We start from the raw sequence: 57,671 nt of genomic DNA, 5'->3' as shown, positions 1-57,671 counted from the left end.
CTGGCGCCTCTGCCCACGAAGTGCATTTGCGCGACTATAAATACGAGCCCTGCGTGGGATGCGAAAAATGCCGCAAAGACAAGATTTGTACCCGATTCCAGGACGGAATGACCCTTCTGTACCCTCACCTTCAGGAATCAAAGGGCCTCGTACTCATTTCCCCCGTACACAACTACAATGTCTCCGCCTGGATGAAATCGTTCATAGACAGATTGTACTGCTTCTATGATTTCGAAAACACCAGACCTCGTGCATGGTCCAGCAGGCTAGCCGGGCAAGGACGAAAGGCTGTCATTGGCGCCATCGCGGAACAATCCGAAGAGAAAGACATGGGCTTTACCATGGATGCCATGCGCCTCCCTCTGGAGGCCCTCGGTTATGAAATCGTGGCCGAACTTCCGGTTCTGCACCTCTTCGATCGCGGTATTATCGCAAAGCATCAGGACCTCATCGATAAAGCAACACATGCGGGGGGACTGCTGGCTAAAGCGCTCTGAGCCCCCTCTCAGAAACGCTCCTCACGTCGCCCAGTCAAAGGGGTTGCCTTTTCCAAAAAAAAGCCCCTCTGATCCAAGGGGCTTTTTCATCTCCAGACAGATCAATGTTTGAAGATTCTTTTGCCACAAGTATCAATAATTTCCTGGGCTTCGGTCAGTGACGTATCTCCGTCAAAGGCCTGTTTGGCAAAATCATAGGCTTCGTCATATTTTCGCCAATCAAGATACATTTCGGCCATATGCAGTAGCGTCTTGGGATGCGAGCCAAAGCTTTTCAGCGCGATTTTATACATCTTTTCCATCTTGGGATATTCGCGCGCATTCTTGTAGGCCTGAACCGCAAAGGCCAAAGCGTGACTGTCTCTGGAGTTTTGTCCGATGGCCTCTTCAAGGACCTCGCCTGCCTCGAAGTACAACCCGGCCTTCAGCAGCCTGCGTCCAATGTCCGTTCGCACTCCATCTTCATGCCCAAATTCTTCCGCTACGCCCCGCAGGATGCTTTTCCCTTTGGGAAACTCTTTCTTATCCAGATAGTACTGCCCTTTTTCCAGCAGCTCTTCCTTACGTCGCTCTTTCTTGACTTCTGCAGCCTGATCGGCCTGCTGCTTCCCCTCATTCATCTCGCCCAAGATTTTTTCAATGGCTTCCAGCAAAGCCCGTTCTTCACCACGGGTAAACTTCACATACGGGGTAACGTGGATATTCTTGTCGGCAAAAAACTTCTTGATATCCGGATGGCGGTTGAAATCCTTGAGGTATTCCTGAGCATGCACCTCCACCTCGAATTTCTCTCTGCCAAAGATCTGAGAGCCCATCATTTCCCGTACTGCGTTCGAGAAATGTTCAACGGAACTCACAACCTCGCCCTTGGCCAATGCTCTTTTGGCCCTGGCAACATCCTCTCGGACTCGTTTAGCTGGCGTATCAAACATAACTATAGCATTCCCCAATGAAACAGACACGTCAACGATCAATCCCCGCACTGTTTTGTATCTCACACTTTGAACTCATCATCAACTCCACATTGAATTTGCCCCTGCTACAGAACAAAAACTGGAGATTTCCCGAATTCCCTGCGCGTACGACAGCCTACCAAAGCCCTGCGGGAGTCTCCTTTTCGCAGGCAAACATAACCCTCTGTATTCCAAGGCAGAACCCTTGCCTTGAAAACAGGACTCGGATACAGTTCACCAACAACAATTAACGTATCAAGCAATTTCATGAATATATCATGAGGGTTATAGTGGACAACGTCGCAACCATAACCGCCACCACTGGTTCAGCGCATTTCTCGGTCGGAGAATACGAGCAACCACTAAAGACCGGGGGCAGCGTCCCTGCGGGAGCCGCTGTCGCAACATCCGCAGGTGCTCACGCCGAGGTTGCCTTCACTGATGGGACCATCATCTCTCTCGGCGAGTTTTCCAGTTTCATCATTCAGAATTTCTCCTTCCAGCCCAGCCTTCCGGACCAGTGGGGCCTCGATCTTCACATTGATCACGGCACATTCCGCATCACCTCGGGAAACATCGCCTCCAACGAAAGCCAAGGCATTCGCGTCTCCTCCAATACTGCCAGCATCCAGATGGATGAGCACGGTGGGGACATCGTGGTCCGCGACGGACTGACTCAGGTTGGCAGCGTCATGGGCTCCGCCCCTCATTTATCAGTGACAACAGCCTTGGGCACCGCCACCATCACGACCCCCGGAAGCATCATGGATATCCTGGCCGGTGGGCGCATCGGTGGCATTCGACAGTATACCGATTTTGAAAGAGCCTATTTCAAGGCTGCGGCACCACTCTCCGAAGAAGCTACACATGAGGTTATCGAAGCCGAAGTAATCGATACCGGAGCAGACCAAACACACGACGACTACGCCGAACTCAGTACTTCGGATTTTGGGACGACGTACATTGACTTCGAAGAGAGTGATCACCAGGAACTATTGACACTGTTCGAAACCTACTTTGGCACCAACGGGACAACCAACGGAATCGCCGTCACACTCTTTCAGGGCATGGATGACGGACTTTCCACCACATCCGGGCTCGACCATGACGCCGTCATCGCCACAGCCGAAGCCCCGCTACCCCCAGCCGATGAATCACCGCAGGATCAGACACGCTCGCTGTACAACTATGCACAGGACTTCTTCGAAGATCATGGGAGTGACATAGCATCCCTCTTCGCGCGGTGGTTTGGTGGCGGTTCCCGGACGGAGACCGAGGTTGCGGAGAAGTCCTCCTCCGAGGAAGAGACGCCCTCGCACGTCAACTCGAACGCAGAGCTGGACAGAAGTCCCGACATCACACTGGCCGCTGCCACTCACGGGGATGGCACCGAGGCTGAACTTGCCCCACAGCCACAGAGCGTCCCGACCTCCTCCACAGACCAGGACTCTGCGGACAGCAACACCATGTTCCCGAATTCCATAGTGCAGAACATGGTACCGGCCAATTCCCCATTCGACTCCGGCTCCACAACATTGATAGGCGGCGGCGTATCAGACGACCTGACACAAGCGCCTGCAAATCCTTATGATGACTGGAGCTCAAGCCCTCTGGATTCCGAAACAACCACCACTGACACCCATATCTTCACTCCACATTACTCCCTCGGCATCGTATACCATACAATCAGATGTGGTTGGTTCACTATACATATCCCGATTCCTGTCATCAGAGTTGAATATTCAGAGCAATTGATTTCCTCCGAGACGACGACAACAACACTGTATGAAGATGGCGCCACAGAAACCCAAACCATGCTGGACACTGATGCCGACGGACACTGGAACCAAAGCAGCTCGAACCTGCTCTATGCTGACGGGACTCAACGTTCCGTGAGCTTATTCGATGTCGATGACGACGGCACCTGGGACACCTACGAAACAACACTCATCTACCAGGATGGCACAACAGCCTCCTCCCACGCGGGGGACTACGCAGAAGCCCCAGACGAAATACTGCACCATCTCGCTCTGGCTACGGACGACCCCAGCGCCGCCTGATACGCCCGCCCTCTTTACGCACGCCCTTTTCCCTCCGAAGTTCCTCGCACCCTTCCCATACACCTTGTTCGCATCTCTCACGTTTCCACGCACCAACAAAGACAAGACCGACGAAACACAGCACCCCCCCGCCGCACTCCTCAATAACCAGCAAAGGAACACCGCAACTCGAAACACCATTTGCAGCAACTTGCTACAATTGCTATAAGCGATACAGTGATTCTTTTCTCTTGCGTCACCCATTTACAGAGTGGGAGGGGGATTCGGAATGCATGTCATCGGGGAAGTCATTGCTTTAAATGGTAATGTTCGTGGGTTGAGCGACGGCGAAGAGCGCATCCTGACCAAGGGGAGCCCCATTCACCAGGGTGAGACCATAACCACAGCTCAAAGCAGCTCGGTTCAAATCGAACTGACAGATGAATCCATACTGGCCCAGGGCGAGAATGCCAGCCAGACCATCGACAGCTTCATCTACGATCCAGCCAACGCCTCGGCCAGCAACATGCTGATCAACATGGCCCAAGGCACCTTCCGCATGGTCACCGGGCAGGTCGGCAAGGCCAATCCAGAAGGTATCGAAGTAAAAACCCCCCTGGCCACCATTGGCATCCGAGGGACAGGTATCGACCTCGATATCCAGGGCGCTTTGGCCAAAGTCGGCTGCTTCCTCTATGATGGTCTGGACGTGACCATCACCACCGAACAGGGCACGCGCCTGCTGAATGCGGTCAACACCATTCTGGACATCCTTGCTGACGGCACCTTTGGCGAAATCCGCACCTACTCGGACTTTGAACAGGCGTTCTTCAAGGCCGCAGCACCAATCCTCGGCCTTCCGGACGAAGGTCAGTACGGCGATGATGGTGGAGATGGTGGCGAGGGCGACGGAGATGATGGAGAAGGTGGTGAGGGCGGAGAAGGTGAAGGCGGTGAGGGCGAAGGAGACGGCACCGAAGGAGATACAACAGACCTCGGTGAATTATTCGAGACAATCTTCGGCACCGAGGAACAACCAACAGGCCTTCTGCAACAAATCTTCGAAGCCTTGACCGGTGGAGACACCACGGGCGACACACTCGCAGGCGGCACAGGCGACGACACCCTGGCAACCGGAGATGATGACGACGATGACGACACACTGCCAGGTGACAATAGCGGCACCACCACAACGACAACCGTGACCAACGGCGACGACGACGGTAGCAACTTCAACGAATCCGGAGCTGACCACGTCATCGACGGCACGTCCGGAGTCGACGACCACCACACGGGTTTCGAGGGCACGACAGGCAACGACCTGATGCGCGCCTATTGTGGCGATGACGACGTCTGGGGCAAGGCTGGCAACGACACCATGTTCGGCGGCAACGACAACGACGTCCTCAGCGGCGACCTCGGCAACGACCTGCTGGTGGGCGGCACCGGAAACGACACCCTGGCTGGTCAGAGTGGTCACGACACCATGTGGGGAGGCTCCGGGGCCGACGAATTCACCTACTACCAGCAGGGCGTCGGCGGTGACACCATTAAGGATTTCCAGACCGGCATCGACGAAATCGTATTCTACGGAAACAGCTACAACATCACGGACACTCTGACCGGCACGGGCGACGGTTTCACCCACCCTGGGACCAGTTCCTTCTTCACCGTAAGCGGGGCCTACAGCGGCGCGACGGGCAGTTCCAGCACAGGCGACAAAGGGTTCGTCTTCGATGGCAACGGCGACCTCTGGTACGACACCGACCTTGCCAACTCCAACCCCAGCGGAGAGGAACTGGTGGCCCATATCGAAGGGGACGATGTGATTTACGCCGATATTGCCCTTGTAGCGGTCTGACCTCACACACAACGACCGATGCTTAACAGGCCCGCCGGAACAACCCGGCGGGCCTTCTTCGTCACATCTTGGAGCACTACTCACTGCACATGCGCTGACAATCAATCGAAACACCTCCCCCCTTGCATCCCAACCACAGGCAAAAACAACATATTGCAGCCCCTCACCTCCCCTGCTATAGAACTCCTTACTTTTTTAATTAATTATTAAGATTACTGTCATGATTCTTCTGTAGGGGGGGATTCAGCATGGAGACTATTGGAGAAGTCGTCGCCCTGAGCGGCGAAGTCCGCGCGCTTTCCGAAGGCGGCGAACGAATTCTGTCTCAGGGTAGCCCTATCCATGAAGGTGAGACCATTCTCACCGCACAGGGCAGCTCCATCGAAATCAAACTCGCGGATGAATCCATCCTGGCGCAGGGTGAAAACGCCAGCCAGACCATCGACAGTTTCATTTATGACCCTGACAATGCCTCGACCAGCAACATGCTGATCAATATGGCTCAGGGCACCTTCCGCATGGTCACCGGGCAGGTGGGCAAGGCCAACCCCGAGGGCGTCGAGGTCAAGACCCCCTTGGCCACCATCGGCATCCGTGGCACCGGTATCGATCTGGATGTGCAAGGGGCCATGGCCAAGATTGGTTGTTTCCTCTACGACGGCCTGGACGTAACCATCACTACAGAAGAAGGCACTCGTTTCCTGACGGCTGTCAATTCCATCCTGGATATCCTGAGCGACGGCACCTTCGGCGAACTCCGCACTTACTCCGACTTTGAAAAGGCTTTCTTCAAGGCCGCTGCCCCCATCATCGGCGTTCCCGAAGGCGACCTCTATGGCGACGATGATGACGGCCAGGAAGGGAGTGGTGGAGGCGACGTCCCTGAAGGTGAAGGCGACGGAGCCGGTGGCGAAGGCGAGGGGGAAGGCGACGAAACCGGAGACGGAGACGGCGAACAAACCCCCGAAGAGATTCTGGCCGAGCTTTTCGAAACGATCTTCGGCACCGAGGAACAGCCCTCCGACCTGCTGCAGACCCTGTTCGCAGCCCTGACCGGCGAGGAAACGGGGGGGGACGACACCCTCCAGGGCGGCACAGGTGAAGACACCCTCCAGGGTGGCGATGACGACGATGATGATTCCCTTCCCGGGGGGGCGAATACGGACGAGGATGAAGGAGACGGCGGCCATGATAGTAGCACCTCCTGGACCGGCAACGAGGACGGCAGCGCCTTCGACACCAGCGATGCAGATAACGTCATTGATGGCAGCTCCTCGGCCAATGACCATTACGGAACGGGCGGCGCAGATGTCATACGCGCCTATGGCGGAGACGACACCCTTGTCGGTCAAGCGGCTAACGACTCCCTCTTCGGCGGAGGCGATGAAGACTGGCTCCAGGGTGTCGACGGGGACGACCTGCTCATTGGCGGCACCGGTGACGACAACCTCTCAGGCGGCAATGACAGCGATGAATTGCATGGTGGCGACGGCTCAGACTTTCTGGACGGCGGCACCGAAGGGGATGAGATCCACGGCGGCACCGACTCCGACATCATCTACGGCAACGATGACCCCGACCAACTCTACGGCGACGCAGGCGATGATTATTTCCAGTTATGCATAGCGGTAGCAACGCTGATCTCGAAGACTTTTATCGCGACTTCACCCCCGGCGAAGACATGCTGGTCATCGATCGCGCACTGACCAACTGGACTCCGACCACCGATGTGACTCTGAACGCCAACTTCTTTGTTTCCAGTTCCACCCATGCCGACTATGTTGCTTCCAATGGCGACTGGGCCGGTGTCAGTGGAGAAAGCATGGCCCCCCTCGTGCTCGATGCAGAAGGTAATCTCTATTACGATGAATACCCACACTCCGGCTTTGGAGACACTGCAGAAAAAATAGGCCACTTCAGTACCGTGCCCGACGCTGATTCCATCGTCGTCGCCACCATCCACATCGATGACCTGGACGCACACTTGATGGTCGGCGACGCGGACTACGACTTCATGATTGGCCTCGGAGGAGATGACACCCTCTTCGGTTCCGGCGGCTCAGATACCATGTACGGTGGCTCAGGCGCAGATGCCTTCAAATACACCGCCCTTTCGGATGGCGGACAAGCCGGGGCAACCGGTGACAAGATTATTGATTTCCACCATGGCGAAGACTACTTCACCTTCACATCCGGTATCTTTACGGTCTGCGACACGGTCATCGCAGGAGACGACACTGTCCCCAAGAACAATGTCGGATTCTGGACCTGGGGGTCTGCTTACGATGACTCGACCACCAGCGGGAGCTATGGAGACGAGGGATTCATCTTTGATAGCAATGGGGACCTCTGGTATGATCCCAACCTTGGAGACATGAATGACGCTGTGCACATCGCCCATGTCGAAGGCGAAGTGACCAACGAAGATATCCATCTGGTGCCCTAGCCTGCATTCAAACAACACCATAACGGCCCGCCTGAAATTTCAGACGGGCCGTTTTTTAATCGTAAATTAAAAATGGAATCTATACGAACGTACTGCTCAACTCTCCCAGACCGTACGAACCTCGTCTCCGTGCTCATCCATCAGCCGCTCCACGGCCTCCGGCACCAGCCCCCGGACTGACTGTCCGTCTATCCAGCGCTGGCGAATATCCGAAGCACTGATATCCAGGCGCCCGGCAGGAATAAAGCTCAGCCGCCTGCCCTGCGGCAAGCGCCAGGAAGCGTCGTCCAGAGACTCGGCTCCGGCCCAGGTCTGCTCCACGAACAGGCGCACGGCCTCCAGCCCACCATCACGACGTCCGGCCACGGCAAGATTCACCAGCCCGGGGATCAACACTCCCTGATGCCAGTCAGGCAGCACAAACAAGTCCTCGGAACCCAGAATGAAGGTGAACTCATCCTCAAGCCGCTGTGCAGTCAATGCCCTCAGGGTATCCACCGTATACGATGGCCCCTCGCGCTCTCCTTCCAGGCGGTTCACGCGCAGCATCTCCACTCCGGCAATTGCGGCCTCGCATAGTTCGGCCCGTAGTCCGAAGGGCAACATACCGTCACCGGACTTGTGGGGAGGCACTGCCGCCGGAACAAGCTCCACCCGGTCCAGCCCCAGTCTCTCGCCCGTTTCCAGAGCAAGACGCAGGTGCCCGTTATGCACCGGATTGAAGCAACCGCCCAGCAGCCCGACCTTCATGCTAGCCCCTGACCTGGCCTTCGCCGAACACCACGAACTTGGTGCTGGTCAGCTCGGTCCCACCCATGGGGCCATAGGAATGCAGCTTGGAGGTACTGATACCGATTTCGGCGCCCAGCCCCAATTCACCACCGTCGTTGAAACGCGACGAAGTGTTGATGCCCACCATGCTCGCATCCACCTCGCGCAAAAAGCGCATGGCACGGATATGGTTGGTGGTCAGGATAATTTCCGTATGATTGGAGCCATGAGCCGCAATATGGTCCTGAGCCTCGATGCGCGAGGGCACGACCTTCACGGCCAGAACCAGGGCGTGGAACTCCTGCCCCCAATCCTTGTCCGTCGCAGGCACGGCGGTCTCGCCCATCAGCGGCAACGAAGCCGGGCAGCAACGAAACTCAACCCCGGCAGCGCCAAGCTTGGCGGCGACCTTGGGCAGGAATTCGGCGGCCACGTCCTGATGCACCAGCAGACATTCCATGGCATTGCAGACGCCGGGGCGCTGCACCTTGGCGTTGAACACGATCTTCAGCGCTTCGGCCTGATCGACCTCGGAGTCCACATACGTGTGGCAGACACCCATGTAGTGTTTGAGCACGGGCATGGTGGCCTCGGCCACAACCGCACGAATCAGGCCTTCGCCGCCGCGCGGGATAATCACGTCGATATATTCATCCAGCTTGAGCATGGCGGTCACGGCCTCGCGATCCGTGGTCGGCACAACCTGCACGGCATCGGGTGGCAATCCGGCATCGGTCAATGCCTTGTGGATCAGGGAAGCCAGAAAACGATTGGAATGAATGGCTTCGGAACCACCACGCAGGATAACGGCATTGCCAGCCTTCAGGCAGAGTACGCCAGAATCCACGGTCACGTTGGGGCGAGACTCGTAGATCATGGCGATGACACCCAGCGGAATACGCATCTTGCCCACCAGCAGACCATTGGGGCGCTTCCACATGCGCTCCACCTCGCCCACGGGGTCGGACTGCGCAGCCACCTCGCGGCAGGCCTGAATCATGGAATCAATGACTGCGTCGGACAGACGCAACCGATCCATACGCGCCGAATCCATACCGGCAGCCTCAGCGGCTTCCAGGTCCTTGGCATTTTCAACACGAATCGCCTCGCGCTCCTTGTCCAGCAGATAGGCCAAGGCATCCAGCGCAGCAACTTTGGAAGAGGCATCGGCTGAAGCCATGATTCTGGCGGCAGCCTTGGCGCGTTGCGCCAACTCGAGCATCTCCTGCTTAACGTCCATTATACATACTCCCTCTGGCCGCGATCAAGGTGGATAAACTCCCGCTCCACCCTCATCCTGGCCTCTCGATGCCGTTTGCCGGCAATGGTTTGAGTCATTCGATTACAGAAAAAGGTGCGCTGTAAGACACCCGAAATCAGGAAAAGACCTTTTGACATTTCTGTAAAGCCTGTCTACATGATTTGAGCCCATTGTTCGGGCTCGTTTTTTTGTTGCGGAATCGTCACTGGAAGTCAATACGCCACTTGTGGGAGGATCACCTCGAATGACCGAAAAAATGCCCCAGCAAGAGTCCCATGCGCCCCTTGGAGCCTTGGGCGAGGAAGTGGACGAGTCCCTCCATCCTTTGCTGCAAGCCATCGTCGACAACATCAAGCTCATCGTGGGCGTTATCGGAGCCCTGATCCTGATCGTGGGCGGTTACGCCGTCTTTGATAGCGTCCAAGGCTCGCGGCTGGCCGACAGCCGAACTGAGCTGGCGTCCCTGATTGCCACTCAGGACCCGGCCCAGCGTGCCAAGGCCCTGGAAGAATTCGATGCCCCATCGGGTCTGTCCACCGCCGTCCAGCTTGAACTGGCCGGAGCACTGGCCGCCGCTGGCGAGCATGAGCGCGCCGCCGCCATCTGGGGGCAGCTGTCCGACGTGGACACTGCCGACCTTGGACTCGTGGCCAGCCTCGGCCAGGCCGCAGAGCTTGGCAAATCCGGCAAATACGCCGAAGCCGCTGCTGTGCTCGCGGGCCTCAGGGACAGCATTCCGGAAGGATACAAGGCGCTGGTGCTGCACCGCCTGGCTTATGCTTCCGAGCATTCCGGCGACTGGGAGACCTCCCTGTCCTGCTGGGAAGAGCTTCAGACCAGCAACCAGAGTGCAGACAACGGTTTCATCACCGGCAAGATCAAAACGGCCAAGGCTAAGCTGGAGAAATCCTCCTAGCCCGACCTTTCAAACTCATTTCAAGGAGTAGAATCGGATGGCACATCCGCTCCTGACCAAGGAAGGTGGCGACAAGCACCTCCTGCTCGGCAACGAGGCCATTGTACGCGGAGCCCTTGAGGCTGGCGTGGCTTTTGTCAGCTGTTACCCAGGCACCCCTTCATCCGAAGTCCCGGACATGTTTTACCGACTCATGCCGGACTCGGACTATTACTTTGAATATTCGTCCAACGAGAAAGTCGCCTTGGAAGTTGGCGGCGGCGCGGCCCTGGCCGGAGCCCCGACTTTGGTGACCATGAAACACGTCGGCGTCAACGTCGCGGCCGACCCGCTGATGACACTGGCCTATATCGGCACCCCTGGCGGTCTTGTGCTGCTGTCTGCAGACGACCCGGGCTGCCATTCCAGCCAGAACGAGCAGGACAACCGCTACTACGCCCGTCTTGCCGGACTGCCCGTATTCGAGCCCTGCACCGCGCAGGAAGCCAAGGATATGACCCGCGACGCCTTTGCCCTGTCCCGCGAGTTCGGACAGCCCGTGATGCTGCGCACAACCACCCGCGTGGCCCACGTGCGCGGCCCCGTGCAATTCTCAGAGCTTCCGGGTGCCAAATTCGGCCCGGCCTTCGAAAAGGCTCCCCTGCGCTTTGTGCCCATCCCGGTCGTGGCTCGCATGCGCCACCCCGAGTTGTTGAAAAAGCTCGACGCCATGCAGGAAGCCTCCGAAAAATCGCCCTACAATACAGTGAAAGGACGCGGCAAGATCGGCATCATCGCCTCGGGCATGGCCCGGGCCTATGTCGCCGACGTTGCAGATGAGAAAGGCTGCAAAGGCGAATTCAAGGTTCTCAACCTGGGCATGACCTTCCCCCTGCCCGAGAAAAAGATCGCCCGCTTCCTGAAAAGCGTGGACACCGTGCTGGTTGTCGAAGAAGGCGAGCCCATCGTGGAGCAGGCGCTGCGCGCCCTGGCCCAGGAAAAGGGCATCGATATCAAGATCACCGGCAAAGGCAAGGATCTGACGCGACTGGGTGAATTCTCCACCGCCGAAGTCCGGGCCGCCATGTATCGCGTCCTTGGCAAACGTCTGCCCAAGACGGGCTCCTGCGTTGTCGAAGGACCGCTGCCCATGCGTCCGCCCAACCTCTGTGCCGGTTGTTCGCACCGTTCGTTGTATTATGCAGTGCGCAAGGCATACGGAGACGAAGCCGTCTACTCCTCGGACATCGGCTGCTACACTCTGGGAATCCTGCCCCCACTGTCCTGTGCCGACTTCCTGCTCTGCATGGGGTCTTCGGTCTCGGCAGGCGGCGGTTTCGCCAAGGCCTCGGGTAAGCCCGTTGTGGCCTTTATCGGCGACTCCACATTCTTCCATTCCGGCCTGACCGGACTGGTCAGCGGCGTGTTCAACAACCACGACATCCTGCTGGTCATCCTGGACAACCGCACCACCGCCATGACGGGCCATCAGCCCAATCCCGGCGTCTCGACCACCATCCACGGGGACAATCCCTGTCAGGTGGACATCGAGGCCATTGTACGTGGTTGCGGTGTCTGCAATGTAGTCAAGGCCAGCCCTTACAATTACAAGGCAACTGCCAAAGCCATCGAAGAACTGCGGGCTCTGCCCGGCGTGAAGGTACTCATTGCCGAAGAGCCTTGCGTGCTCTTTGCCAAGCGCACCCTGCGCCAGCACAAGCCCATGGTGGCCTATGTGGCCGAGCAGACTGAAGCAGTTCGCGACTGCCTCGCCAATCTGGCCTGCCCCGCTTTCTACAGCGAACAAGGCCGGGTCGAGATCAATGAACACCAGTGTACGGGTTGCATGTTCTGCATGCAGGTCTGCAAAGACATCAAGGCCCGGAAAAGGAGCGCATAATGGCCAAAGCACGCATCTTCTTCACCGGAGTTGGTGGCCAGGGCACCTTGACCGCCACCATCATCCTGGCCCAGGCCGCCATGGCCAAAGGCCTGGAAGTGACCGCAGGCGAAGTCCATGGCATGGCCCAGCGCGGCGGCGTCGTGGAATCCACCCTGCTCATCGGCGGTTTCAAGAGTCCGCGCATCGCCCATGGCGAGGCTGACATCCTGCTGGGCTTCGAGCCCTTGGAAACCCTACGGGCCCTGCCCTACCTGAAAGCCAACGGTACCGTGGTCAGCAACTCGGAGCCCATCGCCCCCATTGGCGTGACCATGGGCCGTGAGACGTACCCCGACCTGGACGCCATCGTGGCCAAAGCTGAGTCCTGTGCGGCCAGGACCCTGTTCCTGCCCTGCCAGACCCTTGGAATCAAGGCCGGAGCCGTGCAGTGCGGCAACGTGGCCCTGCTGGGAGCACTCTGCGCCACCGGGACCATCCCGCTGACTCCCGCAGAGCTCGCAGACACGGTCAAAAACAGCCTGAAGCCCAAAATCGTGGACATGAACCTGCGCGCCATTGAACTCGGCGTCCAGGCCGTATCCTAAGCAGAGTATCGGGAAACCGGAGATATTATGGCACTCACCGTCTCCAATGAGCACTTGAAAACGTATTTCGGTACGCTGCGTAAGGTGATCAAGGAAATGGCCCCTCGCCGGGCAATGCAAACCGGCCTGAAGGCCCTGCTCAGAATCCTGTGCGAAACGCACGGATACAAGCGGGCGCTATTGACCATCTTCGATCCTGAAACAAATACCCTGAAGCTATCCGTCACCTATGGCTCCCAGAAGTATTCCCAGGTCTCGTATGAATCGGGACAGGGAGTCACCGGGCAGGTCATGGAAACCGGCAAACCGGTGATCGTGCCCGTCATGAAGGACCATGCGCCCTTCCTGAACCTGGCCTTCGGACGCACCAAGGAAGAGATGGGCCGACTCGGCTTCATCTGCGTCCCTGTGCGCAGCCAGGACAGCGGGCACACAGACATGCTCGGTACCCTCTCCGTGGACGTCCCTTCCGGCCCCGCCGAAGCACTGGACACTGACTGCGCCTTCCTGAAGGTCGTGGCCGCCATGGTGGCCAAGGAAGTGGCCTCCCTGCAGGAAGAAATGGCCATGCAGCGCCATCTTCTGGCACAGGGCATGGTCGCTGGAGCGGGTGACGGCTATAACCATCCCAACATTGTGGCAGCATCCAAGCCTATTCGCCTGGTGTTGCAGCAGATATCCCAGGTGGGCCCCAGCCGTGCCACTGCGCTTCTAAGGGGCGAATCCGGTACCGGTAAGGAGCTGTTCGCCGAGGCGATTCACAGCGTCAGCCCACGCAAGAACAAACCCCTGATCAAGCTCAACTGCGCGGCCCTGCCCGCCGACTTGGTGGAATCCGAACTGTTCGGACACCAGAAGGGCGCCTTCACGGGTGCCATTGCCAACAAGAAGGGAATGTTCGAACTGGCAGACGGCGGCACCCTGTTCCTGGATGAAATCGGGGAGCTGTCCCTGGATGCCCAGGCCAAGGTCTTGCGCGCCACTCAGGAAAAGGAAATCCAACGCCTGGGGAGCGAGCAGGTCATCAAGGTGGATGCCCGCCTGATCTGTGCCACCAATCGTCCTCTGGAGACCATGCTTGAGGACGGCACTTTCCGCGAAGATCTGTTCTACCGCATTAATGTGTTCCCCATCTTCATTCCGCCCCTGCGGGAGCGCAGACAGGACATCCTGCCTTTGGCAGAACACTTCATGCAGCAGTTCTCCGAGGAATACGGCAAAAGTGTTAAACGCATCTCCACCCCGGCCATCGACCTGCTCTCCCAGTATCACTGGCCAGGAAACGTACGTGAGCTTGGCAACTGCCTTGAGCGTGCCGTGCTGATCTGTGACGAGGAAGTCATCCGGACCTATCACCTGCCCCCCAGCCTACAGACAGCAGAGAGTTCGGCCACGGACTCGCAACTGTCCTTTGGGGAAGCAGTGGCCCGCTTCGAGCAGGAAATCCTTGTGGATGCACTCAAGAAGTCACGGGGCAACATGCTTCAGGCTGCCCGTGGTCTGAAGGCCAGCTACCGAATCATCAACTACAAAGTGAAAAAATACCACATCGACCCCAAGAAATTCGCAGTGGGCAAGAGCCGCAATCGCGGCACACCCTGACCACCCGAATCTCCCCCTGGGGCGAAAACATGACAGCACCAATATGCCCCGCGAACGCAAGTTCGCGGGGCTTTTTCATGGGGCGGCGACAATGGGCGCGGGAGGCAACAAGCCCGATTCGTATTGCGCATACGAGAGGATTAGTTGTCTCCGAGCAACGAAGCAGGCGCGTCCTTTTCAGCCGCCTGAAGGCGCAAAGCCCCCGGAGTATCCGAGGGCTTTGCTATTGGGAGTGGAAGACCGTCCTGCCATAGGGAACCGGGGATCGAGTCGGGGTCGATCAACCGGTCGGGAAGCCCCTGAGAGACAGGCGGCTAGGGGAAGTATGTAAACGGACCTTATACAGGCCGAAAAATATCGTGACATGCACTCACGAATCATTAGCCCTTGGTCGCCGATCCTCCCCCGACAACGCAGTCCCTGCGCAGGATCATCAACTGATGACCGGACCGACGACCAAAGGCAATTTACAAGTACCATCAAGAACAGTTTTATGCAATAATAACAGGCATTAACCGCTAGGCCGCGCCAGCCAAGCATCCTCACATGTGGAAAACACAAAGACACCTCTTTTTCATTAAATCTACTCCTTTTTGTAACAGAGGATTGAAATTTTCTATTGTCCCACAGGCGTTGCATCGAATCTCACCTAAAACAACAGCAGAATCCCACCTGTTATCAACAAAAAAGCCCCTTTCAAGGGGCTTTCAATTTGATTTATCAATAATATTCTATCATGAATTTGGATACAAGCGCGCACCCTGCGCAGAGTCTTCCACCCGAAAGCCCAACTCGATCAATCGTGTCCGCAACACATCGGCACGCTCAAAATCCTTGCCCTGACGGGCAAGCTCACGTTCAGCGACAAGGCGTGCTGCTTCATCCGGCCACGCAGCCTGCAGTACGGGCATGGCCCCTGCGTCCAGAATACCAAGAACAGCATCGGTATCTCCAAGCCGTTCCCGGCAGGCGGTAATTTCATCCGGGCTCAAACGATCAGCACCAAGGAGTTTTTTCACACCCCGGCAGAATGAAAACAACTCGGGCCAAAAGGCATACAGGGACAGATCGTCGTCCAGGGCGGCACGAAAAGCGCCCTTGACGTCCACGAGCATCTGCTCCACTTCGGGGCCAATCCCGCCGCCGCCTTCAGTTACAGGCAAGGCCGCCAGTGACACAGCCAAATCCTGCACCGTACGCTGATTTTTGGACCACATGCCCAAGGTCGAACGCGAAAAATCCAACGTCTTGTGATAGCTGGCAGAAGAAAGCCACAGGCGCACCGCAGCGGGGGTATAACCAGCGTCAAAAAGTCCGCCAAGGCTGGCCTGGTCAAAGGCATCATCGGCCTTGGTCCCATGGGCGTCAGGTTCGATCACGGGCATGGATGCCATCCAGGCTCCGGGGGAGGCCTTTCCACTCACCGACCAGATCGCCCGAAGATTCTCCATATGCGGGAATCGGTGAGATTCACCCCCCAGGAACACCGTGGGACTGCCCACGGAACACAGAGCAGCCGCTGCCATCTGCATGAACCAACTGGGACGAACATTACCCCAGCGGGTCTGCCAGAATTCGCCATCCTTGATATCCTGTAGAGTCGCTCGCTTCAAAAGGGTAAAGTCCTGGGGATTTGATTTCACATAATCAGCCAGATCAACGGTCTTGCCCAGCGAAAGCTTGTCCATGTCCACATTGCAGACCTGACCGTAGTCCGGGTCACGCAGGACATCGAAATACACACTGCGCAGCTTCTCATATGCCCGACCGGAAGAGAGCAGCTTCTCGCACAATTCCAGGCTCTGTACTTTACAATCCCCTGCAAGGGGAAAAGCCACTCGTTCGCCAAGGCCCAGAAGTTTGGCCTGCGCCGCAATCCTGTCCCGGACCACAGCAGCAAATTCGGCACGAGGCATGTGGGCAGCACGCGCAGCGGTCATGGAGCGATCATCCATATCTGCCAGCCCGGCGGCAATCCTGACCTCGCAGCCATCACGCGTGAGCTTGCGAGCCAGCACATCCAGCAGGATCAATCGTCGCCAAAACTCGGGATCATCGGGTCTGTCCAGGCTCGGTCCCACGGTATACAGGCAGAGCTGCCCCGTACCCGCACCCAGATGGGCATCACCACCCGAAGCACTCTCGATACGCACCCCCTGCTCATCCGGCGGAGCAAACAGAGGTGTGGACAAATACCGCTCACCGCCGTCGGGAAAGATGACCACGACCGAGCCCGAGTCCAACTCCTCGGCAACCTTCAGGGCACCCACCAGAGCGGCCCCGGAACTCATGCCGACAAGCAATCCTTCCTCGCGCGCCAGCCGGCGGCAATGGTCAAAGGCCTCCTCGTCTTCCACCCGCACGATGCGGTCCAGCATATGCTTATTGAAGATACCGGGAGGATAGGACTCCTGCATGTTCTTCAGACCCTGAATCTTATGACGGGCATAGGGTTCCACCGCCACGACCTGCACGTCGGGCGACAGTTCCTTCAGACGCTTGACCAAGCCCATGACCGTACCCGAGGTGCCCAAAGCCGCCACGACATGCGTGACCTGCCCATCGGTCTGATCCCAGATTTCCTGAGCTGTTCCCTGATAGTGGGCATCGATGCTTGCGGGGTTGTTGAACTGATCCATGAGCACATACCTGTCCGGCTCTTCGCGGGCCAGTCGATAAGCCTCTTCAATGGCCCCATCGGTCCCCATATGGCCTTCGGTGAGGACGATCTCGGCCCCATAGGCACGCATGGTGCGCTTGCGCTCTTCGGATGCGGTCTCGGGCATGAGCAGCTTCAGCCGATAGCCTTTGACTGCACAGGCCATGGCCAGCCCGATACCCGTATTACCCGAGGTGGCCTCGATGATGACTTTGCCGGGAGACAATTCACCCCGCTGCTCTGCGGCATTGATCATGGCTGCGGCTACTCGATCCTTGATGGAGCCACCAGGATTGAAATACTCGACCTTCGCCAAAATCCCGACACCGGAACGGGCAGTGATGCGGTTCAGGCGGACCAGTGGCGTGTGGCCTGTCAGCTGGGAAATATCATCATAAATCATCATCATATTCCATATGTTAGATGAACAAGGCATTCGTCAGGGCAACTCGTTCGAGCCAGAATCCTGCCTACATATTCAGTGGCAAGGTCTTTGCAAATGTAAAGCAGGTCGATCACTGGCGCAACGCGGAGAGCCCGCACAATGCCCTTATGGGGCACGGAGATGAAAATGGAACTGTACCAATTCCTGGAAGCAAACCTTCAGGCACTGGAAGAAAAGAAATCGCCTGTAGTCCCTTGGCTCCGCGGCCAGGATTTTGACCTGATCTCTCTGGAAAATCAACTGGTGGTCAATCGCTTCGGATTAGTGGACCTGCCGCTGAATGAAAATCTCAGCATGTTTGCCAATGTCCCCCCCCAAGCATACTACAGCCGCTGGACAGCCCCCGAGCCTGCGACCAAAAGCGCCACAGTGATCGTGGGCTGCAATCTGGGCTATGGCCTGAACCATCTGCTGACCACGCTCCCGCCGCTTCATCCCGTGGCCGTACTGGAACCTAGGCCCGAACTGCTGGCAGCCTGCCTGGCCATGACCGACTACACCGGATTCATCAAACAGGGACGATTGACCTTCATCCCTCCACATCCCGAGGCTCTGCACCAGGCCCTCTGCGCCTTTGACCTGCAATTCATTTACGGTGCAGTAAAATTCAGATCCGACATCCCCAGCCGTCAATTGGGGCCTGAATACGCCCGCTGGTCCGAAACCGCCCAGAAAACCATGGAAAACATCGCCATGGAACTGACAACGCTCAGGCGCATGCAGGACACCATGGTGGGCAACGAGATCGGCAACTTCCGACAGGCCTTTGCCAACGGCAGCGTCACAGGGCTTGCCGACTCTGCCAAAGGGCTGACAGGCGTCATCCTTGGCGCAGGACCATCACTGGCCGAGTTCGGTCCGCAGATCGCCGCCAATCCCGGAGGAGCACTCTACGCCACGGCATTACAAACCCTGCCCGCTGTCCATGCCCAGGGCATCAAGCCACACATGTGCATGGTCATTGACTACAGCCCGGGGGTAAAAAACGTCTTCAAGCGCCTGGACATGGAATGGGCCAAGGATATTCCCCTCATCTATTCCACCAAGGTCCGCCCCGACGTCATCGAGATGTACCCAGGTCCCACCATTCCCATGTGGACCATCGGTGGTCTGGCCACCTATATCATGCGAGACCTCGAATACGTTATGGACGCGGGTGGTAACGTGTCCGTGGCGCTGATGCGCTTCTTCGAGCGTTGCGGTATTTCCAGAATGTTGCTGGTGGGCCAGGACTTCGCCTGGAAGGGTGAACACAGCCACGTCAAAGGTCACCACGCACAGCCCACAAAGCGAGCCTTTGACCCGGTCCGTCACGTCAAGCTCAAGAACATGCACGGCGAAGAAATCATTTCGGCCATGTCATACGTCACCGCCCAGCGCGATATGCAAGTCGACTGCAAGCGCATGGATATCCCAGTCTATAATCTCTATGGAGGGGGCCTGGAAATCGAAGGTTCCACTGTGGTGACTCTGGATGACATCACCAGGGGCGACCTGCTAGCCTCCAAGGACGGTGCCCTCGAGCGCTTCGGCTTGGCCATGGGCCGTGCGCAATCTCCTCGCACGAGGCCCACATTCGAACCCAGGCTTGGCGCCTGGACGTCCTCACTCAAATCCGCACAGAAGCGCCTGCACAAGATGTTCAAGAAGTCAGCCAAAAAGCAGGGAGAGATCCGGGGAATGCTCGGACACGTACTGATGTTCCTCAAGCAGGACCCACTGTACACTCCTTACATCTATAATGAATTCATGGATATCGCGGCCATGTCCAAGCTGGGCGGCACCCATGGCATGAAGGAATTCACCAAGATCAAAAACATCTTTGCCAGGGTTCTCGAGAAGGTGAAGGAAATTGACGAGGCCATGTCGAAGCAGGCAGGTGAAAAGGCTGCCTAAGACAGCATCCGCCCCTTGCTTCCGGACTTCAGCGCGCGTACAGTCCGCCCCATGTCCAGCACACGCCCTTTCATCCTGACCCTGTGGGCCGCTTCCCTTGCGGCCGTGGCCTGGCTGTCACTGACCCCTGGCTCTGACGCGCCATCACTCTTCCCGCATCAGGACAAGCTGTTTCATCTACTGGTCTACACATGGCTGGCGCTCCTGCCCATGCGCGGCTTTGCCACACGAAGTGCAGCATTCACCGGTGTTGGTGCCGTCATTCTTTTCGGTGCGGGGCTGGAAGTGGCGCAGGCGTTCGTCCCCTTGCGTCAGCCGTCACTGGCGGACCTTATCGCCAACATCATCGGTGCGGGCTGCGGGGCATGGCTCGGGGTACGCCTCAAGATGCGGGATTATCTCAAGCAGATCCGCATGGATCAGCATTACAAGCTTGATGGTTCCAGAAAATAATCCTTACATATCCACAAGGCTGACAGTCAGAACCTGCTTCCCGAAGCTCAGCGCAGCTTGGGTATCGAACATGAAAATATCGATATGATTGCGCTTGCTCTCTGCCATCAAGTCATCGATGGTGAAAATCCCGAAATTCTTGATGTAGACTTTCTTGCCAAACACCCAGCCCGAATCAAACAGATCCCGCGATACAGCCACAATTCCCTGGCGCACAGGCTTGTTGCTGGCCGTGACATGGGGCGTGGAATCCGTTTCCTGAAGCCGCGGACTATAGGCCGTCACCGTCAGCGAGCGGGTGCGTTGCAGGTCCAATATTTTTTTGCGGTTGGATACGATGAATCTCGTGAACAAATCACTGATGTCGCCTCGGGAACGCAACTCGGCTTCCAGTCCTTCCAGCCTGATCGATTGCTCGTCCACCTGGCTGCGCAGCTGGCGCACCTCTTGATGCTGGACCCACAACCCACTGAAAAGAAAAGCAATCAGCATCAGAATCATTACTCTCATGGCCTATGCTCCATCCGAGACAACTCATCACAAAGTCAGAACACACTCGGATTATACCTCAGCCAGCGTCAAAGAAAAGTCTTATTCGCACCATAGCCGACTCTTGCCACTCGCAGCCCCATCCCCTATACACTGCGCATGCGACATGCCGCTTTAGCCGGACACTTCGTCCTTGTTTCGCTGCCCCTGCTGGGTATGCTGCTGGTGCTGATGTGGGTCTTCGACTCCGAAGCCCAGGCCATCGCCGCATTCAGGATTCACAAATGGCAGAACCCGTCCTTCCAAAGCCTCATCCGATTCATCACCGACTGGGGCAACCCGATTCTGTATATCCCATTCCTCGCCATCCTCTACCGGGGCTGGAAGCATCATGACAAACGTCGAACCCGCTACACTCTGACCTATGTCGTGGTGCAGCTACTGATCTGCTTTGTTCTGGTCAATCTGACAAAAATGGCCCTAGGGCGCCCACGCCCCGAGACCGGTGAATATCTGTACCGATTCCTGACCTTCGATCCCCATTACCATTCACTGCCTTCGGGGCACTCGGCGGAAATTATGGGGTCATGCCTGGCCCTGGCTCTTTGGCTGAAGCGCTGGCGCACCACACTGCTGCTCGGGCTTTTTGCGGCAGCCATGGGTTTTTCCCGTGTCTACCTGAACATGCATTTCCCCACCGACGTCTTTTTCGGTTGGCTCTTCGGCGCGTGCGCCGGATGGACCACCTACGTGTTTGGTGGGGGAGAGGATTCACCCCATCATGGATAAATTCATGTCCCGTCTATTCAAGGTGCTGGCTTTCGCACCTTTACTTTTTCTGATGGCCCTATTGGTCCTGCAAACCGTCTTTGCACTGGATTCCAGAGCGCTGTGGTTTTCCGATGAAATCCGCTACGCCAACGTCTTCGAGCACGTCATCCAGGCCAAGAAGTGGCTGGTCATGTACTTGAATGGTGTTCCCTACCCGGACAAACCGCCCGTATACTTCTGGTTTCTGACAACGCTGCTGCCCATCTTCAAAGGACCAACACCCGCGTTGTTCATGGCCGGAGCCGCACTCTCGGGCCTGATGTTCATCACCGCCACCTGTGCTCTGTCCCGCTTTGTCCTGCGCGCAGGCCGTGAAGTCTCCCTTGGAGCCGGGCTGATTCTGTTGACCTGCTTCTATTTCATCGGGCTGACGCATTACTCGCGCATGGACCTGCTGTTTGCCTCGCTGATTACGGCCTCGCACATCTGCCTGTTCCTGGCCTGGGAGCGTGACCGGGCCACCGGCCTGACCAGCGCAGGGTTCCTGCTGGCTGCGGTGGCAACCCTGACCAAGGGCCCACTCGGGCTGGTCTTTCCGCTGCTCACAAGCCTTGTGTTTCTGGCATGGCGAGGCAACCTGAAACGCTTCTTCAGGCGCGATGTCGCCATTGGTTTCGGCCTCGCCCTACTGGTACTTGCAGGGTGGATCGCAGCGGCCTGGTTCGGCGGCGAGAGAGACCTTGTTAACAACATTTTCTACAAGCAGATCTACAGGCGAGCAGTAGATGCCTCGCACCACGAGCAGCCCTTCTGGCATTACTTTGCGACATTGCCTGCCGCACTGCTGCCTTGGACGTTCCTGTTGGTGGCTCTGCCGTTGAAACGGCTTGTCAGCGGCTCGTTCTGGGCCGGCGTAATGGCGTCACGCAAAGAAGACTCCGCAGGGTCCGTCTTTCTCTGGGTTCAGGTGCTATCCGGTTTCCTGCTGCTGAGCAGCCTGTCCACCAAGATCATCGTTTACCTGATGCCGCTATTCCCGCCTCTGGCCCTACTCATTGCCCGAGCCTTTTTGAATCTGGAGCAGGACAAGGCCACCCGATTCATGATCTGGACGGGAGGACTCTTTGCCTTTGTTGCCGTGACCCTGCCCTTTGGCAACTTCTTCCACCAATGGCCCATCAGTATCGAAGGCCTGTGGTGGGTGGCTCTGGCATCGGCCCTTGCCGCAGCAGTCTTGTGGTTCGGACGCAGGCTGTCACCGCCCGCCGCCCTGCTGACTCTGGGACTGCTGGTCACGATCTGGGTGCAGCCGCTGATGTTGATTACCCTGCCGTCCCTGGACAGGGCCATGAGCCCCAAAGCCCAAGGCGAACTCATGGGTGAATACATCGATCAGGGATACACCCCCGTGGCCTACAAGATATACTCCGGGGTCTACACCTACTACTGCGGCCACAACATCCTCGAGACCCAGGACCTGCCCCTTATTGAGCGCATGACGGCCGAAGAACCCAAACTGGTTCTGGGCATACAACGCAAATATTGGGACAGCTGGGAAAATCGCCCAAAATCACTTAGGGTGGTCCATGAGCAATGGGTTGTTGACCGCCCCTATGTCCTGGCGATCAAGGATGACGGCACAGCCATGACGCCTCCGACTTCGATGACGGCACCGAACGCCGAGGAACAACCCGAATCGATGCCGGCAGAAACGACAGAATCAACAGCTCCGGCCTCTCTGGAACAGGCGATGCCAGTGGCAACATCAACAGCGGATACCCCCGCAATGACGGAACCACCCCTCGGTGACGAAACAACGATACCCCAGCCGCTGCCCGAGGCAGGAAAAGCCGAACAACCAACCGAACAATAATCAGGAGCACAGCCATGCCCCATCGCCCCCTCCTGATAATGAGCCTGCTCATTATCCTGCTCAGTGGTACCGGGTGTGGCCTTTTCCGTGCTGAAGAACCAGCGGAGCGGATCAGCCCAGCGGCTCCCGCAAAAACAGAAGACCTGCTGCGCCTGCATCAGGAACTGACGGTTCAGAAGGCCTCTCTCCTTGTCCAGCGCGCCCGCATTATGGAGAACTATGGGGCCTTTGATGCACCGACCCGCCTCGGACGCCTGGACCGGGCCCATCAAAAGCTTCGTCAACGGCAAACAGACGTGCGCACCCGTTTGCAGCAACGCGGCCTGTTTCCCAACAATCTACGCTACGCCGTGAGCACTCCCGAGACACTCAACGCCAAGGCAACGCCTGAGCTTTCCATCAGCACTGCACCCAAACCGACTGAGCCCAAACAGATCGCGGTCCCCAATCCAAAACCTTTGCCCCGCAAAGCCCTTGCCAGCACTCCCGATGTTCCTGCGCCCGCTTCGTCCTTTGCCGGGGTCAACTGGAAGCAGGACACTCAATCCTTCTCCGTTTTCATTGCCACCTCGGACCCTCTTCCACGCTTCAAGACCTTCTCCCTGACCAACCCGCCCCGCATCGTGGTGGACACTCCTGTCACAAAACGCCCCACGCCAGCGGCGTTACGACTTGTCCCCTCCTCGACACAAGCCAAGAGCATTCGCATGGGCTGGCACCCGGAGCAGTCCTTTGTCCGCGTCGTCATCGACTGCAAAGGACCCGTCCCCCGGCACAGCGTCATGACCACCCCTCGGGGTATCACGGTCAACCTGCCTCGCTAGGCAACACCACGTCCGAAAAACAGGACAGCAGCCCAAGAGAGTCCGCTATATCAGACTTTCTTGGGCAAGCGCGAGTCGCGGACAACCGCTTCCCTGAAACAAACAGTGTGATATATCATTGCAGGACAAGGACATCGCGCGTTTGGTCATCAGATCGTAACCTTGGCGCAGCCCTTGCACTATTTCCTACCGATTCGAAGGTGTAGCCTGAGGATTCGCCCAGTCCCATTGGCGAAGCTGCACTTTAACAAATGATTCATCGACACCGGACAGGGAGAACAATGATCAATATCATGACCATCACTCTTGCCACTGCCCTGGCAGGCTGCATACTGGCACTGGTGTGGCAATCCACACGCCGCAACGCCGCATTCAAAGCCATTGAGAACGACGCCCGACGCATCTCCGATGGTGACCTGAATGCACGTTTCACGACAGAGGGAAAGACCAGCCCCGCCACTGATTCCCTGAACACCATGACCGACGAACTGGTACACAGACTGTCCTTCGCCAATGGCGTTCTGGATGGCATCGACACCCCCTATGTCGTCGTGGATACAAACGAAATTCTGGTCCGCACCAATCCGAGCCTGATCACTATTCTGGAACAGGAAGGTCAGCCCGATCAGCATTACGGACAGGATGTCTCCATGTTCTTTTATGGTGAGAAACGCCGCACCGTCCTGGCTGAAAGCCTTGAGCACCACACCGTAACTCACAAGGAAGTCGAATTTGTCGGTCGCAAGGGAGGCAAGCGCAATATCCTGATCAATGCCTCCCCCCTGTTCGACATGAATAACAAGCTCATGGGCGCGTTGTGCATCTATCAGGACCTGACAGACCTGCGGCGCAAGGAAGCGGAAGTCATGGCTCAGGCGGAACGAATCGCCGATGCCGTCCGCCAGTCCGAGGGCGTCACCGGAGAAGCCCTGAAAGCCGCCACCGATCTGGACAGGCTGGTGGCAGAAGCCACAAGCTCAGCCGATCGCCAGACGGCGCGTTCCGTGGACACGGCCACAGCCATGGAACAAATGAATATCACTGTCATGGAAGTAGCGCGCAACGCATCCGATGCCGCGGAACAGGCTTCCCTGACGAGAGACAAGGCACATGACGGAGCCGCCGTGGTCCTCGAGGCCACCAGCGCCATGGACGAGGTCAATGCCAATACGGAAACCCTGCGCAGGCATCTTGAAGAATTGGGAACCTACGCCGAAGGTATTGGCTCGGTCATGAACGTCATCACCGATATTGCCGACCAGACCAACCTGTTGGCCTTGAACGCTGCCATCGAAGCCGCTCGTGCTGGTGATGCAGGACGAGGCTTTGCAGTGGTGGCCGACGAAGTCCGCAAGCTGGCAGAGAAGACCATGGGCGCCACCAAGGAAGTGGGCGATGCCATTGCCGCCATTCAGGATGTCTCGCGAATCAGTATCGAGGACATGGGGCACGCGGCCAAGGCTGTTGTGCGCACCCGCGAATTGTCAGCAGCATCGGGAGCAGCTTTGGAAGAAATTGTGGAGTTGGCCGTCAATACCTCTGACCAGGTACGGGCCATTGCCACGGCCTCCGAGGAGCAATCCGCCACTTCCGAGCATATCAACCAATCCGTGGAAGACGTGCGTGAAACCTCCGAGCAACTGGTTGGGGACATGAACGTCGCTGCCGAAGAACTGCGCCAACTGCGCCAGACCATCGACACCCTTTCCCAGATCATTACTTCGGTACAGGTCTAACGACCTTCAAATCGAAACCCAATTCCATTGGGCAAGCAAGGGCCGGAAGCACAAAAGCTTCCGGCCCTTTTTCATTGTCATGCGAAACAGCAAAGCCCAAAAAATATGACCGCTTCGTGACCAACGTTACTTTTTCGTGAACCCATTGCCCTGTATTTCCAGACGCGCTAGGACGTTGAAAAGCCCCCTCAAACCTGGAAGGTTTCCATGCTTGCCAGAGATCTCGGTGAAATTATCAGCACAGTGCAACCGAAACGATTGAACAACGGCGGCTCCCTGAACCTTTGGTTCGATGGGCCGTTGGGCGACCCGGCTGGTGATATCGAGGATTTAATCAAAGAGGCCGAGCGTACGGCAATCAGAGCATCTGTCATGGGTTCCGTAGCGCTGCTTCTGCTATCGCAAATCGGCTAAGCAAAACCCTTTCATCTCGCCCCAAGGCAACCTGTCGCAACAAGGGGAATTCAGCGGAATCTTACGCAGCGAAAAGGCAATTCCTTCGCGGAACAAAGTTGTCACTCTGAACATTCAGACATCGGGCTAGGCCTTCTCAACCCTGTTTCTTCCCTTCTTCTTGGCCTTGTACAGGGTCTTATCCGCCTGCTTGAGGACTTCTTCCGGGGTCTGCCCTGTCTCACGCTCAGCCACTCCCATGGAAATCGTCACCGAGACGGTCTTTGTCGCCGGCTGCTTCTTCACAGGCTTGGCCTTGGGCTTCTTGACCGGCCTGGGTTTGGTGCGCACGGCAAATCCGGCAGACTCAATGGCAGCTCGCAAGGCATCCAGATGTTCAAAGGCATCATCCTTGCCTTTGCGCGGAAACAGAATCGTGAACTCCTCGCCGCCATAGCGATAGGCTCGGCCACCACCACTCACCTTCCCCAGATGCGAGGCCACCATGCGCAGGACCTCATCGCCCACATCATGCCCATAGGTGTCGTTGAATTTCTTGAAATGGTCGATGTCCGCCATGGCAATGCTATAGCGACTTCCCAGCCCCCGCAGATCGGCCACAAGGGATCGACGCGCAGGCAGTCCCGTCAATTCATCGAGGAAAGCCATTCGATAGGAGTCCTGCAACAAAGGCACGACCAGGGCCAGAGCAGCACCCGTGGCGAACGCCGCGGGCTGGGGCGCATGCCCCACGGCATGCAATGCGGCCAGGATACCCGCCATACCTGCAGCAAGCCCGGCGTCCATGGGCGAATCCTTGACCATGGCCTTCAACAACAACAGCACAACAGCCACTGCGCCACTGAGAAGCGCAGGTTGAGGCAGGATGGTCCATTGGTCCCAGGACGAGTCTAACAATCGCCAGTGCAGGAGTTGATCGGCAGAGTCGATGAGCATTTGTGCAGCCTGCGGCTCGTAAGCACCAAAAGCCCCGGAAGCCACAAACAGCACCACCAGCGCCTGCACACCATAAAACGCCAGCTGCCCCAATCCACTGCGATTGAACACTCCCCGGTCGCCAATCAGCGAAGCCAACAACACGTTGGGAGGCACAAATACGGCAAAGGAAGCCAGGACAACACGACTCAACGGTCCCTGCCCCACACCCTCAGGCATCAGAGCCACAAACCAGCAAACCAGGGCAACAAGGACGAGTACGGGAACAGCCCGGCTGCGCCTGAAGCGCCAGCAGATAATGGCGGCTAAGGTTACCGTTCCATACGGAACAACCTCCATGGCACGCGGTGGCAACAACTCCAGCAGCCCAAAGGCTGTCCAGCAACCGCCCAGCACAGCCAGCGGCATGAAAAGAATGAGGAAAATTCGAATCATTGCCAAGCTCAATACCATGCTCGCGAGCGGGAGAAAAGCCCACACTCCGGTGCCCTTCAACTACCTGAGCAGACCGAGGTTCCCGGTCAGACGGCTGACTGACTTGGATTCCCCATACAGTGCCAGCCCGAGATAGCACTGCTCCTCGGACGAAACGGCAGACATCTTCACTTCGTACTCATCATAACGCCTGGAGGTCTGCGCTGCTCTGGTGAACCCGACCACATACAGTCCTGATTCCCGGGCCTGAGTACTCAGCCCGCGTAAGGCGTCTCTCTGCGATTTGAGTACGGGAATGGGCACCCCGGTAATGCCCTCGTGGACCACACCAGAAGCATCCACCACCGGAGGCCCCACGACATGTGGCGCTTTGCGCCCCAAGGACAACGACAGCACGGCAGCGGTGTTGGCGATGAGCCCCAGAGGTAATTCGGGATCAATGATGATGACGCATTTGGGATTGGTAATAACAGCCATGAAAGTCTCCTGTGATTGGGGGTTCGACAGGGACCTAGCGCATGGCGCGTGCGGATTCTTGAAGAATATTGCAACCCCGTCTGGGCATCATCACGAGACGGGGCGGTCAGAGATAGCCAATGGAAAACGCAAAAGTTTCAATCCTCAAAAACAACAAAGCAGCGGACCGCTTAGGGGCGGCTCAACCGATATTGGCGGGGGGTGGCTCCGGTCACCTGCTTGAAGGCGTTGGAGAAGTGACTCTGATCGGAATAGCCTGTGGCCAGGGCGGCATCCACGATGGAGGCTCCGTCACGCATCAAGCGCTTGGCCTGAGCGATTCTGAGTTGAGTCTGATAAGCATGGGGTGAGAGGCCTTCTTCGCGCTGGAACGTGCGCAACGCGGCGTAGCGCGACAGACCGGTAAGCGCGGCAAGTTCTTCAAGTTTGACTGTGGCTGTGGGATCAGCCTCCAGACGCTTTCTGATCAATCCTGTGGCCTCGCTGTCACCTTGGGGTCGAGCCTCGGGCAATATTGCCTGTGCATGACGGGAAAGGAGCATTGCGCAAGCGTCCAGCAGGCGTGATTCCTTCTCGAGAGCATCGGCCCCCTGCTCAATGGCCTCATTCAGCCCGACTAGAGCCTGACTGAGTTCATCATCACGGAACACTGGTTCAGGGAACTCTGGAGTTTCCAATCCGGACTCGAAAACATCCAAGGCAGCGGCCTCCAAAATTTCGGCATCGATGTAAAACATGCGATACGTCCAACCGGAATCTTGCAGAGGGTTGCAGGCATGCACCTCACCGGGGTGGATCACGATCAGATCGCCCGCCGTCATGGCGACGGTGCTGTCACGCAGAAACGCAGTGTTGGTTCCCTCTTCCACAATAGCGACGGAATAGCAGTCGTGGGTATGTTTGGGAAAACATACCGTGGTGTATCGGGAGTAGCGAATCTCCACACCCGGAAGATCGGGATCGCGCCAGAACTTAACGTCCGGCCTGTGGCTGGTCTTGCTCATGGGCCTGTCATAACAACTGTCGCCGCGAAGGAAAAGCCGCAGAAGACAAGCTCACCTGAGGGTCTATTTGATATGCCGGTTGATGATATCCCAATAGCGCGCCTCACGTTTCAATCCAAGAAGAACCTCGTCGAAACGGTCCACAAACTCCTGGGAGACAGTGGAACGATTGAACATCGGATAGAGATAAATATTAGCAAGAGGCTTGTCGTCCAAGGGAAAAATCTGACCTTCAAGCCGATCCTGATTCACCAGTTGCAGACAATTGAGATAATCACACAGCGCATAGTCTACGCGTCCCCGGAGCAGGAGTTCCAGATTGGCCCGGTCAGAGCTCACGACAACTGCACTTTTATTTTTCTCAATAAAATCACTAAACTCTGGCGTGTATGAATAGTCACGAACCACACCGATCCGGTGATCCTTCAGATCGTCAAAAGAATTAAAGGTCAAACGCTCACGATCTTCCGATCGCACAAAAAACACCCACTGAGACAAAACCAGATCACCCTTCGGATATCGAACGTAGCGCAATCGGGTTTCGTCGTAATTGGCTGAAAACAGAACGTCCAGTCGCCCCGCCTCGATCTGTTTCAGGCCTCTGGCCCAGGGAAAACTCTCCAGGCTCGCCACGGGGGCATCCATCCGGGAGAAGACCTCTTTCAACAGGTCAGTCGCAATGCCTGTAATTTCACCGTTGGGCGTGGAGTATTCATAGGGAGGCCACTCATCTGTCCCCAGTCGCAACCCTTGCTCATCTGCCAGACAAAGCGTGGTCAACCACAAGCTGAAACAAATCGAACAAACCAGCAGTAAAAATACACGCACAGACCCCCCAAAACAGACACAAAGACCAACAATGACCAATACACAAGGCCCGCAACGCTACCCGACTTCACCGCTCAGAATAAAATCTATTGGGCTTTCAGGCAAGAAAAAAGCCCCTCGCCACAAGAGCGAGGGGCTTCGCTTTTCTTTCAAATCCCGTTAACCGATGGTCAATTGCCCGTCTTTGACATCCACGGTGATTTGGTCGCCATCACCTACGGAACCAGCGATCAGTGCCCGCGCCAGCGGAGTCTCCATATAATTCTGGAGATAACGACGCAACGGACGTGCCCCAAAGGCCGGTTCATAAGCTCTCTCCACGACCAGAGCCTTGGCAGCATCAGTCAATTGAAGGCTCATCTTGCGTTCGGCCAAGCGCGAGCGCAGACCCGAGAGCATCAGATCAACGATCGTCTTCAGCTGTTCGGACAGGAGCGGCTTGAAGTTCACAATCTCGTCCACCCGGTTCAGGAACTCAGGCCGGAAATGGCCACGCAGTTGTTCCAGAACCTTGTCCTGAACCCCTTCTTTGAGCTCACCTGATTCGGAAATACCGTCCAGCAGGTACTGGGAACCAAGGTTGGAGGTCATGATGATGATCGTATTCTTGAAGTCCACGGTACGGCCATGGCTATCGGTCAGCCGCCCATCATCCAAAATCTGCAGCAGCGTATTGAAGACATCGGGATGTGCCTTCTCGATCTCGTCGAACAGCACCACGGAATACGGCTTGCGCCGTACGGCTTCTGTCAACTGCCCACCCTCATCGTAGCCGATGTAACCCGGAGGGGCACCGATGAGACGAGCCACCGTATGCTTCTCCTGATACTCGCTCATATCCAGGCGAATCATGTTCTCTTCGGTATCGAACAGGGCCGCAGCCAGGGTCTTGCTCAACTCAGTCTTGCCCACGCCCGTGGGACCCAGGAAAATGAACGAACCAATGGGCCTGGAGGGGTCCTGCAATCCGGCTCGGGCACGTAGCACCGCATTGGAGACGGCCTGTACAGCGGCGTCCTGCCCCACGACACGTTCGTGCAGCTGGTCGCCCAGCCGGAGCAGTTTCTCGCGCTCGCCTTCCAAGAGGCGTGAGGCCGGAATGCCAGTCCAGCGGGCGATGATCTGAGCAACGTCATCAGGGCCGACCTCCTCACGCAGCAAGCGTGGAGCGTCATCCCCGGTTTCGCCGGTTTCCGAAGCCTCCAGACGCTTCTCCAGCTCTCGCAGGGTGCCATGCGTCAACTCAGCAGCCCGTGCATAATCCATCTCGCGCTTGGCTTCTTCAATCTGGCGGCGAATATCATCAATGCGCTCCTTCACATCCGCGACTCCGCCGATGGACGCCTTCTCGCGCTCCCACTGGGCAGTCAGGGCCGCCTGTCCGGACTTCAGGTCCGCCAATTCGCGCACCAATTTTTCCAAACGCTCTCGCGACTTGGTATCGGTCTCGCGCTTCAAGGCTTCACGCTCGATTTCCAATTGCATCACCTTGCGATTCAGCTGGTCCAACTCGGCAGGCATAGAGTCGATCTCCGTGCGAATCATGGCCGCAGCCTCATCAATCAGATCAATGGCCTTGTCCGGCAACTGACGATCAGAAAGATAGCGATGTGAGAGCACGGCAGCCTCCACCAGTGCGGCATCGGCAATGCGCACCTTGTGGTGCACCTCAAACCGTTCGGACAGACCGCGCAGGATGGAGATGGTGTCCTCCACACTGGGTTCATCCACCACCACAGGCTGGAAGCGACGTTCCAGAGCCGGGTCCTTCTCGATGTACTTGCGATACTCATCCAGGGTGGTCGCGCCAATGCAATGCAGCTCACCACGAGCCAGCATGGGCTTGAGCAAATTGCCCGCATCCATGGAACCTTCGGTCTTTCCGGCCCCCACGATGGTATGCAGCTCGTCAATGAACAACAGAATGCGACCTTCGGATTTCTCCACTTCACTCAAGACGGCCTTCAGCCGTTCCTCGAACTCTCCCCGAAACTTGGCCCCGGCGATGAGTGATCCAAGATCCAGAGAAAAGAGAATCTTATTCTTCAACCCTTCAGGGACATCCTGGGCAAGGATGCGCTGGGCCAGGCCTTCCACAATGGCGGTCTTGCCTACGCCCGCCTCACCGATAAGCACGGGGTTGTTCTTGGTTCGACGCGACAGGATACGGATACAGCGACGAATCTCTTCATCGCGACCGATGACAGGATCAAGTTTGCCTTTCTTGGCTTCCTCCACCAAATCCCGACCGTACTTCTTGAGAGCGTCGTATGTTTCCTCGGGATTGGCGGAAGTCACGCGCTGCGAGCCACGGACCTTGGTCAGCGCAGCCAGCACCTTCTCGGTATTCACGCCAAACTGCTTGTTGACGCGCCCCACTCCAGTGCTTGGTGATTCGGCCACCAGCGCCAACAGGAGATGCTCCACGCTGACGTATTCGTCGCTCATGCGCCCCGCCTGATCCTGTGCCGTAATCAGACAACGGGTCAGGCGATCGGTCACATAGATATTGCCGGGAGCCGCGCCGGAGCCAGAGACCCTGGGCAGCTTTGCAATCTCTGCTTCCAGGGCCCTGATATAGGCCTTCGGGTCCGCCCCAGCCTGCTCCACAAGTCGAGAGGCCAGGCCACCGCTTTGCTGCATGAGCGAGAGGAGCAGGTGCTCGGCATCAACCTGCTGATGCCCACTGCGAATCGCAATATCCTGAGCCTTGGAAACGGCTTCCTGACTCTTCTGAGTGAATTTATTGAGATCCATGAACAGTCTCCACGATCATCAAAAAATTATGTTGGGCGATTACTTGAACTGTTCCAATTCCTTGATCTTGGCTTCGAGACGTTCGATGCGCCCCAAAAGATCCACAATGATCGTTCCGCCAACGGCCGAAACGCCCAGGTCCAGACATATCCGTTCCAGCTTGCGGGTCCGGTACACGTCTCGCACTCGGAACAGATACAACTCTTCCCCCGTGACCACTGGCTGAATCCAGCCCAGGTCGATAAGCTCTCCCAGACGGGACGGATGAATGCGGGTCTGCTCCACAAACTCCGACCACGATATCTGCACCGAGGGTTCGGGCAATTTCTCAGAGGATTCGCTCATGAAATTATTATGCTCATCACTCATGGGGGATAGCCTCCAGACCGCTAGAATGTTCTAGGGTTGAAATCCGAAATTTCAGACAACTGCTTCCACAATTCGCGTTGTTCGTCGCTCAAATCCTTGGGGGTCCTGACCATCACACGCACCATCTGATCGCCACGCCCCATGCCGCTCCCCAGGCCCTTGCCCTTGAGTCGCAATTTCTGGCCGCTGGACACTCCCGCCGGGATGGTCATCTCGACCTTGCCATCCAGAGTAGGCACTTGAACCGCAATACCGAGGGTTGCCTCCCAAGGGGCCAAAGGCAGATCAAGCACCACGTTGACCCCTTCCACCTTGAACAGGCGGTGTGGCTGGATGCGCAATTTCATGAAAAGATCACCGGCTGGACCGCCGCCAGGACCCGGATTCCCCTGACCGGACAGGCGAATACGCGCACCATCTTTGACCCCGGCAGGGATATTCACTTCCAGGGTCTTAGTGTTCATGGTGGGAACACCCCCCGGGCCAGCCACACGCTCCTGCAGGGTCACATTCTTGGCTCCGCCGCGGTAGGCTTCCTCAAGGGTCAGATCCAGGCTGGCTTCGACATCGCTGCCGCGTCGAGGCCCCTGACGAAAACCTCCGCCGCCACGGCCTCCGAAGCCGCCTCCAAAACCACCACCGAAGATGGTCTCGAAAAAGTCCGAAAAACCATCGGCACCGCCATCCTGGAATTGAAAACCCTCAAATCCCGGCGGAGGCTGGAAATTCTGCCCATGCTGCCAGTTGGGACCAAGCTGATCATACATCCGGCGTTTTTCAGGATCCTTAAGGACCTCATAGGCCTCATTCGCTTCCTTGAACTTGGCCTCGGCCTGAGGATTGTCGGGGTTCAAATCCGGATGATATTTACGAGCCTGTTTCTTGAAAGCCTTGGACAGCTCTTCCTTGCTGGCCTTCTTGGACACGCCCAGTACCTTGTAATAGTCCTTGTATTCAACGCTCATCTCGTATAGCTCTCCTTGGACCGCCAGGGATGAGGCGGTAACACCGCTAACAATAAGCCACAAAAGCGTTCAGTCAAGCATCCAAGAGAGTTAAGGGGAAAAACCTCACGCCATGCTGAAAAGTCTGCCTGTTCTCATGTATCATTACATCAGCTCCTGGCCCAACTCCATTGCCGTGGCGCCGGAAATTTTCGAGAGCCACCTGGAAGCCATGACAAGTGCCGGCTACACGGGCATCTCTTTGGTCGAGGCCGAGGAATATCTTCGCGATGGCCGAGAACTGCCCAAGGGCTCGGCACTGATCACTTTTGACGACGGCTTTCTTGACAACTTCGTTTACGCTTGGCCCCTTCTTGAAAAGCACGGCCACAAAGGCACCGTGTTCACTGTCACCAACAAGATTGTAAGCGAGCAGAACCCTCGCCCGTCCCTGAAGGACGTCTGGGAAGGATTCGTTGGCATGAACGAACTGCCCCAGGCCAATCTCCCCGGGCGTGGTGGCAGCGATGGTTTACGCGTCCGCACGGATCTTTTCTTTTCCTGGAAGGAAGCCCGCCTGATGGAAGCCTCGGGGGTTATGTCCATTGCGGCTCATACCCACACTCACCGCTCCGTCTTTACCTCGTCCAGCTTTGAAAAGCTGTTCAAGCCCGGCATACGCCGCCGCACCTTCGACCGCATCGACCAGAACGTCATCTACGGACTGCCCGATTTCAGCCGCGGCGCGGCCATGGCCAATGAGGCCTTCCTCCCCTCGGAAGAATTATACGGCATCATCAGTTCCATTGTTCCCCAGGATTACGACAGCGCCAAACGTTTCTTTGCCGATCCCGCCAAGCACGAGGACATCATGCGCCGCATTCGGGAGCTCCCCGCAGAGCGCTTGGGCCGCATGGAAACACCCGAAGAATTCCAGACCCGTCTGCGCGCGGACCTGACCACCAGCAAAGAGATTCTGGAGCGGGAGATGGGCCACCCGGTGAGCACTTTGGCCTGGCCCTGGGGCGAATTCAGCAAGGAAGCTCTGGAGATCGCCAAAGAGTTGGGATTCTCCGTGTTCTTCACGACGGCGCTAGGCCCCAACCTGCCAGGCAAATCTGCAGACGCAGCCTATCGTTTCAAGGCCAAGAACAAGAGCGCCAAATGGATGCTCTCACGTCTTGGCATCTATTCCAAACCCCTGATGGCGAGAGTCTACGGCACACTGCACGGTTAACCGTCCATCCCGGTATCCATCACTAAAAAGCCGCCGCCTGTTCCCAGGCAGCGGCTTTACGCTTCTATCATCATGTGGCCCCATCAGCGGCGGCGCTTCATCATCTCCACGAGCCGCATCTTTTCCTGGACCTCAGCCACGAGTTCCTCCAGAGATTCTTCGGCGCGCAGCACGAATTTGGCGACTTCCATATACAAGGGGTCACGCTCCTCGCGCAGTTCGCCCATTTCCTCGGTCAGGGGCAACTCGGTCAATGGAGGACGATTTTCGGGGTCCATGTCCCGAGTCAGTCGATCCACCACCAGCAGCGTGGTCGCCAGCAGGTAGAAAACAGGACCGCCAGCCTTAAGCATCTCGCGGTTTTCCCGGGCCAGCACGATGCCTCCACCTGTGGCAACAACCATGGGCTTACCGGCAACCTCACGCAAAACGTCCGTCTCCAAACGACGGAATTCGTCCCAGCCCTCGGATTCAACGATCTCGGCGATGCTGCGTCCGGTCTTCTCGACCAACAATTGATCCGTGTCGGCAAAAGGCAGGCCTAGTCTTTCGGCCACCAGGCGTCCCAGTGAAGTCTTGCCACTGGCACGTAGCCCGACCAGAAACACGGTCTCGCCACTCAAGGCAGGCTTGGTGTTGCTTCCACGGCGGTAAATTGCAGTTTTGTTCGAGTCCTCGACTTCGAACTTCTTCTTCATGGCATTCTTGGGGGTCACATTGCGAGACATCGTCCTATCCTATTTTCTGAGATGGTTGTTCACGTATTGTTCCAGACGATTCATGCCTTCGGCGAGATTCTCCAGAGAATTGGCGTAGGAGAATCGGATATAGCCCTGCGCACCTTCCCCAAAATCGATCCCCGGGGTCACGCCGATATGGGCCTTGTCCAGTATGTCATAGGCCAAGGCCAGAGAATCAGCGGCCTTTTCCGGGTTCAAAGCCGTGGCGTTCGCCAGAACATAGAAGGCACCCGTCGGTTCCACGGTAATGCCGAAGCCTATCTCCTTCAGCCGCTTGATCATGAACTGGCGACGCTCATCATAGACCGAGCGCATGCGCTCCACGTCCTGAGCCGTCTCCTGAAGGGCCGCAATCCCTGCCCATTGGGTGGGGGCATTGGCGGAGATGAAAAAATTCTGACTCATGACCTGCAACCCGCGTACGAACTCGGGAGGGGCAATGACATAGCCCAGGCGCCAGCCCGTCATGGCATACAGCTTGGAGAAACCGTTGAATACAAAGGCTCTGTCCGTGAATTCAAGAATCGAATGCTCGGTGTCTCCACCATACACCAACCCATGATAGATTTCATCGGAAACCACATAGGGTTCCAGTTCGGCAATGGCCCGCATCCGTTTCTCGGACAGCAGGTTCCCCGTGGGATTGGACGGTGAATTGATGAGAATCCCCTTGGTGCGGGGCCCGATGCGTTCGGCAATCACCTCGGGGCGATACTGGAAGCCGTCTTCCTCGAACACGCGGACCTTGACGGGTTTTCCTCCGGCAAAACGGATGAAATTCGGGTAGCAGGCATAATGCGGGTCGGAAATGATGACCTCGTCATTGTCTTCCAGCAATGCAGCGAAAGTCAGCATCATTGCGGGCGAGGTACCCTGAGTCACCACGATGCGTTCAGGCGAAACCTCAACGCCATATTGGGCGTGATAGTGCCCGGCAATGGCCTCACGCAGTTCAAGAAGCCCCATGGAGTGGGTATAATGGGTCTGACCACTTCGCATGGCCCGCTCGGCGGCTTCGATCACGGCATTTGGCGTATCAAAGTCTGGCTCACCTACTTCCATATGGATAACGGAGATTCCCTCGCGCTCCATGCGGTGGGCTTTTTCCAGCACTTCCATCACCAGAAACGGTGTCAGATCGCAGACTTTTTCGGAACAAAAACTCTTTTCGAGCTGAGTGGACGACATGGCAACCCTGTTCTCGGTCGTGGTTGTCACACACCAAGAGGCGTGCGGTGGGCACAGGTGTACCTTTCCACACGCCGGGAATCAATAGTCGGAATCTGACCATGCCAGTGGAGGCAAATTGTCTGCCACTCGAAACACCGAGAGAAAACATGACGAGGTGTTGCCTTAAACAATCGGAAAAGCTCTTCTGGGAGGCGGATCAAGCATCGAATGCCAAGCACAAAATCGACTCAAGCTCGACGTGGATTTTCCATACACGAGCGTTTGAGTCGAGTGCAGCAGACCTAAGGCATAAGGTCTTGTAAGCTCACTCGTTCGCTAACAATTCACTTAACAACGCAGATGGCCGTTTTCCACCCGCCTGAGCCTGTTAGAATTCACCCCGGAACTGACTGTGACAACTCACACAAGCCCTCTTGATGCGGTTGTTCTGTTGATCGAGGGCTTTCATATTCTTGCTCGTGGCCATGTTCAGGAGTTTAGCTGCCTGAACATTCAAGTACTCAGCGCCAGCCTGAATCTCCTCGGGTGCTCCCCCTTTGAAATACTTGTTGGATCCTTTGAGGGGGTAAGCAGCTTCGTGCTTTTCGACGAAGGCATAGGGCAGGAATCTTGCGATGGCGGAAAGGTTCAGGGCCGGAGTCAACATCCCATCCGAATCCCCGCGTTTGAGCTTGAATCGAATGTCACGCAAGTTTGAGTTGAGGGCCCGCATGGCAAACTTCCGGGCCTTGACCACCTGCTCGGGCTTGGCCTTGCCTGGAACATAGACGGATTGAGCATTCAAAACGCTGGCAGCCATCAGGACCACTAGCGTGCAAACAGTTATGGCAATGGTGACTCGCATTTCCCCTCCCATTCGTGAGTTCCTGGGCCGGAACAATTTCACTGGGCCTTCCGGCAAACATTTGAGGTTTTCCATCATGATGTACCAGACTATCCGGTCCGCGTGCAACAGTGGTCAATTCTCTATCCTCGACACCCCATGCCCTCAGGATTCACGAGCGCAGTGGCCCAGAGACAGCGATCACAGTCCCCGAAGTCATCAACATGTGAATGATTATTGTCTGCGGGAAGCTACGGTTTTCAAGCCTTCCCGCTTGACGCGCCGGAGCAGATCACCCTAAAATCGTACTGTTTTCATCTACTAATCATCAGCCCCACACAAACATGGCACAACACTCCAGTCTTTCAGCCAAATTCATCAAGAAGATGAGTACCGCCTACATCCGACTCTGTTCGGAGGTAGAGGACGAGAATGAGGTCGTCCGGCGCCTTGATGCCTTCATCAAAAAGGGACTGAGCATTATTGGCCTCAAGCTCTCCTCGGACAAGCTGGAAGAACGTAGCCAGAAAATTGCCAAAGTCGCCATTCAGCACGCCAAACGGAAAATGGAGCGCCAGAATTATCTGCTGGACCTGAAGCTCGGGGGCAAGAGCGGATACACCATTCAATTCCTGCCCGACCTGCGCATCCCCAGAACCCCGGAGACCGAAACCCGCTGGTGCGAATTTCTTGATACTCTGGCCGCCAAGACCCGTATCGGGGCTGACAAGGTCACTGGTGAAATCGGCGTGCTATACAGAGAAGGAGAATGGCTGGGCGACCTGATGTTGGCCGACGAGATACACTCCCTCAGCGTCATCCCCGACATCCACACCGTGCAGGGGGATTTTATTGCGCGCGGAGCACTCAAGGTCAATTCCGCCTTCACCCATGAGCTTCAGATCATGGGAGGACTGCACCTACATCACGATATCCTGCGCCAGTCACCGCCAAATATCACTTTCAGAGGGGCTTTGACTCTCTTCGGCTTCCGTTCGTTTTTGGACGTTGCCGTGCAGCCCGACAGGATGAAGCTCTGGGGCGTTGGCCCTGGCACCAAAGTTAATGTCCGCAACGATCGGTTCGAATTCATCGAGAACCATTCCGGCGATGAAGATCGGTATATTCTCAAAGGACTCAATGTCTTAAGCTCATTCCACTGGCGCGGTGAAAGCTGGACGCGCATCTCCCAGGAGCGTATCGATCCCGATTTGTTCGAGGCTGTATATGGGCGCATGCACCGGATCTGCATGGTGTTGGGGCTTGGTGCGGACTATATCGCCAAGAGTGTCTCGCGCATGCCGGACAATATCGATCGACTGACCTTGTATCTGGTCCTCTCCCTGCAAAACGCCCCCAACAAGGACAAGACAAGTTCGGAACGTTCGGCGACTCTGCGATTGCTGGACGGGCTGGCTGCACTCAGGCCCCCCTTCTCTCACAAGCGCGTGGAATCCAAACCCGTGCAGGACGCCCTCAAATCTTTCACCATGAAGGATGCGGAACAGACAGCCACTCTTGCGTCCCAACCGCGCAAAAAGATCAGTGAGAAATTGATCCGTACCGACCTGCAGCTCATCACTCGTTGCAAGGACGAAACCCTGTCTCCCAACGACTTCTTTGACAATGGCCTGCATTCCATCCACTCTCTGCTATTGGCCTTCACTTCCGAAGACATGAAGGACCGTCTCAGGCTTGCCTTTGATCCTTTGCAACAGGCCTTCGGCGACGTGGCGGACAAGATTGATGAAAAACACCGACCAAGCTTCAGCGACCTGCTGGCTAACACCAAGATTACCCTCCAAACCCTGAACAAGGGGTTGGTGCCATACGGCGGCAAGCACACCACCAAGGGCCTGCAGGCCGAAATCAACGACGCCTCTAAGCTTTCCATCAAAGAAATCTGCCGCCGCATCACCAACACCCCCTTTGAGTCGGAAGAAAAATCCTACAGCGATGATGGTCAACTGTTACGCCAGCTGTATGAACTCAAAACCCTTGATTGCACGAAATTACAATTTGATGCGGGGCAGATGCTCGCCCTGCTGCTCCCGAAGCTGGCCTCCAATGGAGCGCAATTACTGGATGAAGCCAGGCAAGTCCTGCTTCACGGCGCGGTTCGCGGGCCAGTCGCTCTGGGACTGGGCAAACGGTTGGAAGGCATCTCCCCTGAACAGTGCCTTTCAGAGCTACGAGCTTGGTATCGCTCGCTGCTGGTTGTGGTCCAAACGTTTAATGGGCTAACCGTCTCCAGCAACACCATGGATCTGGAATCCGAACGCCAGGCCAAAGAAATCGCCATGATCTCCCTGCCACCCCACGTGACCCGGGAAATCAACAACCGGCTGAAGCGCATGACCCTGCTCTGGGGGCTTGGCAGCGATTTCCTCGAACCTATCGAAAGTGCCCTGGCAGACAACCTGCGCCGGGTTGATTTCTATCTGGCATTGAACCGGGGAATCACATCCGCCTCACCTCGCTCCACCCTGAGTAAGGAAGATAGAGTGTTGGTGGAAAAAACATCCTCCAGCCTGAACACTCTGCTGCATTGCCTGGACACCGCAGACTCCGAGGAGGCCGAGGCTGCTCTCAAGGATCTGAAAGATAGTGCTCTCGATAAGCTGGGGGTCATCTTTACCAAGCCTCGCCACAAGGTGGAAAGTTTCGCCATCCGCAAGGACAAGGAATATCTGGACAGCCTTCAGGACACGCGTCAGACCATGGACAAGGTCTTCTCCTCCTCAGGAAAATTTCTGCTATTTGCCAACTCCTGTCTGGAATCAACCGAGGTCAAGCGTGCGATTTCCAATAGCATTAAACCCATCTATTTCGCCTTGGCCAAGCTGGGTTCCGCAGCCAATGGAGTCACCACCAACGATCTGTTGCGGCACACCTGCGACCCCGAGGAATTCCTGAATCACATCGCCTTGAGCGGCAAAGACAAAGAGGCCCAGGCCATTGAGGAAGCACTGGCAAAAATCTGCAAAAAGTCCATTGAAGACCTCGTGGCGGATCTGCGCAAATCCTGCAAGGCCGGAGCCGAAGGTGAGCTTGGGCGCGACCATGAGTTCCTCGGACGGGTCCTTGCCCTCAAGGGAACCCCCCTGGGAACCCTGCAACTCGACGCCAAACGCAGCGCTATGCTGTTGCTGCTGAACCTGGAATCCCACATCGCCGCCCGGGTCAAAAACATGTTCGAAGCCGGCCAACTCGCCGGGCGTCCCACCAAACGCATCGTCACCATGGTCCAGGACCGACTGCAGTGGGAGCTGAACATTATCCGGGCGTATAACAAACTGACCAACGTTCCCCGCTGACCCCAAAAAAACTCCCCCCGACAGGAACACCAAAGCCTTGTGGCTTTGGTGTCGTTTATTATTTTCTGTTGTCATTTCGGCCGGGGGCAAGCATATTGAGTGTAGGACTATTCCACTCCCCAGCATCAGGAGTCCTGTAATGCCTCTGGCAAGAGAAATAGAAAACACCATCAACCATCTCGCCGTCCTGGTACGTAATGCAGGTGCAGCACGTTCACCGCAGCCAGCAAAACAACGCTGGTGGGTTTTGCTGCGGGGGGAATCGCTCGACAATGACAATCTGGACCAACGCGATGCCGCCCGCGACCAGTTGCGCGAGCAGGCCCTGAAAAACGGATTCCGACTCCACGAATACATCTGGGTCTGGGACAGTACCAACACCGCCCAGTTGGTGGTGGGCCAATTCAACGACCCGGACCAGGCATGGTCCCGTGCCAGACAACTTCAGATCAAGGGTTTTGATGCACACGTGGTGGAAGCCATGTCAGACACCTAGCCAACAGGAAATGCCGACGACCGTCAGCCGGAGGATCAACGCCCGCGTATGCTACGGAACACCTGTCGCGAAATCGCTATCGGCTTCACACGATTCTGTATGGAGCAGCATATCTACAACCTGCTGCTGGCCATCTTCATCGGTGCCCTGTCCGGCTGGGGGGCGATCCTGTTCCAGCATATTCTGCAGGGTACTCAATTTGCTTTCTATCAAAACTCCCACGACATTCTGACCTTCCATGGCAGCGTCTCCCCATGGAAGCTGGCGCTGCTGCCAGCAGTAGGAGGTTTACTCGTAGGGTTGGTGGTGCATTTTGGTGCAAGCGAGGCCAAAGGGCACGGCGTGCCCGAGGTCATGGCCGCCCTGGCTCTGCAAGGTGGTCGCATCCGTAAACGCGTGGCCCTGATCAAGATCCTGGCTTCGGCCATCTGCATCGGCTCAGGCGGTTCGTCAGGGCGGGAAGGGCCCATGGTCCAAATTGGATCCAGCATCGGATCATCAGTGGGGCAGCTGGCTGGCGTCACCGTCATGCATCAACGAACCATGGTCGGCTGTGGCGCAGCCGCAGGTATCGCTGCCACCTTCAACGCTCCCATTGCGGGAGTACTCTTCGCTCTGGAAATCATTATTGGTGATTTCGGCCTGATGTCCTTTTCTCCGGTAGTCATCGCCTCGGTCACGGCCACGGCCATTTCACGGTCTTACTGGGGTGATCTGCCCAACTTCTCCATCCCGACCTATGAGATCCACACCTTGTGGGAATTTGGCATTTATCCCCTGCTCGGAGTGCTGGCCGCATTCGCGGCCGTAGCCTTCATCATCGTTCTCTATAAAGCCGAAGACGTCTTCGAAAAACTGCCCCTGCCCGAATGGCTCAAGCCCGCTCTGGGCGGTCTACTGCTGGGACTGATTGTTCTGCAGTGGCCTGAAGCCTTTGGCGTGGGATACGGAACCATGAACATGGCTCTGCACAGTCAGATGACAGGGCTGATGCTCCTCAGCCTGATCTTCGTAAAAATTGCAGCAACCTCGCTGACTCTGGGGTCGGGCGGTTCCGGCGGAATCTTTGCTCCATCGCTGTTCATCGGGGCCATGACAGGTGGAGCCTTCGGCTGGGCGGCGGGTCAGCTCTTCCCTGGCATCGCGCCTCCAGGGGCCTACGCCCTTGTCGGCATGGGAGCTGTGGTAGCAGGAACCACTCATGCGCCAATCACGGCCATCCTGATCATTTTCGAAATGACTGGGGACTACAAGATCATCCTGCCCATGATGATTACCTGCATCCTGGCGACGATTGTGGCCAGTGCCCTCAAGCGTGATTCCATCTACACCCTCAAGCTCAGACGACGAGGAATCGACATCTCAGGGGGCATGGAGCAAAACATCCTACGAGCCCTTAAAGTCAAACGCTTCATGACGAGCGAAGTCACCACAGTGCCCGAATCAATGCCGCTCATCGACATCATCCTCACTTTCAAGAATGACAATGTGCCCTACCTCCATGTCACCGGTAAGACAGGACAACTGACAGGCATCATCTCGTTCAGAGACATCCGCCCACTGCTCAGAGAAGATGGCCTGCATTACCTCGTCATCGCCCGGGATGTGGGAACGCGGGATCTCGTTACCGTAACCCCCAGCGACGACATCCAGAAAGCCATGCGCATCATGAGTGCTCGCGGAATCTCGCAACTCCCCGTTGTTGAGTCCTCGGGAACCGGACATGTCGTGGGTGCACTCCGCCAAAAGGATGTTCTTATGGCCTATGACAAAGCCATCATCCGCCGGGAACTCGAAGACTTCTAGCGTCTTGACAGATTCGTCCGGACTGAGGGACAATTTACTCGCCTAGTCCCATCTCTCAACCAGTCAAAGGACACTTCATGCGCAGCGACCATCGACTTCTCTCCGCCTTAGCGGCGCTCATTCTGCTTCTCGGCCTGATGCTGGTTGGCGGCTGTTCGCAAGAACAGCCTGACTGCCCGGAGCAGACACCCTGCCCGGACTGTCCTCCCTGCCCTGAACTCGACTGCCCCGAACCGCTGCCCGAACTCAAAGGCAGACTGCGAGCCATCAAGAAACGTGGTGTGCTCATCGCCGGGGTCCGGGACGACGCCATCCCCTTCGGTTACACCGACGAACACACCGGCGAGATCGTTGGATTCGAGATCGATATCTGCCGGGCCCTGGCCCAGGCATTGGGAGTACGTCTGGAAACCTTGCCGGTTCGAAAAAGTGCCCGCATTCCTCTCATCCAACGAGGCGAGGTTGACATCATCGCGGCCACCATGACGCATCACTTTGCCCGCGAGGACGACATTGACTTCTCCATTACCTACTTCATGGATGGGCAAAAGCTGCTGACAAAACGAGGTTCTGGCGTTCATTCCGTGACCGATCTGGCAGGCCGCCGTGTGGGGGTTGTCGACGGTTCCTGGGCCGAGGCCAACATCCGCGAAGCCCAACCCGGATCAAAAATCAAAACCTACCCCGGATATCCGCAAGCCTTCATGGACCTGAAGGCCCGGCGCCTGTCAGCGATCTGCGCAGATACCACCATTCTCCTGGGCTTGAAAAACTCAGACCCCGACCCCGCAGCCTGGGAAATCGTTGGCGATTTCATCTCCGACGAGCCCTATGGCTTGGGAGTGCCCGAGGACGATTCCAACTTCCGTGACTTCGTCAACCTGACTCTGAACAAACTGTGGGTCAGCGGCGAATACATGAAAATCTACAACCTCTGGTTCGGCCCGCACACCAAATTCTATCTGCCTACGGCATGGAGAATGGAAATTCTGCCCGGAAACGGTGCTGTTTCCCCGAAACGCAAAAAATTAAACTAAAATGGTGCAGAATGCACAAGGGCTGTTGCCATAGCGCATCACTATGGGGTACATCCCTTCTTCATCGGCTTTGTTACATGGGAGTGTCACCCAAAACACCGAGGACTGCTCGGATGCGACAACACGGGACCTCAGAACATAGATTAAGTTTTCAAGGGTAACCGCCACAGGGCGATTACCCTTTTTCTATGTCTGGCGGCCCTGACGGAGCGAGAGGTACAATGGCGAAAGTACAGAAGGGACAAACAAAAATCACAATCTATCCAGACTGGTGCAAGGGATGCGGGCTGTGTGTGGCCTTTTGCCCTGGCAAGGTCCTGGAGCTTGACCCGGTGGAAGGCTGTGCCAAGGCCATCCGGGAAGAGGACTGTATCAACTGCGGATTCTGCGAACTCCACTGTCCGGACTTCGCCATTGTCATCACCCCCAAGGACAGCAAAGGTTCGAGCGAACCCAACGAGGGGAGCAAAAAATCATGATTGCCAAGCGTAAAACCCCAAGGGAAATTTTCGCCCTCGGAGCGGAAGCTGTTGTCGAGGGTGCACTGCTTGCTGGCTGCAGCTTCTACGGCGGATATCCCATTACCCCATCTTCGGAGATCATGGAGGCCATGGCCGCCCGCCTGCCCAAGACCGAAAACGGTGTCTTCATCCAGATGGAAGATGAGATCGCTTCCATGGGCACCATCATCGGTGCATCCATGGCTGGCCGCAAAGCCATGACGGCGACCTCCGGTCCGGGGTTCTCCCTGATGCAGGAGCTCATCGGCTATGCCTGCATGACCGAAGTGCCACTGGTCATCGTCAATGTCATGCGCGGTGGCCCCAGCACGGGATTGCCCACCAGCCCGGCTCAGGGTGATGTCCAGCAGGCCCGCTGGGGAACTCACGGCGATCATTCGATCATCGTGCTCTCCGCCACGGACGTGCAGGACTGTCTGCAAATGACGGTGACAGCCTTCAACTATGCAGAAAAATACCGCACCCCGGTCATTCTGCTGCTGGACGAAATCACGGCCCATACCCGCGAAAAGATTACCATCCCCTCTCCCAATGACATCGAAATCTTCTCGCGCCTGCAGCCGACCATGCCACCGGAATGGTACAAACCCTTCGAGGAAACCGTGCGCGGCGTACCGCCCATGCCACCTCTGGGTGCAGGCTACCGTTTCCACTACACCGGCTTGACCCACGACGATCATGGCTTCCCGACCTCCAAACCCGAAGAGGTCGAATCCGCTGTTTCCCGCCAGTTCCGCAAGATCGATCAGTTCTTCTTCGATATCCAGATCGTGGACGAGCACCGGGCCGAGGATTGCGAGATGCTGGTGGTGGCCTTCGGCAGTGTGGCACGTAGCGCACAACTGGCCGTGGACCAGGCCCGGGAACTGGGCATCAAGGCAGGTCTGCTGAACCTGAAAACACTGTTCCCATTCCCGCGCGGCGCAGTGGAAAAGGTCATCGGCAACTGCAAGACCATTCTGGTGCCCGAGATGAACATGGGGCAGATGTCCCGCGAAGTGAAACGGGTCAACGATGGCCGCTGCAAGGTCAAGACCCTGAACCGCATCGACGGACATATCATCACCCCCAAACAGATCCTCGACAGTCTGAGGAAGGGATAAAGTCATGGCCGAAGTTACGCAAATCATCCACAACTACCTGCGGCACGATAAAAAGTTCCCGCATGTGTTCTGTCCCGGTTGCGGCCACGGCATCGTCCTGGGTTCCCTGATCCGCAGCGTTCACGCCCTGGGCATCCCCAAGGACGACGTCGTCCTGGTCGCCGGCATCGGCTGTTCGGGCCGCATCCCGGTCTACGTCGACTTCAATACCGTACATGCCGTACATGGCCGCGCTCTGACCATGGCCACAGGCATCAAGATGGCCAATCCCAAGTTGCACGTCATCGTGATCATGGGAGACGGCGACGCGCTGTCCATCGGCGGCAACCACTTCATCCACGCCGCCCGCCGCAACATCGGCCTCTCGGTGCTGGTACTCAACAACTTCATCTACGGCATGACCGGCGGGCAATGCTCGTCCACCACGCCGCAGGGCGACTGGTCCACCACCACCCCGCACGGAGCCATGGAAAAGTCCTTTGACCTGGTAAACCTCACCAGCGCTGCCGGGGCCAACCACGTGGCGCGCGGAACGACCTTCCACGTCAAGACCCTGGACAAGCTGATGACCAACACCCTGACAAAGCCCGGGTTCAACTTCCTGGAAGTGCTCACCCCGTGTCACACCCAGTATGGCCGCAAGAACAAGTTCAAGAACCCGGTGGAAATGTACAAGTGGCTCAAGAGCACGGCCATGCCGCTGGAAGCCTACAACAAGCTGGCACCTGAAAAACGCGGCAACCGCATCCCCATCGGTGTCTTCCAGGAGCGTGAAGAAACGCCGCTGGAAGTCAGCTACGAGAACATGCGCAAACAACTGAGGGGGGCCTAAACCATGAAGGACATCCAACGCTTTGAGATCTGTCTGTCCGGACTTGGCGGGCAGGGCGTGCTGACCTTGGGCAAGATCATGGGCCAGGCCTTGGCCTTGGGGCACGGCTTCAATGTCGCTCAGACCCAGAGCTACGGCCCGGAGGCACGCGGCGGCGCATCACGCACCGACCTGGTGATCTCCACCCAACCCATCAGCTATCCCAAAACCGACAAGATCGATCTGTTGGTGGCTTTGTCGCAGGAGGCCTGCAACAAGTACTTCCAGCTTCTGAAACCCGGTAGCATCCTGTTGGTGAACACGACCCTGGTCAAACAGGTCCCCACCAACCAATACTTGGGTCTGCCCTTTACCGAAATCGCCATGGACAGGTTGAAACTTGTCCAGGCCATGAACACCATCGTGCTTGGTGCATGCACCTTCCTGCTGCCCTTTGCCAAGCGCGCGGCCATGCGCAAGAGTCTGGAAGATGCGCTGCCGGCAAAGATCGTCGACATCAACTTGAAAGCCTTCAATATGGGTTATCGCGATGCCAAGAAGGCCTTTGGAGAACCGCCAGCCATCTGGGCGGACATGATCGACAACGCACCAAGCGCCAGTACCAAGACAAAGAAAGCAGCAGCCAAGAAAAAGCCTGCCACCAAAAAGAAATAAGACCACTGGGCCGCCTTTGGGCGGCCCTTTTTTTATCCCACAGCTCCAAAGCCTATACAATGGGAACCTTCGTCTTTCCCCATCTTTCCCATGACCTTTCACTCTACCTCTTCCCAAAATCAGAGGTACAAGGTACTCTCAAATCTGGAAACTCCCTTGTCGAAACAATCCAGTTTTGAGGATAGTGATATGAAGAATTTCAAGGTCAGAGATTTCATGATGACCACAGAGCAGCTGACAACCATCCCGGAGACCGCCAATATTTATGAAGCAGCTGATATCTTCGACAGGGCTCAACGAAATCTTGAACCCGACGAATTCCGATATCGAGCCCTGCTGGTGGTCGACAAAAACGGACAGGGCGTGGGTAAACTATCGCTGCTTGACATCATTGCCGGGCTTGAACCCCGATACTCACAGGTCGAGCCTATTAAAATGTCACGCTTCGGAATGACTCAGGAGCAATTGCAATCCATCTTCCTGCAATATGGATTATGGGAAAGCAGTCTGGTCAACCTCTGCAAGCAGGCCGACGGCATCATCGTAGGCGACATCATGGACACCCCGAATGAATCCGAGCTCGTTCACGAGGACCAATCGCTTTCGTTTGCGGTGCATCAATTCGCCACAGGCCGCCATCACAACCTGGTTGTGCACGATGCCAAGGGCGAGATAACAGGCTTACTGCGGCTGGCGGATGTCTATCGGATAATCCGCGATGAGCTGATGGAGTGCCAAATGAAGGGAGTGTAACTTCACTCCCAGGATCATAGTCTCCAAAAAACGCCCCCGTCGATCAATGATCGACGGGGGCGTTACTATTAAGTGTTCACAGGACAGCAGTCCTGCGTTCATCATGAATACAATCGAAACATCAGTCCTATTTCTTCAAGGCCTCGGCAACCAGCCCGGGCAATTCGTCCAGGTTGTTGGCCAGGGCAAAGCCAGCGCCGGTCATGGCCTCAAGCTTGTCCTCAATGCCACGCCCGGATTCCAGAATGGCACCGGCATGGCCCAGGCGCTTGCCCGGAGGGGCCGTCTGCCCAGCGATGAAGCCCACCACCGGTTTGGTAAAGCCCGTCTCCTTGACGTACTCGGCCAACTGCTCTTCGGCACTGCCTCCAATCTCACCCAGAATGACCACGGCTTGCGTATTGGGGTCATTGCGCAGCAGTTCGAACAGATCGATGAACGACGTGCCCACAAACGGGTCGCCACCGATGCCAACACACAGGGACTGACCGATGCCTGCATCGGACAGGCGGCGTGAAGCCTCATAGGTCAGGGTGCCACTACGGCTGAGTACAGCCACCGGGCCGGGGGCAAAGGCATAGTCCGGCATGATACCAATCTTGGTACGGCCCGGAGCAATCAGCCCCGGGTTGTTGGGTCCGACCAGCCGAGTGCCAAGAGGTGCAAGCTGCTCGCGCACCCACAGCATATCCTGCTGGGACAGGCCATCGGTAATGCAGACCACCCACTTGATACCTGCGTGAGCGGCTTCCAGAATAGCCGCCGGAGCAAAGGCCGCGGGTACAAAGATGATGCTGGCGCCGATCTCGTGCTTGGCACAGGCCTCGCGCACGGAGTTGTACACGGGCACGCCCTGCACTTCCTGTCCGCCCTTGAACGGAGTCACACCGGCCACGATGTTGGTGCCATAGGCCTGCATCAGCCCGGTATGCAGCTGAGCGGTCTTGCCGGTAATGCCCTGCACCAGCACGGGCAGGTCCTTCTCGAAAGGCAGGCCTTCGCCCAAAGGCTGCGGCTCAAATTTCAAATCCACAGAAACGGCCTCGCAGGCCTTGCACGTTTCTGCCTGCTGACCATCAATGCGTTTCAGGGCTGCGATGGCCTCGGCCATATTGGTGACGATCACCAGCTTGTCCGAATTGACATCCGTCAGGATTTCACGCCCGGCCTCAGCCTCGTTACCCGAAAGACGAACCACCAAAGGCTTGGCCGGAGCCTGGCCTTCCAGCGCTTCATACAAAGCCAATGCCACCTTGCGGCAGGATAAGACCCCACCAAAGATGTTGATCAGCACGGCCTCCACGGAGTCATCCTCAAAGAGCAGGGTCATGGCGGTGCGCATACGATCCAAATCCGCTGCGCCGCCCAGGTCCATGAAGTTGGCGGCAGGCAGGGCGGACTTGTTCAATAGATCCATGGTTGCCATGGCTAGGCCCGCACCATTGACCATCAGGCCGATGCGCCCGGACAAGGAATGGAAGGCCAACCCGGCTTTGCGGGCGATATTCTCTTCACGAGAGGCATGCTCAGGGGTATAAAAGCGTTCCAGATCGGTATGCTGGAACAAGAAGTTGTCATCGATCTCGACCTTGCCATCAAGGGCCACCCAGGAGGATTCCTCAGTCAGCACCAGGGGATTGACCTCGGCCAGCAGCAATCCGTAATCCCTGACCGCAGCGTAGAGCTTGCCCACGAATTCGCGGAAGTGCGACCAGAACTCGGCATCCATTCCCAGATGGAAGAAAGCGGCGCGCATGTTGTATTCGGTCAGCCCCAAGCTCATGGGAATCTTCTGCACCAGCAGATTGTCCGGAGACAGATTCTCGATCTCCATGCCACCCTCGCGGCCCACGGTGAACACCACGCTTGCCAACTCGCGGGCAACGGTGAACGAGCAATAGAACTCGCGCACGATCTCGGTGCTCTTTTCCAGACGCAACAAAGGCACGTCCTTGCCCTTGATGGTCATCCCGAACAATTTTTTCGACAGGGGGACCAAATCCTCACGGCTGTCGATGCGCAGAATGCCACCGGCCTTGCCTCGACCTCCGGCCAAAACCTGCGATTTCAGGTACCACGGCAGAGGAAAGGAAGGCTGGACGTTTTCCAGAGTTTGAGACGAAAACAGAATCCCCTCGGGAACATTGATCCCCGCCTCGGCAAAAAGCAATTTGCTTTGGTGTTCGTTGAGCAACATCTGATATTGACCTGACCGGTTGAGTGACTGGGTTGGTTCTCGATACTCGACACTGCTCCGGCTGTTTTCCCGGAGGCAACGCCGCCCATAGCACGAATCCCACCGGTCGTGAACCGGTGTTTTGAGCCCGCTTTCGGACGAACAGGACAAGCCCCCGCAACCACTGCGCTAACAATAATCGTCCGCAGTTGATTTATCTCAGGCTTTGCGTGACCAGCAAAATACAGTATTCTCACAGATGCTTTGGTCGATCACTGCAACCAGCTGCTGGAGAGTATTATGCCCCACGATGAAAACACGGCCCCCTCATCCGCGCCCACCCGAGAAAAATCTCTCAGGGGAAAAATCATCAGTTGGCTCATCGTCATCATCGTCGCCATCGCTCTGTATACGGTACTGGGCTTTTTCGTCATTCCACGAGTGGCCAAATCGTTGGGACAGACAAACCTAAGTGAAGCTCTGCACCGCAATGTCAGCATCGAAGAAGTCCGTTTCAACCCGTTTTCCCTCGTGCTGGAAGTGCAGGGCATTCAAGTTCAGGAGCCTGAGGGACAGGAAATCTTCGTGTCCCTGAAGCGCCTGCGTACGGACCTCGGATTCCTGAACCTGTTCCGCCTTGCCGTGGGGGTGGATGAAGTCCTTGTGGAACAGCCCTATGTTCATATCAGTCAAGGCAAAGATGGACAGTACAACTTCTCCGATCTGCTCAACGGAGGCGAAGGCGGTTCCGAAGCCCCGGCAGAAAATGGAGGCGGACTGTTCCCGGCCATAGTCAGCAACTTTTCCATCACCAATGGCACAATAGTCTTTGACGATCTGACCAAGGGAAAACAGCACAAGGTGGAAAACCTTGAATTGTCCATCCCCTTCACATCCACCCTGCCCAGCGACAAGAGTGAATACGTTCGACCGTACCTGCGGGCGAACCTCAACGGAACGCCCCTGGCTTTGGAGGGGCGGACCCGCCCATTCGAGGACACTCTGCGCACGGAATTTCATTTCAATCTCGACAAGCTGGATTTGACTCAATACTGGGCCTATGTCCCCCTGCCCAGGCAGGCGGTCCTGCAATCAGGAACCCTCTCCTGCGACCTGTCCCTGGTTTTCCAGCAACGTGGCACGGTGGTTCCCCAACTCTCCATCATGGGGCAGGCCCAGGCCAATGGCGTTGCCTTGCAGCTCGAAAAGCAACCTCTTCTGAGCTTCGATGAACTCGCAGTGGACATCAGCGGGCTGAGCCTGCGCCAACGCCTGCTGAGGCTCAGCCTCGTTCGCCTGAGCAGCCCGAAAACCTCCATTGTCCTTGACGAGCAAGGGACACTCAACTGGTTGGGACTGATGCCTCCCGCATCTGAACAAGATCAGGAAGCGGCACCTGCAAATGACAAAGGCGAGGACCAAGGCAATTTCACCGTTATTGTCCAACGGGTGGAACTCCAGGAGGGGTCGGTTCTGTTCCAGGACAAGGCCCGGGAATTCTCTTCCTCCATCGGACCGGTGAACCTGGGAGTTGACGACCTGGACAGCTCTGGAGGCGATGCGAAGTTCAAGCTCGATGTGGCATTGGGTGGGCCGCAACAGCTCACTGCCGATGGAATCTTTGATCTGGCCACCCTGAACTCCTCCGGCTCGCTGTCCGCCCAGAGCATCGACACCACAACCCTGGCCCCCTACTACGCCAGCGCTCTGCCTGCCGAACTTCTGTCCTGCACAGCCAGCGCAACCCTGAACTACAGGCTCCAGGCAGGGGATGAGACATCTCTGGAACTGGACAAGACAAATGTCACCCTTGAAGACATCGGACTGCGCCGCAAGGACGGCAAAGGGGCCACGGCCCATGTGAAGTCCCTCCAATTGACGGAGGGAACCATCGATGCCCTGAACGCCAAGGGCACGCTTCAGGCAATCACCGTAAGTGACACCTCCTTAAGCGCAGCGCGCGGAACCGCAACGGCCCGGCAATTCGGTACACTCCAGGGCGTTGCACTCTCGGAGCTGGCCTTTGAGGCCGATCCGATCAAGGTCACCCTCGGCAAATTCCAACTCAGCAATTTATCCGTGGCGGCACCCGGCGACGCAACCCCGGCACTCTCCCTGAAGCAGTTGGACATTTCCCCCATCACCTACGATGCGGAAAAGAAAGCCCTGACCGTCAAACGGACCCTGATCCAGGGACCGGAACTGGCCGCCGCCCTCAATGCGGATGGCATCTCGAACTTGGCGCGCATTGCCTCAGCTGCTACGGGAGAGCCCCTGCCCGAAAAGGCACCCACCCAGGCGGAACCTGAGGAACAATCCCCGAAAGCCGAGGACAAAGAATCAAAAGTGGCTCAGGAACCAGCCAACGCGCAGGCACAAAGCCTGACCCAGATGGAAACCAAGTTCAGCCTCGGCAGTCTGGAAATCCAAGAGGGCGTCATCTCTTTCCGTGACGAAGGCATCTCTCCACCCTATTCAACGTCCCTGGGCAATCTGACTGGCAGGCTGGATAACATCTCCACCACCCCCGGCGCGCCCCAAGCCACCCTGACTCTAACTGGAACCGTGGACGGCAGCGCGCCGCTGATTCTGGAGGGTTCAGCCTCGCCAACGGACCTTGGCATGAATCCGAAGCTCCATCTGACCCTGACGAACATGGGCCTGACGGCCCTGTCTCCCTATACGTCCAAGTTCATGTCCTACTCGCTGGCTACGGGCCAGTTGTCTCTGGACATCAACACGATCCTTGAAGGCGCCGAGGTCACCAGTGACAACACATTCAAGCTAAGCAGCATCACTCTGGGAACCTACCAGAAAAGCCCGGATGACATGGGCATCCCGCTATCCCTGGCCTTGGCTCTGCTGGCTGACCGCTCGGGCAACGTTCAACTGGATGTGCCCGTGCGCGGCAACCTGAACGACCCCACATTCCATTTGGGTCCCGTCATCTTCAAGGCAGTACTGAACCTGCTGTTCAAGGCCGTCACCTCACCTTTTGCACTCATTGGCAGTATGTTCGGTGGCGGTGAGGACTTGAGTGCTCTGACCATGGCTCCCGGATTATCAGCATTGGGAGCGGACTCGCAGGACAAGCTGGAATCCATCACCAAGGCCCTGAATGAGCGCCCACGACTGAAGCTACAGATAGCGGGAACGACCTCCCCGGCAGCGGACCGTGCGGCTCTGACAGAGCTTTGGTTTCAGCGAGCCATCAAGACACCAAAATTCCTCGAACTTCAGGAAGACGGGCAGGCTCCGGCCAGTGTGGACGATGTGGTCCTCAGTGACGAGGACTATCCGAAGTATCTGGAGGAAGCCTATGCCGCAGCCGAATTCGAAAAGGAAACCAACGCCTTTGGCCTTCTGAAAGACCAACCAGTTGAAACAATGGAACAGTTGCTGCGCACTCATGTGGCAGCGACGGATCAGGATGCCCTCGAGTTGGCCAAGCAACGGGCTTCTGTGGTCAAGGATGCGCTGCTTGGAAATGGAGTGGATGCAGCGCGGGTGTTCCTGCGCGAGGCCACCCCCAAGGACGGCGAACAGATCCCCATGGGCGTGGTCCTGACGCTCCAGTAATGGACGTCAGGCACCCAGCAGCGCGAACTGCTCCACCAACAGTCAAGCGCCTTCCTCGTATAAATACAGCCCCCCGCAACAGACGTTGCGGGGGGCCTTTCTTGAATGTTCAATGGTGAGCCGAACGAACATTGAATCTGAAGCCAGCTCCTAATCGGGTTCCATTCCCAGATCACGCCCCGTCAGGTACTTGCGCCCCGTGGCGAGCAGGATTCTGGAAATTTCCTCACGACCGGGAGCATCACTTTTGACCAATCCCTCGATGTATCCGGCCAGGCGCTTTTCCTGACGCAAGTAGGCATGCACAACCTCGTTCACATCGTGCACGGCCGTAAGCCCCCGCAACCAGCCAATGCCTTCAGCATACACCGAGCGAGAGGCCGAGAACGCCGCCAGCAGAGCCCGCAGATGGGATAACGGCACCCGCTCGATCAGCCTGTCGGCATAGCGCTCCGCCAGCAATCTCGGGCAGTAGGCCAACAACAACGCGTACAGTTCCGAATCCTCACGCAGAGCCTGGGCAGTGGGATAGCGTTCCTTCAAGCCGACGTCGATCAGATCGGCCAGTGTATTGATCTCCTTGGACAGATCCATGGAAATCTCGGTCATGGGTCGGCATCCGCCGCAGGACTTGTACTCGCGAATGATCAACCGCGCTTCGGCTCGTGCCCGCTCCCGCAGGATACCCAGAACCTGGGAGACATACTCATCCTTTTCAGCCAGAAACTCCTGTTCGCTCATGGCAAGCCCTGCCAGGATCTCGTAGGAGGAACAAATCACACCCGTCTTGTTTGCAGAGGCTCCGTGCAAAATCAGGACACCCTTTTCCTGGAGCCTGTCCCTGGCCGGATCGGAAATGAAGATATTGGCCCCTTCCACGATGGCCTTGGCCGATGGAGTTCCATCCTCAAGCAGAAATTCCTGCCAATTCTTTTCGTTGATGGTATCCGGTCTTCCCCCAGAGGGGATGAACAGATCCGCCTGCACGGTGTTATGCAGGGTATCTCTCAGATGCGCGCCATCAGGATCGGCAGTGCTGACGACAAACGCCCCCTGCCCCTTGAGCTTGGACTTATCGAACTCGGAGACTCCAAGCACCGCATCGGACAAGCGCAAAAGCTCCCCGTGGTCCAGACCATCCGGGTCATAGAGAGCCCCGTGTCCATCCGTGGCCGCCAGAATACGTGCATTCTCGCCATAATCACGGATCAGGATGCGCATGGCATTGGAGGCCACGTCCCCGCGTGTCCCGCCCGTGAACTTAACGCTGAATGACTCCTTGAACGGATCAATGCCGAGCAGCTTCAGAATTTCTTCGGCAAAGACCATCACTCCCAGGCTCGTGACGCCATAGACCTTGTGGTTGATCCCTGTCTCCGGCTTGGAACTCATGTATGCCGAGGGCCAACGGTATCCGCGCTTGGCGGCACGGGCCACAATCCAACGAATATGGTCCGTGGTGATATTTTCGTCCGGTCCAAGGTAGATGATCTCCTCGTGTCCGATATAATCCACCACCCTTGGCAGGGTCGGGCTATCACCATCAGACACAATGATATCCAACAGCGAATTGGTCATGGACTTCACGGCCAGATCGATGTCTCCCAACGGCCCGAGCAGAATGACGGCCTTGGAACCGCCTTCGGGAATATCCTTGTTCTTGTGTTGTTGCGAATGGGCCAGGGCCGTGACCTCATCAAACAGGCGATTGGATTCCAACTCGAACTGTTCCTGAGTACGTGTGGGCACCACCCGCACACCCCCACGCGCCATCTCGCGATAGCGCACATGGAACCCCTGAAAATGTGCCCCTTGGAAAAAGAAGAACCCATAGGGACGGCTGTTGCTGTCCTGACGCAACCCCTGCTTGCGGGGCAAATGATCCAGCACCATGGGATCCATGCGGAACGACAGCCCAAAACGGTTGGCAATATAGTAATTAGTTCGCAGCGTGTGGCTGACGAAGGTTTCCATGGCCGCGAAGGTATCGGCAACAATATCGTCACCCATGGATTGCCGCAGTTGACGGCATTGCTCCAGGAGTTGGCGCGAAGTTCCTTCTCTGTCTGAATCGTCAGGGTCAAAACGTGCTTCAAAATACTTCAGCACGGCCCAAGCAGCCTTGCGGTTGGTCAGTACGGCATGAACGATGTTTGCCGAAGTATACGCATAAGGATCCTTTTTGAGCAGGAACTGATGCGCAAACTCGGCAGCGGCCATAAGGAACATGACCTGGTGCACGCTCATGCCTTCCTCATCGGCAAATGTCTCCAAGGTATGGCCCGAGGCAAACCACTTCACGGCCTGCAACTCTCCGGCAAGGGCAGCCCAACGCGTGGCATCTCCCAACGCAGTGAAGCCTTCCTGGGTGACATAAAAGCTCATGATTCCCAACGCCTGGCCCGGAGTATCGTAAACATCCAGATAGGCCCGTTCCACTTCCGCACCAGACCGGCCCAAAATCCGATTCATGGTCAACAATGCCCCATGGCTGGGCGGATTCATCATGGAAACGATGATCCGACACAAACCAGGGTAGATATCCTTCTCCAGGCTCACATGGACCCGATCGGAGTTCTTGATGCGGCGATAGATTTCGAAATGGCGCACCGCCCTTTCAATCTCGAACTTGTCCACGCAGTCGCCAGTGGCAGTTGCCAGAAACTCACCGAATTCCTCAACGTCTTCTACGGACAGCAGCCCGCTGGCTCTGGTCTGCTCCACGGCATGATGAAAATTCACACTCTCTCGATCCACTCTTCCCTGAGGATCAAGAATAAAGGAATCCAGCCGGAGTTGCCGGTCATGGCTGGCGTACATTCTGGCGTTCAGAATGGATTCGTGGCTCAACTGAGCGATAACACCGTTCAGAGCATCCATGCCACCACCCGGAGAAATGTACGTCACCTTGGTTCCACAGGGGCTCTTCAGGGACAGCACATGCCCTTCGGCTGTAGCCTGCCCCGAAACAAGTGCGTGCAAATGGGCGACCTGTTCCACCCGATCATGCGTCCGAAAATAATATTCCGGCATCTCGCGATAGAACCAGGGCACCATCTGGTTGGCCGCCGAGGACAAACTGTCGCGAACCTCTCCAAGAATTTGATCGGCATCAGGAATTGCTTCATTTGATCTGTTCGAGGGATCGGACATACCCGCTCCTCCGTTCTATGGGTTGTGCCGGTTTCGAACCCGGCCAGTATTCCGCCATGCGCGTGGTATGGCATCAGATATTAGTCCTCTAGAATGTATATCTTTTCAGCTCTCAAGGACAACTGTTTTCC

General features: G+C 56.8%; 44 protein-coding genes (1 of these 44 only partly in view). 27 read left to right on the top strand and 17 right to left on the bottom strand.

Going from position 1 to position 57,671, the window contains the following annotated elements; genetic code table 11:
- Positions 1–497, top strand: the 3' portion of a protein-coding gene (locus tag EL361_RS01055; RefSeq protein WP_126375733.1) for a flavodoxin family protein. The gene continues 85 nt to the left of window position 1, outside the view; 497 of the gene's 582 nt are visible here — the last part of the coding sequence; the start codon falls outside the window, past its left edge; it ends in the stop codon at positions 495–497.
- A gap of 101 nt (positions 498–598) precedes the next feature.
- Here EL361_RS01055 and EL361_RS01050 read toward each other — a convergent pair whose 3' ends face one another.
- On the bottom strand, positions 599–1,429 hold the full coding sequence (locus EL361_RS01050) for a tetratricopeptide repeat protein (protein WP_126375732.1): 831 nt from the start codon (positions 1,427–1,429) through the stop codon (positions 599–601).
- 311 nt (positions 1,430–1,740) lie between these two features.
- Between EL361_RS01050 and EL361_RS01045 the strand changes: the two genes are divergently transcribed.
- The 4 genes from EL361_RS01045 (at position 1,741) to EL361_RS01030 (ending at position 7,796) form a co-directional block, all read left to right on the top strand.
- Positions 1,741–3,510: a FecR family protein gene (locus EL361_RS01045; RefSeq protein ID WP_126375731.1), complete on the top strand. Its 1,770-nt coding sequence runs from the start codon at positions 1,741–1,743 to the stop codon at positions 3,508–3,510.
- Between the two features lie 268 nt (positions 3,511–3,778).
- Positions 3,779–5,350 carry a FecR domain-containing protein gene (locus tag EL361_RS17015; protein WP_172961578.1) on the top strand — a complete coding sequence of 524 codons (1,572 nt, stop codon included), beginning with the start codon at positions 3,779–3,781 and terminating at the stop codon, positions 5,348–5,350.
- A 248-nt stretch (positions 5,351–5,598) separates the two neighbouring features.
- The gene (locus tag EL361_RS01035; protein ID WP_126375730.1) at positions 5,599–7,056 is read left to right on the top strand and encodes a FecR domain-containing protein; all 1,458 of its coding nucleotides are present in this window, start codon (positions 5,599–5,601) and stop codon (positions 7,054–7,056) included.
- Positions 7,032–7,796 carry a calcium-binding protein gene (locus EL361_RS01030; protein ID WP_172961577.1) on the top strand — a complete coding sequence of 255 codons (765 nt, stop codon included), beginning with the start codon at positions 7,032–7,034 and terminating at the stop codon, positions 7,794–7,796. The genes EL361_RS01035 and EL361_RS01030 overlap by 25 nt, the downstream gene beginning before the upstream one ends.
- Positions 7,797–7,892: 96 nt before the next feature.
- On the opposite strand, the gene nadD is transcribed toward EL361_RS01030, so the two are convergent.
- Together nadD and EL361_RS01020 are read right to left on the bottom strand one after the other, a co-directional pair.
- Positions 7,893–8,546 carry a nicotinate (nicotinamide) nucleotide adenylyltransferase gene (gene nadD / locus EL361_RS01025; protein WP_126375728.1) on the bottom strand — a complete coding sequence of 218 codons (654 nt, stop codon included), beginning with the start codon at positions 8,544–8,546 and terminating at the stop codon, positions 7,893–7,895.
- Between the two features lies 1 nt (position 8,547).
- Positions 8,548–9,807 carry a glutamate-5-semialdehyde dehydrogenase gene (locus EL361_RS01020; RefSeq protein WP_126375727.1) on the bottom strand — a complete coding sequence of 420 codons (1,260 nt, stop codon included), beginning with the start codon at positions 9,805–9,807 and terminating at the stop codon, positions 8,548–8,550.
- Positions 9,808–10,072: 265 nt separating this feature from the next.
- On the opposite strand from EL361_RS01020, the gene EL361_RS01015 reads away from it, so the two are divergent.
- Genes EL361_RS01015 through EL361_RS01000 form a run of 4 tightly spaced genes read left to right on the top strand, consistent with a single transcriptional unit; the run spans position 10,073 to position 14,812 of the window.
- The gene (locus tag EL361_RS01015) at positions 10,073–10,744 is read left to right on the top strand and encodes a hypothetical protein (protein ID WP_126375726.1); all 672 of its coding nucleotides are present in this window, start codon (positions 10,073–10,075) and stop codon (positions 10,742–10,744) included.
- A gap of 37 nt (positions 10,745–10,781) precedes the next feature.
- A complete protein-coding gene (gene iorA / locus EL361_RS01010) occupies positions 10,782–12,623 on the top strand; it encodes an indolepyruvate ferredoxin oxidoreductase subunit alpha (RefSeq protein WP_126375725.1) in 1,842 nt (613 codons plus the stop codon).
- The gene (locus EL361_RS01005) at positions 12,623–13,210 is read left to right on the top strand and encodes an indolepyruvate oxidoreductase subunit beta (RefSeq protein WP_126375724.1); all 588 of its coding nucleotides are present in this window, start codon (positions 12,623–12,625) and stop codon (positions 13,208–13,210) included. Before iorA ends, EL361_RS01005 begins: the two co-directional genes overlap by 1 nt.
- Positions 13,211–13,237: 27 nt before the next feature.
- Positions 13,238–14,812, top strand: coding sequence for a sigma-54-dependent Fis family transcriptional regulator (locus EL361_RS01000; protein WP_126375723.1), 1,575 nt, complete (start codon positions 13,238–13,240; stop codon positions 14,810–14,812).
- Positions 14,813–15,546: 734 nt separating this feature from the next.
- Here the strand turns inward: EL361_RS01000 and EL361_RS00995 are convergent.
- The gene (locus EL361_RS00995) at positions 15,547–17,874 is read right to left on the bottom strand and encodes a cysteine synthase (RefSeq protein ID WP_126381224.1); all 2,328 of its coding nucleotides are present in this window, start codon (positions 17,872–17,874) and stop codon (positions 15,547–15,549) included.
- A gap of 168 nt (positions 17,875–18,042) precedes the next feature.
- Between EL361_RS00995 and EL361_RS00990 the strand changes: the two genes are divergently transcribed.
- A complete protein-coding gene (locus tag EL361_RS00990) occupies positions 18,043–19,812 on the top strand; it encodes a motility associated factor glycosyltransferase family protein (RefSeq protein WP_172961576.1) in 1,770 nt (589 codons plus the stop codon).
- A gap of 51 nt (positions 19,813–19,863) precedes the next feature.
- Positions 19,864–20,265: a VanZ family protein gene (locus EL361_RS00985; protein ID WP_126375721.1), complete on the top strand. Its 402-nt coding sequence runs from the start codon at positions 19,864–19,866 to the stop codon at positions 20,263–20,265.
- A gap of 3 nt (positions 20,266–20,268) precedes the next feature.
- On the opposite strand, the gene EL361_RS00980 is transcribed toward EL361_RS00985, so the two are convergent.
- Positions 20,269–20,775: a 3D domain-containing protein gene (locus tag EL361_RS00980; protein WP_126375720.1), complete on the bottom strand. Its 507-nt coding sequence runs from the start codon at positions 20,773–20,775 to the stop codon at positions 20,269–20,271.
- 138 nt (positions 20,776–20,913) lie between these two features.
- Between EL361_RS00980 and EL361_RS00975 the strand changes: the two genes are divergently transcribed.
- From EL361_RS00975 to EL361_RS00955, 5 genes are all read left to right on the top strand, one after another.
- Complete coding sequence (locus EL361_RS00975) at positions 20,914–21,543, top strand: phosphatase PAP2 family protein (protein WP_126375719.1); 630 nt, start codon at positions 20,914–20,916, stop codon at positions 21,541–21,543.
- Positions 21,536–23,398, top strand: coding sequence for an ArnT family glycosyltransferase (locus EL361_RS00970; protein ID WP_126375718.1), 1,863 nt, complete (start codon positions 21,536–21,538; stop codon positions 23,396–23,398). Before EL361_RS00975 ends, EL361_RS00970 begins: the two co-directional genes overlap by 8 nt.
- Before the next feature lie 14 nt (positions 23,399–23,412).
- Positions 23,413–24,222: an AMIN domain-containing protein gene (locus EL361_RS00965; protein ID WP_126375717.1), complete on the top strand. Its 810-nt coding sequence runs from the start codon at positions 23,413–23,415 to the stop codon at positions 24,220–24,222.
- A 281-nt stretch (positions 24,223–24,503) separates the two neighbouring features.
- Positions 24,504–25,958 carry a methyl-accepting chemotaxis protein gene (locus EL361_RS00960; protein ID WP_232034842.1) on the top strand — a complete coding sequence of 485 codons (1,455 nt, stop codon included), beginning with the start codon at positions 24,504–24,506 and terminating at the stop codon, positions 25,956–25,958.
- A 207-nt stretch (positions 25,959–26,165) separates the two neighbouring features.
- On the top strand, positions 26,166–26,372 hold the full coding sequence (locus EL361_RS00955) for a hypothetical protein (protein ID WP_126375715.1): 207 nt from the start codon (positions 26,166–26,168) through the stop codon (positions 26,370–26,372).
- A gap of 126 nt (positions 26,373–26,498) precedes the next feature.
- Here EL361_RS00955 and EL361_RS00950 read toward each other — a convergent pair whose 3' ends face one another.
- The 7 genes from EL361_RS00950 to EL361_RS00920 all read right to left on the bottom strand — a co-directional run bounded on the left by EL361_RS00950 (position 26,499) and on the right by EL361_RS00920 (position 34,143).
- A complete protein-coding gene (locus EL361_RS00950; RefSeq protein ID WP_172961575.1) occupies positions 26,499–27,743 on the bottom strand; it encodes a GGDEF domain-containing protein in 1,245 nt (414 codons plus the stop codon).
- A gap of 60 nt (positions 27,744–27,803) precedes the next feature.
- Entirely contained in the window at positions 27,804–28,220 is a 417-nt protein-coding gene (locus tag EL361_RS00945) for a DUF2000 domain-containing protein (RefSeq protein ID WP_126375713.1), read from the bottom strand.
- A 170-nt stretch (positions 28,221–28,390) separates the two neighbouring features.
- Positions 28,391–29,224: an AraC family transcriptional regulator gene (locus EL361_RS00940; RefSeq protein WP_126375712.1), complete on the bottom strand. Its 834-nt coding sequence runs from the start codon at positions 29,222–29,224 to the stop codon at positions 28,391–28,393.
- Positions 29,225–29,287: 63 nt separating this feature from the next.
- Positions 29,288–30,052: a substrate-binding periplasmic protein gene (locus tag EL361_RS00935; protein WP_172961574.1), complete on the bottom strand. Its 765-nt coding sequence runs from the start codon at positions 30,050–30,052 to the stop codon at positions 29,288–29,290.
- Positions 30,053–30,211: 159 nt separating this feature from the next.
- Positions 30,212–32,809, bottom strand: a complete 2,598-nt coding sequence (gene clpB / locus EL361_RS00930) for an ATP-dependent chaperone ClpB (protein WP_126375710.1) — start codon at positions 32,807–32,809, stop codon at positions 30,212–30,214.
- 39 nt (positions 32,810–32,848) lie between these two features.
- Entirely contained in the window at positions 32,849–33,178 is a 330-nt protein-coding gene (locus EL361_RS00925) for a chaperone modulator CbpM (RefSeq protein WP_232034840.1), read from the bottom strand.
- Between the two features lie 20 nt (positions 33,179–33,198).
- Positions 33,199–34,143: a DnaJ C-terminal domain-containing protein gene (locus tag EL361_RS00920; RefSeq protein ID WP_126375709.1), complete on the bottom strand. Its 945-nt coding sequence runs from the start codon at positions 34,141–34,143 to the stop codon at positions 33,199–33,201.
- 112 nt (positions 34,144–34,255) lie between these two features.
- On the opposite strand from EL361_RS00920, the gene EL361_RS00915 reads away from it, so the two are divergent.
- Positions 34,256–35,359, top strand: a complete 1,104-nt coding sequence (locus EL361_RS00915) for a polysaccharide deacetylase family protein (RefSeq protein WP_126375708.1) — start codon at positions 34,256–34,258, stop codon at positions 35,357–35,359.
- An 83-nt stretch (positions 35,360–35,442) separates the two neighbouring features.
- On the opposite strand, the gene aroL is transcribed toward EL361_RS00915, so the two are convergent.
- From aroL to EL361_RS00900, 3 genes are all read right to left on the bottom strand, one after another.
- Positions 35,443–36,087: a shikimate kinase AroL gene (gene aroL / locus EL361_RS00910; protein WP_126375707.1), complete on the bottom strand. Its 645-nt coding sequence runs from the start codon at positions 36,085–36,087 to the stop codon at positions 35,443–35,445.
- Positions 36,088–36,096: 9 nt separating this feature from the next.
- Complete coding sequence (locus tag EL361_RS00905; protein WP_126375706.1) at positions 36,097–37,287, bottom strand: pyridoxal phosphate-dependent aminotransferase; 1,191 nt, start codon at positions 37,285–37,287, stop codon at positions 36,097–36,099.
- A 370-nt stretch (positions 37,288–37,657) separates the two neighbouring features.
- Entirely contained in the window at positions 37,658–38,134 is a 477-nt protein-coding gene (locus EL361_RS00900; RefSeq protein ID WP_172961573.1) for a cytochrome c, read from the bottom strand.
- A 323-nt stretch (positions 38,135–38,457) separates the two neighbouring features.
- Here EL361_RS00900 and EL361_RS00895 point away from each other — a divergent pair, with 323 nt between their 5' ends.
- The 9 genes from EL361_RS00895 to EL361_RS00855 all read left to right on the top strand — a co-directional run bounded on the left by EL361_RS00895 (position 38,458) and on the right by EL361_RS00855 (position 48,632).
- Complete coding sequence (locus EL361_RS00895; RefSeq protein WP_126375704.1) at positions 38,458–41,430, top strand: hypothetical protein; 2,973 nt, start codon at positions 38,458–38,460, stop codon at positions 41,428–41,430.
- Between the two features lie 139 nt (positions 41,431–41,569).
- Positions 41,570–41,926 carry a hypothetical protein gene (locus EL361_RS00890; protein ID WP_126375703.1) on the top strand — a complete coding sequence of 119 codons (357 nt, stop codon included), beginning with the start codon at positions 41,570–41,572 and terminating at the stop codon, positions 41,924–41,926.
- 48 nt (positions 41,927–41,974) lie between these two features.
- Positions 41,975–43,732 (top strand): chloride channel protein, encoded by a 1,758-nt coding sequence (locus EL361_RS00885; RefSeq protein WP_232034839.1) that lies wholly within the window; start codon positions 41,975–41,977, stop codon positions 43,730–43,732.
- Positions 43,733–43,809: 77 nt separating this feature from the next.
- Positions 43,810–44,769 (top strand): ABC transporter substrate-binding protein, encoded by a 960-nt coding sequence (locus tag EL361_RS00880; RefSeq protein ID WP_232034838.1) that lies wholly within the window; start codon positions 43,810–43,812, stop codon positions 44,767–44,769.
- A gap of 221 nt (positions 44,770–44,990) precedes the next feature.
- Complete coding sequence (locus EL361_RS00875; RefSeq protein WP_126375702.1) at positions 44,991–45,248, top strand: 4Fe-4S dicluster domain-containing protein; 258 nt, start codon at positions 44,991–44,993, stop codon at positions 45,246–45,248.
- Positions 45,245–46,393 (top strand): 2-oxoacid:acceptor oxidoreductase subunit alpha, encoded by a 1,149-nt coding sequence (locus EL361_RS00870; RefSeq protein ID WP_126375701.1) that lies wholly within the window; start codon positions 45,245–45,247, stop codon positions 46,391–46,393. Before EL361_RS00875 ends, EL361_RS00870 begins: the two co-directional genes overlap by 4 nt.
- 4 nt (positions 46,394–46,397) lie before the next feature.
- The gene (locus EL361_RS00865; RefSeq protein ID WP_126375700.1) at positions 46,398–47,225 is read left to right on the top strand and encodes a 2-oxoacid:ferredoxin oxidoreductase subunit beta; all 828 of its coding nucleotides are present in this window, start codon (positions 46,398–46,400) and stop codon (positions 47,223–47,225) included.
- A gap of 3 nt (positions 47,226–47,228) precedes the next feature.
- Positions 47,229–47,879, top strand: a complete 651-nt coding sequence (locus EL361_RS00860; protein WP_126375699.1) for a 2-oxoacid:acceptor oxidoreductase family protein — start codon at positions 47,229–47,231, stop codon at positions 47,877–47,879.
- Positions 47,880–48,068: 189 nt separating this feature from the next.
- Positions 48,069–48,632: a CBS domain-containing protein gene (locus tag EL361_RS00855; RefSeq protein ID WP_172961572.1), complete on the top strand. Its 564-nt coding sequence runs from the start codon at positions 48,069–48,071 to the stop codon at positions 48,630–48,632.
- 127 nt (positions 48,633–48,759) lie between these two features.
- On the opposite strand, the gene sucD is transcribed toward EL361_RS00855, so the two are convergent.
- Positions 48,760–50,829 (bottom strand): succinate--CoA ligase subunit alpha, encoded by a 2,070-nt coding sequence (gene sucD / locus EL361_RS00850; RefSeq protein ID WP_126375697.1) that lies wholly within the window; start codon positions 50,827–50,829, stop codon positions 48,760–48,762.
- Between the two features lie 279 nt (positions 50,830–51,108).
- Between sucD and EL361_RS00845 the strand changes: the two genes are divergently transcribed.
- Positions 51,109–54,387 carry a DUF748 domain-containing protein gene (locus EL361_RS00845; protein ID WP_126375696.1) on the top strand — a complete coding sequence of 1,093 codons (3,279 nt, stop codon included), beginning with the start codon at positions 51,109–51,111 and terminating at the stop codon, positions 54,385–54,387.
- Positions 54,388–54,537: 150 nt separating this feature from the next.
- Here EL361_RS00845 and EL361_RS00840 read toward each other — a convergent pair whose 3' ends face one another.
- On the bottom strand, positions 54,538–57,540 hold the full coding sequence (locus EL361_RS00840) for an NAD-glutamate dehydrogenase domain-containing protein (protein WP_126375695.1): 3,003 nt from the start codon (positions 57,538–57,540) through the stop codon (positions 54,538–54,540).
- Positions 57,541–57,671: the final 131 nt, after the last annotated feature.

This window comes from Desulfovibrio ferrophilus (assembly GCF_003966735.1).
GTDB lineage: Bacteria > Desulfobacterota > Desulfovibrionia > Desulfovibrionales > Desulfovibrionaceae > Desulfovibrio_Q > Desulfovibrio_Q ferrophilus.
The sequence above is the reverse complement of the archived record's forward strand: the minus strand, read 5'-3'. Positions and strand labels throughout refer to the sequence as shown.

Excerpts from the sequence above, each read along its gene's own strand:
- EL361_RS01050 (WP_126375732.1), bottom strand. The coding sequence starts at position 1,429 with ATGTTTGATACGCCAGCTAAACGAGTCCGAGAGGATGTTGCCAGGGCC.
- EL361_RS17015 (WP_172961578.1), top strand. The coding sequence starts at position 3,779 with ATGCATGTCATCGGGGAAGTCATTGCTTTAAATGGTAATGTTCGTGGG.
- EL361_RS01035 (WP_126375730.1), top strand. The coding sequence starts at position 5,599 with ATGGAGACTATTGGAGAAGTCGTCGCCCTGAGCGGCGAAGTCCGCGCG.
- EL361_RS01030 (WP_172961577.1), top strand. The coding sequence starts at position 7,032 with ATGCTGGTCATCGATCGCGCACTGACCAACTGGACTCCGACCACCGAT.
- nadD (WP_126375728.1), bottom strand. The coding sequence starts at position 8,546 with ATGAAGGTCGGGCTGCTGGGCGGTTGCTTCAATCCGGTGCATAACGGG.
- EL361_RS01020 (WP_126375727.1), bottom strand. The coding sequence starts at position 9,807 with ATGGACGTTAAGCAGGAGATGCTCGAGTTGGCGCAACGCGCCAAGGCT.
- EL361_RS01015 (WP_126375726.1), top strand. The coding sequence starts at position 10,073 with ATGACCGAAAAAATGCCCCAGCAAGAGTCCCATGCGCCCCTTGGAGCC.
- iorA (WP_126375725.1), top strand. The coding sequence starts at position 10,782 with ATGGCACATCCGCTCCTGACCAAGGAAGGTGGCGACAAGCACCTCCTG.
- EL361_RS01005 (WP_126375724.1), top strand. The coding sequence starts at position 12,623 with ATGGCCAAAGCACGCATCTTCTTCACCGGAGTTGGTGGCCAGGGCACC.
- EL361_RS01000 (WP_126375723.1), top strand. The coding sequence starts at position 13,238 with ATGGCACTCACCGTCTCCAATGAGCACTTGAAAACGTATTTCGGTACG.
- EL361_RS00995 (WP_126381224.1), bottom strand. The coding sequence starts at position 17,874 with ATGATTTATGATGATATTTCCCAGCTGACAGGCCACACGCCACTGGTC.
- EL361_RS00990 (WP_172961576.1), top strand. The coding sequence starts at position 18,043 with ATGGAACTGTACCAATTCCTGGAAGCAAACCTTCAGGCACTGGAAGAA.
- EL361_RS00985 (WP_126375721.1), top strand. The coding sequence starts at position 19,864 with ATGTCCAGCACACGCCCTTTCATCCTGACCCTGTGGGCCGCTTCCCTT.
- EL361_RS00980 (WP_126375720.1), bottom strand. The coding sequence starts at position 20,775 with ATGAGAGTAATGATTCTGATGCTGATTGCTTTTCTTTTCAGTGGGTTG.
- EL361_RS00975 (WP_126375719.1), top strand. The coding sequence starts at position 20,914 with ATGCGACATGCCGCTTTAGCCGGACACTTCGTCCTTGTTTCGCTGCCC.
- EL361_RS00970 (WP_126375718.1), top strand. The coding sequence starts at position 21,536 with ATGGATAAATTCATGTCCCGTCTATTCAAGGTGCTGGCTTTCGCACCT.
- EL361_RS00965 (WP_126375717.1), top strand. The coding sequence starts at position 23,413 with ATGCCCCATCGCCCCCTCCTGATAATGAGCCTGCTCATTATCCTGCTC.
- EL361_RS00960 (WP_232034842.1), top strand. The coding sequence starts at position 24,504 with ATGATCAATATCATGACCATCACTCTTGCCACTGCCCTGGCAGGCTGC.
- EL361_RS00955 (WP_126375715.1), top strand. The coding sequence starts at position 26,166 with ATGCTTGCCAGAGATCTCGGTGAAATTATCAGCACAGTGCAACCGAAA.
- EL361_RS00950 (WP_172961575.1), bottom strand. The coding sequence starts at position 27,743 with ATGATTCGAATTTTCCTCATTCTTTTCATGCCGCTGGCTGTGCTGGGC.
- EL361_RS00945 (WP_126375713.1), bottom strand. The coding sequence starts at position 28,220 with ATGGCTGTTATTACCAATCCCAAATGCGTCATCATCATTGATCCCGAA.
- EL361_RS00940 (WP_126375712.1), bottom strand. The coding sequence starts at position 29,224 with ATGAGCAAGACCAGCCACAGGCCGGACGTTAAGTTCTGGCGCGATCCC.
- clpB (WP_126375710.1), bottom strand. The coding sequence starts at position 32,809 with ATGGATCTCAATAAATTCACTCAGAAGAGTCAGGAAGCCGTTTCCAAG.
- EL361_RS00925 (WP_232034840.1), bottom strand. The coding sequence starts at position 33,178 with ATGAGTGATGAGCATAATAATTTCATGAGCGAATCCTCTGAGAAATTG.
- EL361_RS00920 (WP_126375709.1), bottom strand. The coding sequence starts at position 34,143 with ATGAGCGTTGAATACAAGGACTATTACAAGGTACTGGGCGTGTCCAAG.
- EL361_RS00915 (WP_126375708.1), top strand. The coding sequence starts at position 34,256 with ATGCTGAAAAGTCTGCCTGTTCTCATGTATCATTACATCAGCTCCTGG.
- aroL (WP_126375707.1), bottom strand. The coding sequence starts at position 36,087 with ATGTCTCGCAATGTGACCCCCAAGAATGCCATGAAGAAGAAGTTCGAA.
- EL361_RS00905 (WP_126375706.1), bottom strand. The coding sequence starts at position 37,287 with ATGTCGTCCACTCAGCTCGAAAAGAGTTTTTGTTCCGAAAAAGTCTGC.
- EL361_RS00900 (WP_172961573.1), bottom strand. The coding sequence starts at position 38,134 with ATGCGAGTCACCATTGCCATAACTGTTTGCACGCTAGTGGTCCTGATG.
- EL361_RS00895 (WP_126375704.1), top strand. The coding sequence starts at position 38,458 with ATGGCACAACACTCCAGTCTTTCAGCCAAATTCATCAAGAAGATGAGT.
- EL361_RS00890 (WP_126375703.1), top strand. The coding sequence starts at position 41,570 with ATGCCTCTGGCAAGAGAAATAGAAAACACCATCAACCATCTCGCCGTC.
- EL361_RS00885 (WP_232034839.1), top strand. The coding sequence starts at position 41,975 with ATGCTACGGAACACCTGTCGCGAAATCGCTATCGGCTTCACACGATTC.
- EL361_RS00880 (WP_232034838.1), top strand. The coding sequence starts at position 43,810 with ATGCGCAGCGACCATCGACTTCTCTCCGCCTTAGCGGCGCTCATTCTG.
- EL361_RS00875 (WP_126375702.1), top strand. The coding sequence starts at position 44,991 with ATGGCGAAAGTACAGAAGGGACAAACAAAAATCACAATCTATCCAGAC.
- EL361_RS00870 (WP_126375701.1), top strand. The coding sequence starts at position 45,245 with ATGATTGCCAAGCGTAAAACCCCAAGGGAAATTTTCGCCCTCGGAGCG.
- EL361_RS00865 (WP_126375700.1), top strand. The coding sequence starts at position 46,398 with ATGGCCGAAGTTACGCAAATCATCCACAACTACCTGCGGCACGATAAA.
- EL361_RS00860 (WP_126375699.1), top strand. The coding sequence starts at position 47,229 with ATGAAGGACATCCAACGCTTTGAGATCTGTCTGTCCGGACTTGGCGGG.
- EL361_RS00855 (WP_172961572.1), top strand. The coding sequence starts at position 48,069 with ATGAAGAATTTCAAGGTCAGAGATTTCATGATGACCACAGAGCAGCTG.
- sucD (WP_126375697.1), bottom strand. The coding sequence starts at position 50,829 with ATGTTGCTCAACGAACACCAAAGCAAATTGCTTTTTGCCGAGGCGGGG.
- EL361_RS00845 (WP_126375696.1), top strand. The coding sequence starts at position 51,109 with ATGCCCCACGATGAAAACACGGCCCCCTCATCCGCGCCCACCCGAGAA.
- EL361_RS00840 (WP_126375695.1), bottom strand. The coding sequence starts at position 57,540 with ATGTCCGATCCCTCGAACAGATCAAATGAAGCAATTCCTGATGCCGAT.